Genomic DNA, 57,671 nt, shown 5'->3' with positions numbered 1-57,671 from the left:
AACCCCAACAATGTTCCTACCGATGCCCGCAGGATAGAGTTCTTGCTCTCGATATGGTTATTCACCATGCGAAATGAACGAGCCCATGGATCAGCATTGAGCCCATTTAAAACGAGTAAGTCTTCATTGGAACGATATGAGAGTTACTATTTCTCCATGCTCGCGTGTTACATATTTTCTCTCGGAGCATTGAGTCTTTCGGACCCCCATATGATCAAGGTATCGGAAATCGAATCATGCAGTGTATCCAACACGGCTTTACAGAATATTTTCTTCACACGAAGTTGAGTAAACTGCAATAGGGCGTAGATCCCGACGTGGGTGAGTGCTGCCTGACCACGAACGGAGGCTTTTGGCCGATTCCTGCCTCTCACCGAGGGCAACAATCGGCCAACAGCGGACACTGCACTAAGTCCGCTTTCGACCGATTGTGTTGAAAAAGTCGGCTTGCCCAAAACGCTCGAATACTGATGGGTGAAAAGACCTTTTTTGCACGCTGCTACGTGAAATCCGAGTCCTGAACCTACTGCCAAAAATTCAGATTTCAATCTCAGACGCGTACTTTTCTGCCGTGGAATTCAAAGTCGACTTTTTCAACAGAATCGACCCATAGCGGACGTTCATACACAGGACTGAGCGTCGGGAACGAAGCCTGAGCGCGCCAGATGCGAAATAGACTAGCCACGACTTTCCCGAAATAGTCGCCATCCTTGCTTTAGCTAACAGGTGTTTTTCTGATGTGTTCATGCCACTATTCGCTATCGGCATCGCGCCAGCGTTGAATCTGCATGGCAGCAGAAAAAGGTTAATTTACGATGAGTAGAAATGCTATCAAGAGTCTTGTTGCAATTGCTGTAATTGTATGCGTCATTCCGATTGGTATTTATGTTTACTATATGTGGCACCGCTTTGGGTTTACTGAAATATCAAAGAGTAATGCTGACTGGGGAGGATTCGGATCATACCTTAGCGGAATCCTTTCGCCGCTATTTACGCTTATGTCGGTCGCTTTCGTATATTATTCAATTCAGCAAAATAACAAAAATCATTTATCTGAAATGAATTACCTGACAGGCCAGCAATTCATTAGCAACATCGAGTCACTGTCAAATGCATTCAATGAAAAACTTAAAAGTGAATTCAATTCAAGTCATCCAATGGTCTCAGATATAGTTATAAGCATCTATGCTGATAGCGCTGAAAGCATTGGGGGAGATGGGGGGACCGAGGGTGATCGCAGTACGTCTTCCAGCACACAACAGCTCAAGTTGGACAAAGAGAGGAAAAGCTTGGCCAAGCTGCTTGATGACTATGTGTATTTCAGGGATCCTAGTAAGGCGTTTCATTGGCAGTATTTAAATTTTTTGAGTGCGATAACCTATGACTTATTCAGGACGTTTGCAACAACAGTGGAGTACGCGTCCAAGATAAAGGACGAAAAACAGAAAGAAGGAGCAGTTCGTATATTTGATGCAATTACTGATAGTAATAAGGTTACGGCGCTGATGCATTTGTTGGCAGATAGATTGGTAGAATCTTCCTACTCTCGGGCAGATACGTGCGAACTGGAGGGGGTCTTCGAGCATATTGTTAATCTCTCTGAGCATTCAGATAACCTTAAATTTTCGAGCGTTCCGTATTTCAAACAACTCCTGAAAGAGCTGATCGGGAATGGATTTAGTCAACTTGGCGATGGCTCAGCGTTCGCCTTCGATGATTCTTCCTATGTGTGCGTATTGATGGCTGATGAGCAAAAGGATGTTAGAGCCAGCCTTATTCTTGACGGCAACGAGGTTGAAATAAATGGTCATAAAATAACCATCAGCGCAATTCTTCGAACTCCTGTATTTTGGGGCGCGGACATTCATGTCGACTACCGTCAGACCGAGAACAACTATCTTGCATCGGTAGAGTTAATCGATGGAACTGGAATATCAGCAGCTCTGGGTCGAAAGCTTCCAGTGTATTTGATGACTTTCACGCTGGTGGGTAAGCTGTTCAAATTGATACGAGTCGAGATATTTGAGGGTGAAGCTTGAATCGATTCGACTGGCCACTTTTGGCCGATAACTGACTTTCTAATTGGAAAGGCCGAGCTGGAATGGCTGATAGGCAGCTAGTACGCTTGAGTCCCTCTAATGAGAGCCATGGCGTTTTCATCGTACTGATAGTGGCCGTAATTACACTCTAAGATCTGCCCTATCTTGGGTTCAAAGTTAATAGCCATCAATCGTCCTTAGAGCTGGATTGCTGCCAGAATTCATGATGCTACAGCGCCACGCATTCCGCGCGAAGGAGTGCTGGGCATATCCATGCGATGGGTTGCTGCGAAGGTTGCGTGAGCGAGTGACGCCCGATTAGCGCCCCATGAGTGGGTAGTGCTCGATGCGACACGGATGCGGGTGGCCGTCGCACTTGCAAATCCCATCCAGATACCGGTAGTCAATCTGCACCGACTGGCCTTTTCGAGGCCATTGCCGACGCGGGAGGGTGTTCTGGTAATCGGTGGTTTCCGGGGTGAAGGTGACCGTCGAGCCTTGCTGGGGACATTGCGTGGTGGGGGAGGTCGGGGCGACCTTGAGGATCCGCCCCTGCAGCTGTGGATACGGTTGTTTCAAGACGTTGACGATCTGTACGTCCAGCCGGCAAATCTGCCAGCTCGCCGCGTGGACGGGGCTGCACAGGGTGGTGAGCGCAAGGGCCAGCGCTGCGTATGTTTTCATGGGTTAAATGTCCAGATCCTTGGAACAAGCAACCTGGCAAAGCCCTGAACTTCCGTCAGCTTCTGGCTGACTTAGTCCTTGGCGCCGGGTCAGATGGGGAGTGGTAGCACTATGCCAATTACCCAGCGGCCAATACAAGTCTTATGACTTTAATGTTCCCCTGTGGCGAGGGAGCATGCTCCCGCTGGGCTTAGAGGGTCTTCAATACCCCCCAGTAAACTGGACGGCGAGAGGGGGCCTATAGGGATATAGGTGTAAGCAATAAGCCAGAATGACTTTAGATATGCAGTCGCATGCTGTGAGCCTCGACTATCGGGCTGAACCAGAACCGCGCCGGCGGTCCGCTTTTGGCCGTTTTCTGCCTGTCGCCAGCGACCGCTTATGACCAAGGCAGGCATACAAATTTGCAAACGAATGCAGCGCTCGAAACAGAGCAATATCTCCCCGTCAGCATAAAGCCCACGTCTATTCACTAAACGAAAGGGCACTGATTTGACGTAGAAGTTCGACTTCAAAAGGGCATCTGCGTTATTACATAGCCTGGGCCGACTTCTGCTGATAACTCATCGCTACGCTGAGTCTTTTACTAACGTACCGGACGCATATTCGATTCGAAAAAATCTCAATCACACATCACTGCTTTGACATCCCACCATGGAGCTTCGAACCATGTCATTGCAATGCCCTTGCTGTCATTCCCCCAAAGTCGCTTCTTTCCATCACGCAATGAAAATCGGCGCCGCCATTGGCACCCTCGGCGGCGCAGCTCGTGGCGCCAGCGCCGCACTTGCTGGCTGTCAGGCAGGGGCGCTAATCGGCGCTGCAGCCGGGCCTGTCGGCATCACCCTCGGCTCGGTATCAGGCGCAATCCTTGGTGGCCTAGCCGGCAGTGTCGGCGGCTGTGCACTCGGCGCTCAGCTGGGTGATTCGCTAGATCGTCACGTACTCGCCCACAACCTCTGCTTGCTCTGCGATCACCGCTTCAACCTACCTGCCTAAACCATTTCACCTCACTCATTAATCACGTCCGGAAAGTGCTGCGCGATGCGCAGCATTTATGCCGGCTTGCACCCTAGGGAATCGTCAACATGGCTCACCAAATCGAAAACATGGCTTACATCGGCACGACTCCTTGGCATGGCCTGGGCAGTCGTCTCACCGAAAAACAATCGCTGGAAGTCTGGCAACGTGAAGCTGGGATGGACTGGAAGATTCTGGAAAGCCCAGTTCATTTCAAAGCGGACGCTATCGGTTATCTGGGCAGCATTCACTCCTTCCCAGAGCAGAAGGTACTATTTCGCTCTGACACCAAAGCCCCACTGTCCGTCGTGTCACAGCGCTACCAAGTGGTCCAGCCCCGTGAGGTGTTGGAATTTTACCGAGATCTGACCGAGCGCTCAGGCTATGAGCTGGAAACCGCTGGCGTGCTAAAAGGTGGCCGCAAGCTCTGGGCGCTGGCGCGCACCGGGCAATCGATGGCTCTCAAAGGCAACGACGTTGTGAATGGTTACTTGCTGCTGGCCACCTCCTGCGACGGCACACTTGCCACCACCGCAACACCGACCACCATTCGCGTGGTCTGCAACAACACACTGACCATTGCCATCAATGGCGCCAGCCAGGCGATCAAGGTGCCACACAGCACGCGCTTCGATCCTCGCACCGTCAAACAACAACTGGGCATCACCGTCTCGCAATGGGACGACTTCATGTACGGCATGCGCACACTCGCCGTCCGCCCCGTAAAAGACCATGAGGCCAAGGCGTATTTGCGCAGTGTGTTATGTGAAGTGCAGACCGATAAGCCTGAGCACACCGGTCTCTCGAATGAACGCGCCTTAAACAAAATACTGAGCATGTATGAAGGACATGGCCGAGGCGCCGAGCTGGAATCCGCCAAGGGCACCGCCTGGGGTTTGCTCAACTCAGTCACCGAGTATGTCGATCACGAGCGACGGGCGCGCAGCAATGAGTACCGCATGGACGCGGCCTGGTTTGGCCAGGGTGCTGCCATCAAACAACGCGCACTCGACACTGCCCTTCGATTGGTAGCCTGACTCTGCTCTCCACCACTGCTGCTTGAGCACTCTCCGCTCAAGCAGTTTTATGCCTGAAGGAAATCACGATGAATGTAATTCGCTTTATTGGCTTACTTTTTCTGTTTTTCGGAATACTGGCCAGCTGCGTCTTGGCAGTTTTGCTTGTGTTCATCCTGGTGCGATTTTGGCCTTTGCTGATCGCAGTGGCGTTCTCATGCATGATATTTGAAGTCATCACCAGGAAGGCAGGGACAGGGCACCTAAAAAATTAGTCTGAGGGCTCAGCAAAAAGCAACTCATCCAGCCGACTCATCAGCTCCACGCGCCTGAGTGGATGAAGCTTATGAAACTTGGCCAGCAACTCCGCCTCATCATCCTCAACGGCATAAAAAAATGCTGCCGGTACGTTGAGCACCTTGCTCAAACGCTCGACAAAGTCAGGAGCTGGAACCCGCTTTCCCAGCTCATAGCGATTCATGCGAGTACTCGCAGACATCTCATCCAGGCCAGCATCCAGCCCCAATCGCTCCTGCGATAAGCCAGCCTGCATGCGGGCCTGCTTTATGCGCTTTCCCAAGACTGACATGCACACAATCCATTTACCAAAGCGGCATCGTGATTGCTTGTCTTTCGCTCGATACTACCGTTTTGGTAGTATCGGGATGAGCCTCGCCCCCAGCGAGTCCCTTAGACGAGGCAAACCCCTCGGATGTGCATCAAGACTTCACTCATTCTTAGCTTTGCAAGGAAGGCCCTCATGAAACGCTCAACGCTTGTCCTACTCCCTTTTTTGATGATTCTTGGCAGCGCGGTACACGCTCAAGACGATGTAGCAGCGTGCTCTCTAATTCGGATAGATCAGTACTATGGGTTGAAAGAATGGGATTGCCGCGTTCCAAACACCCCGGTCAGAATTAGCAACATCTACACGGACAAGGAGGGTCAGAAGCGTGTAGAGAGCATCAGCAGCCAGCAAAATGCTATGTGTGATGATCAGGGAGTTTGTTCAAATTCGGGTAATTTTGCGGGAAATGCGCCAGCAGGAAGTTATCACTACACCTTCGGCTGGTATTTGGGAACGGATACTCAAGGTAATCCAGTATCGTATAAAAGTGGAACAGGGCCGGGATTTGGCGGAAAACACTTCAGAAGCGTTAAAAAATCTATAGATGCTGGATTAGATAAAACTCTACCTGATGTAGTTTGCATGCCGACTGCCAGCTTTAATTGCTCAATTGACAACAAAGAAATAGAAGATGAAAAGTTGCCTAAATACCTTCCAGTGGTAAATGAGCAAGACGTAAAAAACTCTGGGGGCAGCTGTCAAAGCACTCCACTGTGCTTCGATAAACACATGAAGCTTTTGGGATTAAACAATAAATACTTTAAATAACTCATTCTCAAAAAATACATCCCGAACCAAGCTAATACGCACCCAATCAAACATCAGCTTGCCTTCGGGATTTTCGTGCTGGCACAAAGAACAATAACACTAATGAAATTTCACTAAGCGTAAAGCCTGAGCGCTTCAACCTAGAGTTAATGACGTAATCCGACACAAAGTTGATATTCCTCGAATATAGTGTGTATGTTGCCGACCGGGTATGAGGTTCGATACGGCATGCACAACTTGGGCGGAGCTGAAAACCTCGTCGGATCGCCGCTTAACGGAGCAACCTGCTGACTCAGCTCGACACCATGAAATATTAGCCCCGAGCGAGGATAGCGAAAACCATGCCCTCCGCACCACCTGCCCGGGTAGTGTCATGCACAGCGCGTCCTACGTGTATGCGGCACTCATAACTGTATTCACAAATAGCAAGGCCGAAATCCGCGTGAACGGGCATCTTGTAGGAGTGAAAAGCTCTTGCCATATAGGAACAATGTTCCCAATATGGCGCTAGACCGAACGAAGCAGACCCAATAGTGAGGGGGAAGGACGACATGACCATCAAAAAGCAAGCCAAACCTACTGAAGCATTTCTGAGTTTCGAGGTTTTCTATAACGGCGAGCTGTTTCAAACCGTCGAGTTTTCCAGCCTTCGCAAGTGCAACAACTGGCGCGAAAAGAGTCTAGAGACACCATTTCTTTATGTTATCAAAACTCCTAACTGCAACCGTGAGAGCTGTATCGAGCTATCCAAGCGCTACTTCGCAACAAAACACCGCGTCTATCCAGATCTATTTGAGCGCCCTGAGTGGGATGCCGTGACCGAGGCAGAACTGCAACAGCTTGCAGATACTCGCATTGTGCGGGAAACCCGCGAGCGCACTGGCGTACCGCTTTCTGTCCAAGTCGGCAATGGTAAATACGATGTCACCATCGTTCACTTTGAAAAGCCAATGCGTGACCGGGTTGAGATCATCAAGGGAGGCTTGAGCCGCGAAGAAGCTTACGAATTTATTCGCAACTACGATACCGATGGTGCCACCAAAGAAGTAACACCAGCGGAAGAGGAAATGATGAATCAAGACAATCGCCAGCAGCTGATTCTGACCACCTTGCTGAACACTATCAAACCCGAAAAAACTGGCTGGAGAGAAATCATTAAGGCCATTGAAGCACTGCACGTGATCAAGCCAGACGGCTGGATAGAAGTGCGTGACGTGCTTCAATACGCCTTGGATCAGGGCCGCATCGCTCGCCCTAAGTTTGATCCGCATGCCGATGACGAGTATTACTTTGCAGTTACCCCGGCTACCCCAGCCTCAAAAGGAATACGGTAAGCGGAACACCACTCACGAAATCGGCACCGCTGTTTCGCAGGAAGAAATCCGCGGCTAAACGCTCAGCTTTTGCAGCAAGAGTAACACTGCGGCCGAGTTGCATAGCGGGCATTTGACGTGAGATCAGCCACATTGGGCTTAAACGTGACGCCCTAGGCTCATAACAACCAGCGGCACCAATGCGATCCTTCATTAGGGGCCGATAATTACCACCCATCCGGGATACGGGACTAGAGACGTGTACCCTCGAATGCCAGACGCCTCGAGCCATGATCCCACCCCGACCTATCTGCGAGGCCTTCTCGAAACGGCAGGCATCACCCAAGAAGCAGCTGCGACCGCACTCGGCATCACTGACCGAGTCCTGCGCTACTACTTGAGTAGCCAAGAATCGGCCACCTACAGACCAGCGCCCTATGCAATCCAATACGCACTTGAGCAGCTGGCGGCATACGCTGTTAAGAAACGAATCGTTAAACGAGCTTGAGCTTCTACGCGCCCCACCAATCATCCCACCCCGCTAGATATGGGCCAAGAAACTTGGGCCTCAGAACAGAAAGTCAGATCCGCGGCCCTCAAAACATCTCTTACTCAGTCTCATTCAGGCAATGCTCGATCTCGGCATTCAGCTTTTTTCTGCCACAGCAAGTGTTTTGTGGTAGCGGTAAACGCTATCGCCTTCCTAAACAAGGACACAGTGCTGCTGGAGCCACTCCTGAAGTCATCAAACCATGCGTAGAGGTGGTCATTTTCATGCACGAGATTCCACCTCGCAGGCAGTTAGCAATTGCGGCAGTGCACCACCCACGACTATATCGGTCACAATGACACAGCGGCGAGCCCCCCATCGCACTACGTTTTGAGCAGCAATAAACTCTACGCCCCCTCCTGTCGATAAGACTCCCTTCATGAACACGGAGATGCTACCCTCCGGCACTGTATGAAAACACAGTACAAAGAGAGGCATTTATGGGCAGCACTTGCTCCTAATCTCGTGCGGGGGTACTGATGGAAAATTTCTAGCCCCTAGCAAACCACCCCGCCAACTATGGCCATTAGCTCCTGCGCTCGGACACCCAAGCCAGAACGTCTTTAATGCTTAATGATGTAAGAATATGCATAATGGTGCACAATCACACCAACCAATCAAATGATGAAAACCGCATATGGCACGTAGCCCCGCTACCGCAGGCCGTAAGACCGTTAGGACCTCCGTCATACTGCCTGAAGATGCACACCTTCAGGTCCAGGCGCTGGCAGATGCTAATAACGTCTCATCAGCATGGGTCATTCGCATGGCCATCCAACGCTTTCTAAATGAATACCAAGGTCAGCTGGAGTTGCCTCTGCGGCTGTCCACACGAGGGTCTGAATCAAATGACTGAAGACGTCATTCTCCGCAAGCTAGCGCGCCTAAAAACCGGAGCAAAGCCGCGTGTTTTGGACCTTTTTTCCGGTTGTGGAGGAATTTCCCTCGGATTCGAGGCCGCTGGCTTCGATATGCGTGCCGCTGTCGAATTTGAACCAAATGCAGCCAAATCTCATGGACTAAACTTTCATGATGGTGCCGATGTTCATAGTCAGCCTATCGACATAACCCAGACTTCCCCTGCAGAACTGTGCTTTCGCCTTGGCGTTGGCGAGGTAGCAGATGCTTTTGACGTTGTGGTTGGCGGGCCTCCCTGCCAAGCATTTGCGCGGGTAGGCCGCTCTAAACTACGAGAAATAGAAGCTCATCCTGAAGCATTCATCCATGACCCCAGGGCACAGCTTTACAAGAAGTACTTGGAGTTTGTTGATGCGTTTCAACCCCTTGCCGTTCTAATGGAAAACGTACCTGATATCCTGAACCATGGCGGGCAGAACATCGCAGAAGAAACGTGTGAAGTGCTGGAAGCCAAAGGCTATGTCTGCGGCTATACGCTTCTGAATGCGGCTTTTTATGGCGTTCCACAGATGCGTGAACGTATGTTCCTGATTGGTTATCGCCAGGAGCTAAAACAGCAGGTATCGTTTCCCTCACCAAGCCACTGGCTGGTGCTGCCGCCAGGATATGAGGGGTCACGTTCAGTGGCGCTGAAGTCGCTTCGTGGCCTCCTAGACGAAGCTCACTCCTATATCGAACCTCCGGCCGCTACCCCTGATCTGCCCCCGGCGATAACTGCCGAGGATGCATTGAGTGATCTACCAGCGATTTATGCTAGGGAGCTCCTGGCCGAAGGGAAAATTGCCCGAGGAGCGCGGCGCTTCGATACGCCGGCGGGCTACAACCGCAAGACCCCTTCTACTTTCGCAACGCTTATGCGTACTTGGCCCGGGCACGAAGCTAATAAAGAAGGCCCTAAGGATCACGTTATACGTTACCTGCCACGAGACTATGAACTGTTTGCTCGCATGAACCCGGGCGACCAGTATCCCGAGGCGTACGCGCACGCAGTAGCAATGTTCGAGGAGCGTCTCGTTGCTGCGCAAGCGAAAGGTGAAAATCTCACGAAAGGCTCTGCTAAATACAAAGCACTCTGGGATTCGATTGTACCGCCGTACGACGCTAGTAAGTTTCCAAATAAGTGGCGCAAAATGTGGAGCAACCAGCCCGCCCGTACGTTGATGGCGCACCTTGGCAAGGACGGCTACAGCCATATCCACTATGACAGCAAGCAGTCGCGGACGATATCTGTACGCGAAGCTGCCCGATTGCAGTCGTTCCCAGATGGATTTTTATTCAGCGGTACAATGAATCCTGCGTTCAAGCAAATTGGCAATGCAGTGCCACCGCTGCTGGCGAAAGCTATCGCTACACAGATGATGACTGCGCTCACACAAAAAGAAAGGGAGATCGAGGATGAACCTAGAAGAGCGGCAGCAACAGTTTCTTGAGGCAGCGCACAAGTATTTTGGGGGCACCAAAACTACTCGCACGAGCAAACTTTTCGGTGTCTCTAACAGCGCTAAAATCGTAGAGGGCGGAGTGCAGATCGGGGTACTGAACCTCAAAGCCGTGCGTGAAGATACTGATGCAGACGCTTTCATCTTCGCTTGCGTGATGAAATTCCCACCAGAGGACGAAGTCTATTTCTCGGTGCTGGTCAGAAATGATAAAGCGAGTTTTCTAAAGCGCCTCGCTGAAATGGTACGTCTGGGCGCAGCTGCGAAAAAGACCTCCAGCGAAAAAATCGATGAGGAGGTTGAGGACGACATTGATGATCCGGGAAAACCAGAGAAGCCATTCAAATACAGTGAATACAACAATGTTGTATCAATCTACCTTGCAGAGGGTGGCCGGCTGTGGATGCGTAACTCTGGCTTCTGGAACAGCATGAAATTTGATCTGGCTCCGTTCGGGCCCGGAGTTGAGCCAGATGAGATCGTTGTAGCGCTGTACCCACCAACAGCATCGGCACGCAGGAGTCTCCTGGCCCGCGAATTCATCGGTTGGCTCGGAACTCTTGCAGGACAGGAGAAGATTCACGAGCTTTCGGTCTGGGCCGATACAGCGACTCTCAAGCCCTCCATGTACCGGATGCCGTCGAGCATCCCAGTAGCGGACATTGAAGCAGCAGTAAAATCGCAGGGCGGTCACTATCCGAACGGAGAGGTGCGTCGCTTCCATGCTGCACTGAACTTTCTGACCCACAAACACTTCGTCATCCTATCTGGCCTGTCAGGTACAGGTAAAACTCAGCTAGCGTTGAAGTACGCCCGTGCGGTCCATGGACTAACAGTGGAGACAGAGTCCGATCCGCTGATTTTTGAATGCCCAGTACGCCCCGAGTGGACCGATCCAACCGGCCTGACGGGCTATTATGACGTGCTGACTAACCGGTACGTCGTTCCGCCTTTTCTTGAGGCTGTATTGGTTGCCACCGCACACCGTCAATCACCTGTGTTTGTTGTGCTCGATGAAATGAACTTAGCACGGGTCGAATACTACCTTTCCGACGTTCTATCGTGCATGGAGACCAGGGGAGCGCTACAACTTCACTCTAACGGCATACCTTTGGAAGGAACAACGGGAGCTAGTATTCGCGCTGAGCTGCCATTACCCTCAAACTTGTTCATCATCGGCACTATTAATGTCGATGAAACGACCAATCCAGTCAGCGATAAGGTACTCGACCGGGCATCGGTAATCGATATGTCGATGGTAGATGTACCTGGGTTCCTTACATCGCTTGAGGTTCAGCACCCATACCTCAAAGATGCGCGCGTTGTAATCGAAGCGAAGCTGACGGAAATCCACCAGCTAATGCAGCCACATGGATTAGGGTTCGGTTACCGGCTCATTGAAGAGTGCGTGCGTTATCACGCCTTCGATGCGGAACACCTCAAGACCCCTTCGAAAGACGTAACGGACCAGCTGTTGGTGCAAAAAGTCTTAGTCAAGTTGCGCGGCGCTGAACGGCAGCGATCACTACTCACCAGCCTTGAAAAGGCCTGTCAAGGCCTGCCCAAAGCGGAGTCTTATATTAGAAAACTATTGACAGACCTAGACGATTTCGGCTCTTTCCAGGCGATGCGCTAACTGTGACGGAGCTCTATATCCAGGCCCAAGGTGCCGGGCCAGCTTGGCAGGTTTGGCCGGTCCCGGATTTAATTCCTCCGGGAGCGGTGCGGGAAGGTACCTCTTATCTTTTTGAACTGAGGGACAGCGACGACGCTCTGAACGCTGATCTACTTATAGACGACGTACCGGCTGAAGCGTTGCGGTCTCGTCAGCCGAACGTCGCGCGCTGGCGCTGGGAGCCAGGCTTTCATGCCGGTGTTGTCGAAGCGGTGCTCCGTCTCCCTGGTATAGGCACGCGCCGCTTTGAAATAACAACTGATCCTGACCTGCGTAAACTCACAAGGGACGACTTTGATACAATGGTGCGCGAAGTGCTGGAAGACACCTTCGCTCTGTTCTCACTCAGCGCATTCCGCAAAAGCATAGCTCGCCAGCCAGGAAACAAACCTCCACCACTCGCACGACTCGAATTCCTGCGATCGCGAGTGGAAGAGATCGCTGAAGCGATTGCCGCAATTGCTCGCTCACCCCGCCACTTCCTACGCTCCGAGGAAGTCACCGTGCCAACGCACCGAGCAACTCGCGCGACGGGGCCTGAAATCATTAAATCGTTCCGGTCCGGTGCAGTCCGCACCGAAACGGTTCGACCTTCACGTCTACCTGCAGCCCTAAAAGGTCGCTTACCCGCTCAAATCACGCTACGGCAGAGCCGAAACAGCTTGGACATACAGGAGCATAGGCAGATCAAAGCATGCCTCAAGTCATGGTCAGCATGGCTTGAAAGTGTTGCCGAAGTCCTCGCAAAATCCGATACATCTTACGATCCGGATGTCAGAACGACCGCGAGTAACTGGGCACTTCGCACGCGAAAAATCGCCCGCCGTCTCAACGCCCTTTCTGGCTCGGGCTTCATGGCTAACGTTGGTGAGGGACCAGCGCAACTGCGCATGACTTCACTATTTCGTAACGATCCAGTCTACCAACGCTTTTACAGGCTTTGGCAGGATATGAATCTTGGGCTTGCTGCGCTCTTCGGCGACTTTCTGCAGATGCCATTAGCGAGGACATATGAGCTCTACGAGCTATGGTGCTTCCTACGACTTCTGCGTGCAGCCGTTGAGGTGTATGGGCCTTCCGGCGTGGATCTGAGCAGTCTATTTATTACCACCGCCGAGGGGAGCGTGACAATAGCCGCCGGTGCTGTAGTCGTTCCGATCGGGGCAGGCAAGGAACTGTGTTTTCAGCGGAAGTATTCAGAATACTGGATAGAGTCCGATGGGGAAGGAAGCTTCAGCCGTTCAATGATTCCAGATATTGTTCTCGCCGGCACTGGTCTCGACAGCAGTCCGGAGCGGCACGTCATTGTCCTGGATGCTAAGTACCGCATAAACAGCGGATTAAACGAGGCGCTAAACTCGATCCATACCTATCGCGATGCGCTGGTCCAAGAAAACTCAAACGGGCAGATCAAAGGTGTCGTGACGGCGGCGTACCTGCTCACGCCGCATGTGCCAACATTGAACAAAGACTTCCGGACCACACCTGTACCAGGTCGTCTTTTTCATCCGCAATATCGCAAAAAATTTCGCTTCGGCGCGGTTAAGTTAAGACCCGGCATGAGCCAGAGTGAGCTGAACGACTGCCTAAAATCCATAGTCGAGGATGCTACCTCGTAGAGGAGGAATGAATGGCTGACGTACTTACTGCCAAACAGCGCCAACTCAACATGAGTCGCATCCGAAGCCGTGATACTAAGCCAGAAATGCTGATTCGGCGTGGACTGCACGCGAGAGGGCTTAGATATCGACTATATGACAGTACCCTGCCTGGATGCCCCGACCTTGTTTTTCCGCGATATCGCACCGTAGCATTCATCCATGGCTGCTTCTGGCATTTCCACAAGTGCGCACTCTCAAAACTGCCAGAAACACGAAAGGATTTCTGGCGCCAAAAGCTTGAAACTAATGAAGCCAGAGACCAAAAAGCAGTAAGCGAACTTTTGGCCGCAGGCTGGCGCGTCCTTGTGATCTGGGAATGCGCACTGCGAGGGCAGCAGCGCATGTCTCAGATCGATCTACTTGATCGTGCATCTAAATTCATTCGTGAAACTGAGCCTGCAATACTGATCGTCTCATCACTAAACGAACCATCTACTTGAAACAAATATTACAACCATTCTCAAATTTATAGTCATACAGTAGCCGTTTTCTTCACCGTTCGACCGCGCAGGTTTAGGGAAGGATATTGGATTAGAAATAAGAATCTTTCCTTTCCAGCTAAATAAAAAAGGGGCACTTCGACCGCTAGGTCTTGAGTAAAAAGATCAACAATCGTCGGCCCAAGTTCAAAAATCGTATCCCCTAAATCGATCAGAAATCATGACTACCATGTTTGCCCCTCAGACAATCACTAGTCGTATGGAGCTCCCTGAATCAAATCGGACAAGAACCCATAGTTCGGAACCTGCGGAGTCCCGATGACCATGGCACGATCCAATCCACTATTGACCGTTTCGCAGGCAGTCTCTGGCAGCAGCACGCAAGCATGACAGGCTGCTTTGTTCACCCGCCGTGAACCCGTACCACCCAGATCCTCCGAGCACACGGGATCGGCGGAACACCAAGATGCACGCGAGAGCGCCCTGCGCACCACCGGCCCAAACAGCTCAGGCCGGCCAATGCGAACCAGTCCGCCCAGACTCCCCTCCGAATCCCCGGCAGCCGTATAGATGAGAAAGGCGGCCATCGGTGCCTTCGGATCGCCCGACACGAAGATTCGCTCTTTCAGCGCGGCTGACGAGTAACCGCACTCGAAAACCATTTGATTAATCATGATGTGCGCTAGGGTATGAACCAGTAGGTAGCGGGCTGCCCATTGCGGCGTCCAAGCGTTGCTCTGAAGAGGCGGCAGGAGATTCAGTTCGTTGCCCATGCGGTCTACAAACGCTTGGTCAAGTCGCGCCTCTAGCCAAGTCGCGTTATCAATAAGCCATTGTTTTACGGCGAACTCATTCAGCTCAATATAAATCCCTTCGCCGTAATTCTTGACAGCGGGTAGCCACTGAATTGCAGATTCTGGCGGATGCAAGAAAAGCTGGCTCATGGCAGATGTTGGCATGTCTACGAGGGGATCTCGTGCCCGTATCAGACGCTCGAACCCGTAAAAGACCCGGGTCTCGCGTAATCGCTCAACCAAGTTAACCCGTCCAAACCACTGTTTTAGCTCATCTGGCACCAAGCTCTTGACGACTCGGAGCTCCTCGTCGACGCCAAGACCAACTTCATGGCGCAACACGCTGTATTCGGCTCGCCTGAATGCCAATGTTTGGGACTCAGGCGCGACAGGCTGGGGGGCATCGCTGGGCAGAGAAGTCCCTCGACTGAGGGATTCGATAGCCTGCATGATCGACTCGTCATCAGGAAGGCCTTGGTAATGTGGTTTCAGCATTTCTTTAAGTTTTATTAAGGCAGTCGAGCGATCTCCCATCTGAAGGAGGATTTTGCTGGAGGACAGATCCATGTCATCCCGCCGCAGAACTTTTTGTATGTCTGAGACTGTTCGCTCGCTGGTCATATCAGGCAGGTAGATAGAGGACAGGGTCTTTCCGAAATAGATATTCGACTGGTTGATCAGCACGGCCACCGGAAGTGCGCAACAAGGCTGAACTGATTGGCCTAGCCAAGGGCGTTCTCCGCCGCAGTGGATGTTTGCTGAGCGAAGTCCTGACTTTACGACTTGATCACGTTGTGGGCTAAGTTCCATTCCCATAGACCCCGCCAGTGTTTTTGACTTTCCACAACGTTTGCAGGAAACCCTCACAGACCGCAGATCCGGACCACCCGAATCGCTCAGAGCCAAATCACTGTCACCCGGGCATTCGCACCCACACCAAACCTTCCACGGAAAGTCCGCCACATGTCCATTGCTACAAACGCTGATGAAGCGAACTGGACGCCAGCGAGCCTGCTTTTCCCCCTTTTCCAATGGAGCCAACTTCTGCGTATCGAGGCTGAACCGGCGCATTTTTCCGCTCAGCGTGTCGACATACCAAGTGGGAAAACGGTGTGTCTGAACCTCCAATCTGGAGAGACCCGGATTCTGGTCGTCGAAGCAGTACTCCGGTGGCTGACGGAATTGAGGAACGTGGAGGAGAGCGGAAAGTCGAGGCTCATCGATAATATGCTTACGTACGGCGGACTCGTCTGCTTTCCAGCCGTGCCTTTCATCCCTCTGCATATGCCAGAAATCCAAGCCACAGATGATGTTGGGAGTGCCATTTTTATCGGTGTAGATACTTCCCGAGCCAAACGGAGCGATCAGTTGCCCCAGCCGAATCTCACTGGCCATGTTCTGTATGATCCTCCTCGTAATGGAAATAGTTGCTGCTGATTACCGCTCGGGCAGTTCCATCGACGTTGCGCATGCTGCTGAGAACTCGTGTCCCCTTCAGCTTCTGTTCACGGGTCGCGAACACGCCGGACCAAAGCATCAAATACTCACCCTCTTTTTTTTGCGGATACGACCACCATTCCTGTGGGCTGGCCTGCCATTTTTTGCGGAGGTCGCTGTATACCTTCGACATAGCTTTTTGCACGCGAGCCGATTCCGACGGCTGCGTTTCCATGATGGTTTCGCAGCGCTCAACTACTAGGTCAAACGCGTCATCTAGATGACCGACGTAGTCGCCAAAGGACTCGCCAGGGGATTTAGCGTCATGGCACTGCCTCGCCCAGACCAAGAGGACGCCGGCCAGGGCACGCTCCACTGCCTCTACCGAGAACGGAGTGGCTGAGGTGGGCTCGACACGCTCATAAAGGCGGCGGTGATAGCTGTGGAACTGCTCAAAATGAGAGCGGTCACGACTCTTACTCGGATTGAACATGCTCAGAATGAGGCCTGGTCGGCTGTCCCACTTCCGGCCGACTCGCCCCGTGACCTGAATATATTGCGCCGTTGACTTGGGCTGACCGACAACAGCCATTAACGCCAGTCGGTCGATGTCGACCCCCACCTCTATGATGTTAGACGCGAGGCAGGCATCAATGGATTTTTTGTCACTCCAATCCAGCGCCAGCCGGTCCATAAGCTCTACCAGTTGGGCTTGACTCTGGCGACTGGTCAGTTCTTCCACTTTATTGAGGTAGCGCTGCGTGCCGCCCTTAAGTCCATAGCGAACCGAGTAGTCTTTCATGCGCGCGGCAATGTCAGACTGAAATAAGGTCTGAGCACCACCTAGTTCGCGAAGGCTATTGTAAAATGCCAAAAGCGTCCACCAAGCGTCTTTTCGCTCCTCGAACATACCAGCCCTGAACATCGCAGCCGAAAACGTGCGGACCTGCGCAGTTAGGAAAGACCGATAACCACTGGCATGAATGCCAAGGTATAGGCGTCCCTCTGAAAGCTGGTCATTCTCATCCTTCGCGTAACGGCCGAAGAACGAATCCCCCATCGCCAGCCCCGGATTAGGAAATAACTGCAGATTCTCGCGCGCAAAGACAGTGCGTACTTGTTCTGTTGCGCCGCGAATGGTGGCGGTAGAAGCAATAATTTTGGGCCGGATCAGGTGCCGGCCTTCCTTCGCAGTGCAAAACCGTTCGATCACGCCTTCATACAGACCGTAGATCGTACCTAGTGGTCCGGAAATCAGATGAAACTCATCTTGAATAATCAGCCCAGGCGGCCGTCTGACAGGGGAAACATTTCCTTTTCCATCACGATTAAAACCAAACAGTGCGCCTGCTTCAGGCTTCCAAGAAATCATTGCAAACTTGTCTGCCGTACCGATAAACATGGACGGCGGCTCTTTATAGATCGCCTCGTCGATCACCTCGACAGGAAGCCGGTCACGCTCGCCACCATATTCGCAGCTGACGTCGGAACACTTCAAGTACGGACGTTTTTCGGAAAAAGCCAGTCCTGCCAAGTTGTTGCCGTTGCCTCTGTTTTTGACGGGGCGGCCGACGGCGTCCTGTTCTAACCGGCCGATTGTACTTCGGCACCAAGGGCATTCGGTAAGTACCAACGGGTTGCCTGCAACGTCGTTGCGGTTGTATTTCTGGATGGCAGTGCTTGCGTCTGCCCAAGTGTTCGGCGAACCATTAGCCCCAACCCACAATCCAAGAGTAAATCTGGCTTCCCCTAGCTGAGGGCGGACGAGCTCTGCTTTACGGCGAATGCGGATCTGCTCCATCGCGCAGATTAGACTGGCGGCTCGCTGAAACTGCTGGGTGGTCAACATGCGCAGGGTATAGCGCATGAATACGTTGGTGCCGTCGCGACGAAGTTCGTCGTCGGGGCGCGCAATCAGCCGCTGGTGAAACATGTAAAAGGCTGCGACCGCGAGATAGGCTTCGGTCTTACCGCCCCCTGTAGGAAACCAGATCAGGTCAACAATTTCTCGGTCGTCACTGCGCCCATCTACAAGACCGGCAATACTCATCAGCAGGAAGGCTGCTTGGAAGGCGCGCCAATTGCCGATGTGAGATTTCTCTGAACTGTCGACCCATACTTTCCACGGAGTGCGGGGCTGACCTTCCAATACCTCAGCTGCTGTCACGTGGCCGTCGAAACGGGATAGGGGGCGGCGCAAGATCTGTTTGGAGGCTATCTGTTGCAGCATCATTGCCTGATTCGCCAAGCGGAACGCCTCAAGTGCAGTTTCATCTTCCTGCAAAATGGCGATACCTTTGCCTATGCGCACGAGGCACTGCCTACAGCCCTCAAGATGGCGCGCGGCTACCTCACGCAAATGTGGTTCCAATCCTACGCAGTCCGCCTCACGCGCTTCGATCCAGGCCGCATACTCTCCGGAGAGACGGTCGAGCATCTCCCAGCCTGCGTCGCCCCCGATGAAGGACGATAGGCCTGCCAGCTCACGCATTGACAGAGTAACCAGCTTGCCGTCCCGGTCCCTGATGTCGGGCGTCATACTCGGCAGTTCCACAGCCGGCATCACATCAGCGAATACCGCTTCCGGTGTCGCGCCCTCAACACCTTCCCATCCTGCAGCACAGCCATGTCCGATTGCCCAAGTAGCCTCATCACGGTAGAGCAGGGAGAGAGTCTGCTCGTCCTCGTCGAGCTGCCGAAACGGTCTAACGCCCTCAGGATAACGGCTGAAGGCCGCACCGCCTTGCACACGCACCTCAAAGCAAGCTTGGAAGAGTATGCCCCTCCCCCGCTCCACTCGGCTCTTCATGATGCTAGCATCCAGCTGGTTGCGCAGGACGCAGGTTATGATCCATTTGCCATGCATGCGCCGCGGAAATACTTGAATCTGCAAGGTTAGCCCACCCGACAAAGCAAGGTTCCTCGATGCTGGTTTACCGGGCTCCAAGCTGGCCAGCGAGAACCGTTCGCACGTGTCTAAGGTGGTTGCCGGAACCCGCCGCCAAGCCTCACTCCGGTGCTCACCAGCCTCCTTTGGGGTGATCTTGATACATGGCTCATACCGCCCGTTGACTTGGAACGGCGCCGCCTCCGGCAGCTGCCAGAAGAACTTTTTCTCTGGGGGCAGCGACACAACAAATTCGCCATCCCCCTCCTCAAGACAGAAACTGATCCCCATTACGGATGGCTGGAACATGTCGGAGCTGCCGACTTCGAAATCATCGTCATCCGCCTCCCCACCATCGTATAAGGCACCGCCGTCCGGATTTTCGAACATCGTAGACGACGGAGGCTCATTTGTATCGGAGACCACTGTCTGCACAGTTTCAGGCGAAACGTCGTTGTCCGGTTCGCGCTCGGGTGGTTCAACACCCGCCAGTTCGTCAATCATTGCCCCGCGCACATCGTTGCGTGGGTGCAAAAGACCAGCTCCGTACCGCTGGATAGGTGTTTCGCCATGATAGTGGACAAGTTCCTGAGGCGCGTTGCCTCCATCGCATAGGTAGTACAGGGTCCCGTCGGTGTCATCGGATAGCCGAAAGCATCCCTGCGCATCCACGCTTACTGTGGTGCCAGGGCGAACAGCCTCCAATGGACGCGCAGGGCCTACTAGCTCACCGCGCAGGAATTCAATTTCGGCAGACCGTTCTTTATTCATATTCCTTCCCTGCGTTTTTGACCCATTCGGCCAGCTGTGAGGAGCCCGACGCGTGACAAAAAAGATGAAGTCTCTCCTGTGCCCTGGTAATGCCTGTGTAGAAACGGCTACGGTCGAACCCGCTGTCGGAAGGAATCACATCGGTAATGATGATGACTTTGTTCTCAAGGCCCTTGTAAGCGGGAACAGTGGAGCAACGTATTCCTCTGACACCCTTTGCCCCAGCGGAAACAAAGGGATGCCGGCTCGTTTCGTAAAGCAGAGGCAGCACCGATTGGTGTTCAGCCCCAAAGGAGAGCACTGTAACGTCCTCCGTGCTAAATCCACTGGCCAAGGCCGAATCAATGCACGTGATGATTTGACGGACCTGATCTGCCGCATCTTGGTAAAGCCCTAGATTCCATGCATGCAGGCCTCCTCCCTGACGCAGATATCCGGAGTACGTACTGCGGTCAGCCTTCGAGAGCTTCATCGCTATCTGACCAATGGCCTTGTAGTTCCGACAATTTTCCGTGAGAACCCAACGAGTGGCATAGCATCGCATCGCTGCAAGTGTTGTCTCGAGTGCTCCGGCGCCAGTCAGTACTTGGTTACGGAAGTCACCCAGCATCAAATAGCGGCCTCCGTCCAGGCCTCCATCTAGCAACAGACGGATGCAATCCAGCAGGTCCGGACGCCCGACTATGTCCTGCGCCTCGTCGATAACTAAGTAGTCAAATCGTGCATCATGGGCACACGACGGATCCGTGAGGCGGTCCTGGATAGCCAACGGCAGGTCGGACCAGAAATCATCGTCGGGATTTTCTGGCACACTAATCCCAGTCAGGGCCATCAGCACGCTGAGGACGGAGCCGCCGACCAAGAGCGGTTGGTGATCACACTCAAGCTGACTGGCAGCCCACTGGCCGATCAGCCTGTTGAAGCACAGATAGCCCACACGGAGTCCTTGGGCGGCCTTACGGCGGGCAACCTCGATACCAATCAGCGATTTGCCGGTGCCTGCCCCCCCCTCTACAAGCACCCGAAGGTTGTATTCCGTCAGATGAAGCAGAGGACGCTGCTGCTCTCGCAGGAGTTGCTCGAGTTCCTCCTCGCGAAAGCAGATTTCGGCATTCTTTTCGGGCCGACGGGTGCGGATGGGAAAACAGAAATTGACGAAGTCCGCCACTTGCTTCCCTGACAGCGGCGCCTTTAACGGGGTGATCGTCGGATCTGCATCGATGATCCGATAAACCATTGTTTTAAGCCCATCACACAGTGACTCGCCCGTGGCACAGGCCTCGAACCGGCTGCGGTCCATCACCTCGTATGGCTGAATCGACAGGTTGGGCGGCACGGCAAAGTATGCACGGGGGAATACGCAACAGTGCACCACAGGGACTTGTGAGAAGGACGCTAACCGGTCTATCAGCCGGCGACGTAGGGCAAAGCGAGCATCCTGCGCTTGGCGGAACGGTGATTTGGTGATGCTCTCCGGATACCATCGATCACCATCGAAGCCGATCTCGCGGTGCGATTTGACCTCTATGCAGAGAATGCCGACGTCAGGCATCAAGATCACAAAATCCAGTTCGGTACGTCTGTTGTGGTTGCTCGGAGCCAAGTCCAGCGAGTGGATAACGGTCCAGTCACACTGCGCACTTTCAAGTTTGTGGTAAAGATCCACCTCGCCGGGCGGGGCAGACTCGTCGATAAATCCGGGAATCATGCGCACGGATAATCTCCTCCATAGCTCACTCGATACTGTTCAGAAACCAGTAGCTTCAACGGTTTTTCCAATAAATCTGCCGGCGCAGCGAAGTGCGGCGAGATACTTAGCACTGGTTTAAATGTCACGCTGCCAGTTAGTCCACTTTCTGGCTGGAGCAGGTAGGGATAGACCTCATCTAATGAGATCAGGTGACGGATGGCTGGCAACTCCTTGCGAAGCTCTGCGACAAGTTGTTCGTTGACGATGGCATTCTCAACAGCTCCGTGCTGTATCGCGTTTACTCGCGTGGACTCGACCTCCGCCCAAGCCCGACGCCAGCCTGGAACTGTCCTGCCATCCGCCACGATTGGGGGAATAAGCTCTGGATCAAGTACCTTTGTCAGCAGTGCCTCGAAATGTTTCTTACGCAGAGGGGCGCGAATCACCGAACCATTCACTGCCGTCCATTTCTGGACCGCACGAGACAGGTCCTGTAGTCCAATGCCGGCTTGCTGCATCTTCTGAGCACACGCACCGGGGTGCCGCCTCCAGGCGTCAGCCAGCCCCTCTTTCCACAAGACAGCCAGCGGCGCCTTAGTGACATCGACACTTACCTCGCCGAGATCAGCATCAGCGTCATGAATAAGCAGGTAATCGCCGGCATCGACATCGCCGATATGTCGATAGCCAATGGCATCCGCATCAGTGCAATGGGGGCTGAATACTAGCAAGCGGGAGCCAGGACGCAGGAGCACACTGTACTCAGCGGGAAATTCCACCAGAACACAATCATGCAGTGATTTGCCGGTGGTGGCCTTCTGGTCAAGGAACACAAGATCATCCCCTGACTCCATCTCTGCCGACAAAGTCACAGTACCCAGATTTCCGGTCACCGTGGTTCGAAGCGAGCGAAGTGTAGCGAGATAATTGTGGCTAGAAAGCACCGGATCGTCGGCAAATCCCTCTTCATCCGCCAGCCCCGTCCAGATAAGTCGGACCAGCCGACGATATGTCGGTGACGTGATCAGCGCCTCCGGAGCATAGCCGAAACCGCGCATGCGTAACGGTCCAAACCTGATCAGTACTTCGGTTGGAGGACTCTTGCGATACTCTGCAAGAGTGCTCACGAATATTCCATCATCAAGCTCTATCAAACCGTCCAGCAGGTCGCGAAAAAGATCGCGCTCTTTGTGATGGCACCAGATTCTAATGCGGTCTTCCTCATACTCGCCGACAAGCTCGACGAAAAGCCGTACGAACTCTGAGTTGAGTACGGAGCCCTCCTCCGCGTAGCGGGTGATCAGGTCTTTCAGCAGCTCGACGGTCTGAGCAACCTCCCCTCCCCACTGGCGGCGAGTCCGCTCGTAATCAGTAAGACCGCAGAGCTTGAATACGCCGCTATCGGGCATCAAGGGTGTCGTCAACCACTTCTGCATCTCGAACCGAAGCATCAGAGCTGATTCGTTATGAAAAGCATCCCCTTCCGGCTGGTAGAGCGCAGAATACAGCACACGCATATGGTGGCGGATCACAGAAAAAAGCGGAGACTCACCAATGTAGAGCTCTTGTACCGGCGGGTTGCTCTCTAAGAACTGAAAACGTGCGGTCGTCGGGACAGGCATGTTCATACCCTTCGTTGCAGCACACGCAGCAGCATGCCGGCTGGCATCTCGCCTGACACATACTGGCTGTTGTCGGTGTCGGTGTAATAGCGAATGAGATCACTCAGCCGGTCCTTTAGCTGCGTGATGGCCTCGACAGACGCGTCTCGGTTGCAGACACCAATGATGTCACTGGAGGGAAAAAGCTTCTCCGCACAAAGCAGCGCGGATATACCATCTGCCACCACTAGCGAGGCCGAGTGGACCGCTTCGTTTTGAAGTGCACGCTCGTTGAGGAAGCGCAGGCGCCGTATGTATTTCCGCTCACTATGATGCAAGGTCAAAAGATCGCCCAGCGAAAACCGGTGCTCAGAGGACGCGAAGCCCGCCAAATAAAACTTCTGCATGTAGGTGGAGTCGCGCGCAGCGCCCTGACCGACGAGCACCAAGCCGTCATAGGACCGGCGAAGGTTTGCCTCCAAGATAGGGCTGGTACAGCCTGGCAGTCCGCTGTACGCGGAGGAATTCAACGCCTTACCATCCGGAGGTAACTGCGGCAGGGGACAATTCCGTAACTGCCAGCCGATGGCATTGTCCCGCATGATATAGCGATTGCAGGCCCCGTTCGGGTTTGGGATTTTTTTGCCCTTGCGTTTGATGACCGTCCGGTGTGTGGCGATCTCAAGAACAATGGCATCCAAGTCCCCATCGTAGGCAACAAAACGCCAACGGGTGTCGTCAGCGTCATTACGCACATCCCACAACAGCTCCTCTGAAGAGCTCTCGCGGTGCATACGGGCCGCCACACGCTCGTGACACACCCGCGATAGAAGGTCGAAGTGCGTATCCACGTGGTTTGATGTCGTGCGTTCAAGGTCGCGCCGCAGCGCGCCTAGCGCGATGATCCCAGCAGCCTCCGAGTCGTACGGCATTGACAACAGGCCGACCCGACGAGCACTACTGACATTCAGGCGCCATCGGTAACCCAGTCCAAGCGCAGCTGCTGCCCATGTCGGGAAAGCGTCATGAACCGTATGCGCTTCAAAATACTGCATCCAAGCATCCTGAGGTTCTCTAGCATCCTAAGCAACTGTGATAGCTCCATCCAGTCACATCAATGGGAATCACCGCTACGCGCTCTATAAGCTGTGCCATCATCAGCTTTTTCCCACGTAAACACGAGATCCCTGGAAACTATTATTACCGGCGTGCCGCTTGAATCCAATCTAAACGGCATACAGGAACAGCAAGACGACACTGGGTCCGCCTTGCAGCGCAAGTTAGGCTCCTATCTTGAACCTCACCCGTCAAACGCATTGCCCATCAGCATTGGCGACGACATCTCTGCTGACCAACTCGCAGGCACCGAGCTCCTACTGGCCTCAAGCGCAGCTGCTGATCATCCTTGATCAAGTAGTGCATCGCGTAGTGGACATGTGCACGAATCTCTCGGTCATTGCGATGAATAACACCGATTCCCAGTCTTGCCCCATACCTGCCCTTATCCTGGTTGCAACTATCGAAATACCCTCGCCCCTGCGTCACACGTCCCCACAGCTCACCAATCTGCCTCGCCTTGTAGATATCCCCGCATACCTCTGCACCATTAAAGAAGAACGCAGCGTGGATGTGATAGCCCCGACTTTCCCCCTGCTCCACTGCGCAGATAAAGCCAGTCTCATGCTTGAAAATCGGATTGCGCTCACGCTCGGCGACGAACCTGTCCAGATCATCAAACACCTGTTCAACACGCTGCCTGGCTTGAGAGGCCTTGAGGTAATACAGATTGACCCTGATCACGACAGTGCGAGCGTAACGATCCAGCACAGAGTCCATGTATTCAGTGACCCTACTTTCCTGATCCCTTTCCTGGTAACGACGGTCACTCTTTTTGCGCCGATACCATTGCTCCCGAGTCAACTGACGAATCCTCACCACCAGTAAATTCATGCTTCGGCGATGGTCCAGATAGGTCGTTCTCTCTTCATTCAGGCAGACGGGGCCGACAGGGCTACGCTCGATCCCGATATGCTGACAAGCCTCCCAGAACGCTTGCAGGTGCTCGCTGTAGCGGTATCGGGAGCGCCCATCAAACAAGTCGATCATTTGCTGGATCTCATCGAAGTACCGGCAGAGCCTAGTCGGCGATATCTTCTCGTAAGCTGAGCGTGGGGCGCTGAATCGGAACGCTGGAATATCGTGTTGCTCGATGACTTTTACGAGTTGCTCAATCCGGATGGCGATATCGGATTGGGATAGGCTGGTTTGGACTCTGCTACTGGTCATGTCTGTGTACCTGGTAGTTGTTTTCATACCAGATACCGTTTGTGCTTTTTTTAACCGGCGGCCTACTCCCCAAATGAGCCGTGATCACTGGAGATTGATTACTCTCTGTTCGGTTGCTTACTGATGTCTGTTTATTGATTAATTGGAAGCTATATAACTAGATACAGCTCTGTCGCTAGTGACCGATCCCGCTCCAGACGGCCCAATCAGAAAGCTATTACCAAGCCAGGCAGGAGATCGAACAAGCGGTTCCATGGGGGGAGTTAGCTGAGAATCGCCTGTTCATCATTCGGCATAAAGGCCAGGACCGTCTCTTTGCCGGTCCTGGCCTTTATGCTTGATAGTCCAACCCCTTCTCAAATCTCACTCGCCCAGATCACGTGCCTCAATCCTGGCCAAGATCCAGTCGTGCACTTCTCCTTCGACCCAGCCAACGCAGCGATCTCCCAGCGAGACTGATTTTGGGAAGGTACCTTCGTCGATGTACTTGTAAATGGTAGACCGGGCCAGACCGGTCGAATTTATGACGTCTTTCAGGCGGATGATTCTCATGAACGGGGCTCCTCTGTTCGTTCAGAGAATTGGCAGGGGTTGTAAAAAACTACCGTTCACCGCCGTGCTATTTCGCCAATAGCACCTGCCCCTTCAAATCAACAGACAATTCACCTCCTGGCGGAGTCAGCAAGCCATACAAACATTGTTCTTCCTTAGATACCGTCGCCAAATCAGTAAATCCTCGAACCTCCACCCGATTACAAGGCCCACGCTCTACTACATGCAGATTGTCCGAAAACGCTACGCCATCCCGAGGTAATATCAGGACCGCACGCGATGGGTAAAATCCGCCCTTAAAAGCCTTATGAACCGCCTTCCGTACGGGAAGAAGCACATAGTCCATGGACTTGAAATCAATGCCGGCTATCAAAGTCGATTTGCCCTCAAACCAACGAGTTCTGACCTGATTCGCCATGTAATCCGCTTGGTCGCACAAATAGCCGGCAAGCAACTCAGAGCCTTTCGCATCGACAGCACCAGCAAGCAAATCGAGTTTAATCAACTGAGCGAGCCCTGGTTTGCCCTCGCTGCGCCTATCCCAGTGGTGAGAAAGCAGGTAGCCAGCATACCAATCAAGCCTCCCCCTCAAAAAACTGGCCAGGCCCCTTTCGTGCTGATCATCAAAAAACTTACGAACTCCGACATGACGCTGATTAAACGACTCCTGCACTGACTTGAAGATGTCATCCACGTCATCAATGGCGTCCTCCGGAGTCGGAAACCGAGTAACCGATACCAGCAACATCGGCAAGCTCTGCCCACACCTCAATTCAGGATGGTGAAGGTTCAGGTAGTAGACGCTTTTGGTCTTCTTGAAAATGACTGATCCGGTTGCCCCCGGTGTGTATGCTCGAATCAAGCCATCGTCGAGCAAAGTCCTAACTCGGTTTTTCAAGCGCACCTGACTCAGTCCGGTTATCCGCGCCAGCTCTGCGCTTCCCAGTTCCCTTACAACGCCAAATCGGTCTGCGCGAATCAACAGTGCAGCAAGCAGTACGCGATTCACAAAGCTCACTCGCCCCTGCCCTCTGCTTGCCCGTACCTGAGCAAGAGGAGCAGTTGCTCTCTGTTCATCTTGCTGTGTGGCGATAGCTGATCGTTGATCAACCACCTTGACCTCATGCTGTAGAAGGTGGCGAATCACTTTTTCGTGAAGAACCTCTGTCACGTCGTGTCGAGCAACCTGCGCTGCGTAGCTTGCGTCTAACTCATAGTGCCTTTTGGGACGTCCTTGCCCGCTCACCACATCTCGGCGAACCAATACCCTGGCAGCAACCAGCGAATTCAAAGCCGTGCCAGCTTGGGTATCGGAGATTCCAAAACGCGCCGCCAGCTCCTTAACACCCGCACTGATACCTCTAGCAACCAAACCGAGCTCAGTCAGACGGACCAGCAAATATTTCGCCTCAGGGGTGATTCCATTCACCTCACTCCGCAGCACGGCAAGCAGCATATCGTTCACAAAATCATCCAACATCCATGAATATTTCTATATTTTATCTTAACAATTACAGACTGTTTAATTAAAAATATAATACTTAGTAATTTACAAAGTAAGCTACTGTAGTAAATTACTAAGTAACTGACTGAAAAATCTTAAGCGGACGCATATGAGTACTGATATGACGAGCACCTCCTGGTTCGACCTCGAAAACGCTGATCAGCGCAGGTGGGCTTTGAATTACCTTCGGACATACCGAGGCGCGCTCGTCACAGAGGGGGGGCTAGACAAATGGCTCAAGCAGGAGCGACATCAAGACTCTGCGGTGCTGGCGAGAATGAAACTGGCTTGGGGCCAGGTTCAGCGAAGGAAAGAGAGCAAGCGAGCAGGAGAGAAAGCATGCAGCTTCGTACTGTCATCCAAGGCAAAGCGTCACTTGGATACGTTGGCAAAGCAGAACGAATCCAGCATTAAAGATTTTCTTGAGACCTTGCTATCTGACGAGTACGAGGAGGCGAGCAAACAGAAAATCGCGGCCAGAGACGCCGCCAAGAAGGCCGCCGAAAAGGAAAAGCTACTAAGGAAGAAACTTGAGGCCATCAACTCAGCTCTCAATCAGTGCATTACGGAACTGACGCAGCGCACCATAATGATGGAAACCGAAAACCTCTCAATCGACGACCTCTCTGAAGAGCAAGGAAGACGAAGCGCAGCGCTTCACTCGGAAACACTAAAAAAAATTACCGCCCAACGGCCGATGCTTCCTCGGGATGGAGAGTTTCCTCGCGGCATGGAAAGGCCAAGGTAGCCGAGAACCACTATGCATACAGCACAAGCCCTGCTAACGATGCTGGGCGCCCATCATGACGTCCCAAAGCACCAAGCAAATCACATTGGCATTCCAAATGGCATTCCAGAAAAAAAACAAAACCAGACTTTTCTTTTTAAATCATTATTTTGTAAGCTCTGTTCAGATTACCCCGGCCCACCATTTGATCAACTAAAGACGTCCACGGACGTCTTTTTTTGTGCCTGGAATTCAGCAAAAATCACCTAGCTCAGCTCCTGAGCGACCATAGTCTTTTGCGTCGCAGCACCCACCGACAAAATAGTTGCTCTGAGTGTGGCACCACGTCAAACTCAAAAATCGACGACATTCGGGGAAAAGTGCTGCTCAAAAGCCCAACAATAGAGCAGCTGTGCCTACCTTTTGCCCCGTCGAGTTTTGCAGCATCAAAAATTTCTGCCTTTATCACCCCCCCTGCGGACACGGAATATGGATAATCTGAGCGGGTTGATTGCTTTTGTGCGGGCAGCAGAAAATCAAAGTTTTACCCTTGCGGGCAGAGCGCTGGGCATCTCGTCTTCTGCCGTAGGGAAAAGTGTCAGCCGCCTTGAAGAGCGGATTGGCGTGCGCCTTTTCCATCGTAGTACCCGGCAAATCAGCCTGACCAGCGAAGGCTTGGACTTTTTTGGTCGTTGCCGCACTTTACTGCAGCAATTGCAGGATGCCGAGGCCGCGCTTTCCCACTCCAAGACCCGCCCTCGTGGGCGTCTGCGAATCAGTTTGCCGGCGGTGGGCTATCGGCTGATCTCGGGCATGTTGCGTGAGTTTTATCAGCGCTATCCGGAAATAGAACTGGACCTGGATTTCAGCGACCGGCTGGTCGATGTGGTCGATGAAGCCTTTGATGCGGTGATCCGAAGCGGCGAGCTGCCCGATTCCAGCCTTGCAGCAAAAAGAATCTGCACGTTCCGGTTCGTCTTGTGTGCAGCTCCCGATTATTTGCAGCGTTACGGCATGGCAATGAGCATCGAGGACCTGCAGCATTACAAAGGCATCGCCTATAAATTCCCTTCGAATGGAAAACTCCAGCCCTGGTGGCTGAAGGTCCATGGCGATACCGTCAAGATCAGCCTGGAAACCACCATGGTCATGAACAGCGTGGAAGCCGTCCTCGCTGCATGTCGCAATGGCCTGGGCCTCGCCTACCTGCCTGACTTCGTCATTCAGGAATACCTGGCCAGCCAGGAATTGATCAGGGTGCTGCCGGAATTGAGCCTGGAGGGAGATTTCTGGATTGTCTGGTCACCAAGCCGCTTGCTGTCACCCAAGACCCGCGCATTCATTGATTTTTTAGGTGAAGCGCAACTGATGAGCAGCCCTGAAGGCAATTGATGGCGCCTTCAGGGCACGCCACTTCTCAGTCGATCAACAGCTTTTTGAACCGCGTCGAATACTGGATCGCCTCTACCGATTTCAAGCGTACCGGCACCTTATAGGCATCCATCAGTCGCCGGGCAAATTGCCGGATATCGCGCAGCACGGTCGCCGTTGCGTCTCCATAATCGCTATCGAGGACGATGTGCGCGGCAACAAATTGCCCGGTCAAGCCATTGGCCTCGCCGTACGCCTTGCAGTCACGCACCTGCGGATGGCGTAGCAGCACGGACTCCACTTCTGCGGGGTAAACCTTCTCGCCACCGACGTTAATGATCTCTTTGCTGCGGCCAAGGATCTTCAGGTAGCCATCGGCATTGACCTCCACCAGGTCGCCGGTCTTGAACCAGCCATCCTCGGTGAAGCTGTCCATCGAGTGGTTCAGGTAGCCCATGACTTGCGTCGCACTGCGTAACCAGAGCTCGCCATCGACGACTTTGTGTTCACTGGAGCCTTCCTGAAAGCGCATATACAGGCTATCGGACGACAACGAACTGGTGTTGATGATGCCCGTCTCGCTGGTGCCGAAGGTCTGCAAAAACTTCACCCTTGGCAAGTGCTCGCGAAGTTTGAGCAACAAGCTCTCCGGCATCGGCTCCGTGCCGTAAGTGATCATGCGCAGGCTGCTCAGGTTACAGGTGTCGAACACCTGGTTGATCAACATCAGGTTCAGGAATGTCGGCGAGGTCGGAAGCACGGTAATGCGATGTTTTTCAATCAGCCGGGCAACGGTGTCTGGGGTTTTGCTGGCGGCAATCGTTGCCGTTCCGCCAATAGACAGTATGTTCAACAGCGTATTGATGCCGCCGATATGGTCAAACAACAAAAACAGAAAGATATCGAGGCGTCGAGAGCGTTTTTCAGCAAACTCGCCCACCAGTCGATCAAAGTCGTGCAGCATCGCCTTGGGTGTGCCGGTGGTGCCACTGCTGAATAGAATCAGGCCGGCGTGCCCCTGCTTTTTAAGCTCGCCGATCATCGGATTTTCCGGCGTTTGAGTCAGCACGCATGGGCGAATCTGGCGAGTCTGGATATCGATCACAAACTCAGGGTTTGCGGCTGCCTGCTTGTTTTGAATTTCCGCCGGGTTTTCAGCAGTGTTGAGCGCGATGATGTGGCCGTTCTGGTACAGCGCCAGAAAGAGCGCGATACCCGCGAACGAAAAATCGCCGCTCATGAACACGACCGCTTGCCTGGACACACCATTGGCGGCCAGCCAATCCAGTTGGGCACTGATCTCTTCGCTCAGTTGGGCGTAGGTGTAGGACTGTTCAGGGTCATTCAGAAAGATCTGGTTCGAAAACTGCGCAAATCCGTTTATCAGCGGTTTAAAGATCATGGCTTATTCCCTTATTGAAAAAGCATCAAAAACGCACGGGCAGTTCGTCAGGACGGCGCAATACCGTGCCGTTGATCCAGCGAATCGACGCCGGGTCACAGGCCAGTTCCAGGTTGGGTAATGCCTGTACCAGGGTGGACAGCACAGTGGCGATTTCCAGGCGTGCCAGCGCCGGCCCCATGCAGCTGTGAATGCCATGGCCGAATTGCATGTGCGCGACCTTGCTCTGGCGCTCGGGGTTGATCAACAACGGCGCGTTGAACACGCTTGGGTCGCGATTGGCGAGGAATACGTTGGCGTACACCGTAGTGTTCGCCGCGATCACACCGCGGCTGGTGTGCAGCGCTTGGGTGGTCATGCGGGGGAACGCTGATAACTTGCCGATGGGAATCAACCGAATGAGTTCTTCGATCAACTGCGGCACTTGATCGGGCTTCTCTCGCACGTACTGCCACAGCGATGGCGCGCACAGCAACGTATAGAGACTCTTGGTCATGACGCTTAGAGCGTTATGGTCGCCCCCCAGCAGAATTCCCAACAGAACCCCTACAAACTCCCGGTCGCTCAGCGGGTCTTCCAGGGTGTGGCGCTGGTCGACATATTGGCGAATGAAGCCGTCCGGATCCGCCTGCCTGCGGCCCTGCACGAAGTCCATCATGTAATCGAAGCTGGCGTTGACCGCGGTTTCGATACCGACGATGTCATCCGGCGGCGCTGATTGGATCATTTGGCTCCAGGGCCGGAACAACTGTCGGTCTTCTTCGGGGATGCCGAGAATGTGGCACACCGTCGAGGAAGTCAGGCGCTCCAGCACCGAGGCAAACAAGTCCGGCGGCGTTACACCGTTGCGCATCTGCTCAATGCTGTCGACGGTCACCGTAGTTACGTGTTGGCGCACGCTTTCCAGGCCACGCTTGCTGAACGCACGCGCGACGGTTGCGCGCGAACGCTTGTGCGCCGGGTTGTCCAGGTTGAGCAACAGCTCCGGCTGCGTCGGGCCGGGAAGAAAGGTCGGGCCGTTTTCGACGTTACACAGGGTGCGACTGATGCTCGGGTCGGCCAGAAACGCCTTGCAATCGGCGTATCCGGTCAGATGGATGGCGACATGGCCGCTGGGCAACCTGATCTGCGGCAATTGATCTTGCCAGCCCACGGATTGGTAATAGGGCGCAGCGTCGAGGTTGGGAATATCCAACACGCTGGGATGGACACGCATGTTCATCGGGCACCTGCCAGTGCACGGGGTTGCTCCGTACCGATGAGTGCGCGCACAGCCTGCTGCGTCTCGAGGCTGTCGACAAATAAAATGGCGTGCCAACCGGCGGCTCGCGCGGCAACGCAGTTTTCTTCGACGTCGTCGATCAGCACGCAGGCCTCAGCGGGTACGCCGATCTGCTCGGCCGCCAGCGCGAAGATCTTCGGGTCAGGCTTGCGCAGCTTTACCTTGCAGGAGTCGACGATGCTGTCAGCCACATCATCCAGGCCCACCATGCGCCGCCACGGCGTTTCCCACTCCACGACGTTATTGGTGAGGATGCACGCCTTCAGGCCGGCCGCTTTGACCTCATGAAAGAGCTCGAACATGTGCTGGTTGACGTTGTGCGGGGAAAACCACTGCTCACCGTGGTTATCAAAATCGCAACGACTCAGGTCAATGCCCGGATACAACTCGGACAATGCCTTGCTCATGCCCTGCCCCCATTCGACCTGGGTCATCATTGCCAACTCGATGGGCGCCTGGAATTGCACATTCAGGGGCTTGGCCACGGCATGCATGGCGGCCTCCATCTGGCTGCGGCTGATGCCAGTATTTTGCTGGTAGACGCGGTACAGCTCATCGATGGAGGGCGACAGCACGCCGCCGAAGTCGAACCAGATTGCTTGGATTGTCATGGTCATCTTTCCTTGAATGTAAGGTCAGTTAGGGAGGGCAGGTACTTCTACGGGCGCAATGATGTGGGCATCGCGCAGCGATAAATGGGCAATACCGATGGACAGCCCGACGCCAAAACCACAGGCAATCAGGTTGTCCTGGCGCACGTCTTCACTGGCGTGACGCTTGCAGATCATCAGCGGTATCGACGAAGGGCCGGTGTTGCCTACGTCTGCCACTTCAATAGGGACTTTGGCCTGTGCAACACCCAGCTTTTTGGCCAGGTAATCGAGCATGAATTTGTTGGCCTGATGCAGCAGATAAAACGGCACACGCTCAGGGTCGATGCCCTGGTCGCGAATGAAGGCGTTGATCGCCGCCGGTACTTTTTCCAGGGCGAAGTTCATCACTTGACCGCCGTCCATATGCAGCCCGCTGGCCTGTACCCGGCTGGTCACGCTGGGCGTGTAATCCAGCGCAGTGTTGAGGTACTGCGCACCGGCGCCATCGGTATTGAAAGCAAACCCGAGTGCCTGATCACCGCTTTCCAGCAGCGTGCAGGTCGCGGCATCACCAAAGACCAACCGCACATGCCGGTCTTCAGGGTTAAGCAATTTGCTGATCACATCACCGGTACACACCAGGACTCGGCGGCAGCCGCCGGCCTTGATCAGCATGGCCGCTTGAAACAGGCCATAGACATAGCCGGAACAGCCAAAATTGAGGTCGAAGGCTGCAAGCGCTTTCTTCAACCCCAAGCGATCAGCCAGGAGTGCACTGCTGGCGGGCATCAGGCTGTCGGGCGTTTGAGTGACAAGCACCAGGCCATCGATGCTGGCGGGGTCGATATCCGCCGCGTCGAACAACGCCTGGGCAGCAGCAACGCACAGATCCACGGTCGACAACCGATTGGCCACCCGCACCTGATGGATGCCGGTGCTTTTGGCGATCCGCTGAACCTCTTTTTCGCCGAACAACGCGGCGAAATCGGCCAGGGTCATCACGTCCTGAGGGATGGCCGCCGACAGTGCGCGGATCGACAACCCATCGATAGACAGGCTCATGAGGGTTCACTGATGCGAGCGCCAATCGCATCGGCCTGGATGGCGTCGAACAGCTCACCCATGGTTTCAACCTCATCGAGCACGGCAGGGCTCAAAGCGAAACCGAACTGGTCATTCAATACACCCAGCAGCGTGACCTTGGTCAATGAATCCCAATTGCTCAGCGGCTGCAGCAATACATCGGCCTGCAGTTCCGATTCGCGCAGTTCCAGAAGTTCTGCCAGTTCTTTCTTGATCGCGTCCAGGTTCATGGTGAGGTCCTTTTGCAAGAGCACGTGAGTTAGAGGCCGCCGAGGTACACGACTTGGCCAGTAATGAAATTGCTACGCGGCGACAGGAAAAAGTCCGCCACGTTGGTCACATCGTCGAAAGTGCCAAAGCGCTTGAGCGACTGTTGCGCCAGCAGGTCTTTCATTTTTTGTGCTGGGATAACCCGTGTGAGATCCGTATCGATTGGTGTCGGGCCTACGGCATTGACGGTGATACCAAAGCTGGCGAGCTCCTTGGCCATCACGCAGGTCAGGGTTTCCACGGCGGCTTTGGACGCTGCGTACAGCGCTTCGCCTTCCAGCTTTAATGGCTTGGCCACCGTGGAAAAATTCACAATGCGTCCCTGCCGTCCGGCTCGCATGAGCTTTGCCGCCTCCCGGCTGAGCAGGAAAGTGCCCAGAACGTTGGTTTGCATGATGTTTTGCGCGGTTTTGTAAGGCGTCAGCAACGAGTGATTCATGCTGGCGATCCCGGCGTTGTTGATCAGGTGATCAAGCCGGCCGCAGGTGCCGCGCACATGCCTCATCAGTTCGCTGATGGCCTGTTCATCGGCCACATCGGCGATAAAGTGGTGATAGGCCGGATGGCTCAGATCGCTGGATGAACGGCTACAGCCGATCACCCGATGCCCTTGCGCGAGGTAATGTTCGGCAAGGTGCCTGCCGATCCCCTTGCGCGTTCCCGTAATCAGCGTGACAGGCGTGTTATCGGACATGAGACACCTGTGCAGTGAGCTCGACAATGTAGTTGGCGAAGGTTTTTACCGACTGGAACGGGCTGCGCTTGGGGGACATGGCACTGTCGTTGACCAGCGTCAGCTTGACCCCCAGTTGCTCCTCGAGCATCTGCTCCACGTCAATCACGATGGACACCAGACTCATCGAATCAAGGACACCGCCAACCCCATAGAGGGCCGTGTTTTCGCCTTCTTCCAGGCTGATGGGTTGGGCGAGACTGTGGTTTTCATTTTCAATCGCGCTATAAATAATGCCGAGAACTTGCTCTTTCATATGGGTTCCTTCCGCTCAAAGTGGATCAGGCGAGACGCTTGACGAATTGGTGAAGAAGTTGCGCTTCCTTGAGTTGAAAGTAGCGCGAGTCAATCACCGACAATTCAAAACCAAGTTCAACCTGACACTGGCCTTGTTGCTTGAACTCAAGGCGGCAGGCAAACCGAAAATTCGAAGCACCGGAGCGACGTAATTCAAGCGGAATGCAGAGAATTTCCGTGTGTACCGGTAACAGGAAGTCCCTATAGTTGACGTCCATCTTGTGGGTAACAAAGTTGACTTTGCCTCTGGCTTGAGGCGTGACGTAATAAGCTTCCGCAACCGCGATGGTCATCTGGCGGGCCGCCTCAATAACCATCATGCCCGACACATGCTGGCCAGTCAGATGATCGCTTAGCTCGGCATTGGCATCATCTATCATCAGCGAGGCCGAGTAAGTACCGTTGCCATTTTCGCCAGGCGCAGAGATGGCAATATTATGATTTTTCAACTTATGCGTGACGGTTGAAGAAGCGCGCGTTCGGCGGTCTTCCGGCAGGATATTCAAGGCTGGCGACAGCACCTTTTTAAATCCATATAACGTATTAAGTTGCTCATCGGTAACGCCTTGTCCGACATGCAAGGTTAATGATTCATCCCTATCAAGCCGGGTGACCATTTCTTCTGCTGCCGTCACCGAAATAAACATATTATCGCTGCACTGACTTTTGATTCGGTCCCCCACTACAATGTAATGCCTGGGCGGTTCCTGCGGCTGTGCGCTGAGCGAGGAAAGTCCGGCAAACGGGCACGAAGAAACGCTATTTGAAACACTGAGCTCTTCCATTTCTTTCACCTTATATGCGTGCTGAGATATCCAGGTATCGGGATGAAACAGGCAGGCGTGCTATTGAGCCGACAGGCTCCATAATTATTTTTGTAATGGCAGTGACATGCTGAGTGAGGAAAAAATGATTTCCCTCAAAAAACGCCACATTGGCAAAATTTTGGCTATGCTCCTCCCAGGCCATTACGTCCTCAAGCGGTGCGAAGGGGTCGTCAATGCCGCCCAGCAACGTCATGGGAACCTCCACCGGGTCACCGGCAACGTGACGATATAAAGCGGCGGCCTGGAAGTCCTTGATAAGGGAAGGCAGCATGCGGTGCTTGGCCGCCGAGTGCTGGAGTACGAAATCCGGAACGGCACCAAACTTGGAAAGTGTTTGAATAAACTCCTCTTCAGAACCATCAAGCGTCACTTGCGCGCAACTGAAAATGCGCGGAGCACGACAGGCTGCGACCACCAGTTTGCTGAGCCGCGGGCCAAATTCATGTTGGCGACGAGCAACTTCGTAGGCAACGATCGCACCCAGGCTATAACCAAAAAGAATGACCTCACGCGCCGCCAGGCCGTCTATAAGTGCAATGACTTCGTTCACCATGGCCTCGACAGTACCAGGGGCCTGCGTCAGATCCTTTTGATAACGACTTTTATAAGTAACACCCACCACTGGCATGTAAGCGCCTATCGCACGCCGCAGGGTTTCAAAAGACAAACCACTGCCCCCGGCAAAGGGGACAAACACACACACTTTTTCAGAGTCGATGACAGTCATCGAAGACTCCTTGTTTGAGAGATCAAAAGAAGCCCAGAAACTAACGTACGCCCGGACCTTTCTGCCAAGTTGGAGCCTGCCTGATTTTTCCGAAAAATCTGTTTGCTGTGGGCAATTGTATTTCAGAGTATTTCAAAGCATTTGAGCGTTTTCGGCTCAACTGTCTGAACTATAAGTTCAAGGTCCAAGCGTGCTAAATACATCATTACGCGCACACCTCAACGGGCGGACAGAAATACACATGACTTATTGAGTAAAAGGGAAGGAGCAGACAGGACGAAGCGGGTTGTACTGTGAACAACCAATACAACTAGTCAGTGCAGGAAGGGGATACAAGTTACGGATGTGGCCGCTCAGTCATTCAATGATTAAACGGTGGACAATTGTTTGGGGCGAGGTCTAAGTATCGCCAACAAGGCGACCATTGCCAATAAGGCGCACAGCAATCCCAGTAAGGCGCATCCGGTCCACCCGAAACGCTGCCAGAGATACCCTCCCATGGCACTGCCGAAGGCACCGCCACAAAAATTGCAGACCATATACACCGTGTTCAAACGGCTTCGACTGTCCGGGCTGAGGGAAAAAATACGCGTCTGGTTGGCCACCTGCCCCAACTGCAAGGCGAAGCTGAGCAGGTTGGCGCACGCCAGCAACACCACAAAGGTGTTGGCCCACGCCATCGACAAGGCGAAGCTCAGGCCACAGAGTACAATCGAGGTGAGGCTGATAGCGACTGTGCCGAAACGTTCACATAACTTACCGGCTGCGGGCGTCAGCAGTGTGGCAAGGGCGCCCCATAAGCTGAACAGCCCGACATCGGCAGCATTCATGCTGTACGGCGGCGCCATCAGCTTAAATGCGATGACCGACCAGAATGCACTGAATGCCGCAAAAACTGCTGCGCCCAGGGCGCAGGACAAACGCAGCAGCGGCTCATGCCAAAACAGATGCAGCATCGAGCTCAATAATCTGCCGTAGGCAACCGGCACTCCAGGCGTTTGGCGTCGGGGCAGAATGCTCGGCAGCGCCAGCGCACACATAAGCATGGCAGCCGCCGCCACCCAATAGACCGACTGCCAGCCGAGGTGGTCGGCCAACCATCCGGCAATAGCGCGCGACAGCAGGATGCCGGTGACCAGCCCCGTTTGCACCCAGGCGATGACACGACTGCGTTCTCCGGCTGTGGCCAGCCCGGCCAGATAAGGCAGTAACACCTGCGGAATGCAGGTGCCCATGCACAGCAGGAAGCTGGCACCTGCCAGCATTGAAAGCTGGGTGGCCTGGCTGGCCAGCAGTAACAGGGCGGCGGTCCACACCAGCAATAAGCGACAGAGCCGCAAGGGCGCCACCCTGTCGCCCAACGGCACGATCAGCAACATCCCCAGGGCATAACCCATCTGTGATGCCGTGGCGATCCAGCTGGTTTGCCCTGCATCTGCGTGCAAGGCACCCGCGAAGACCGGCAGCAGCGCCTGGTTAAAGTAAACATTGGCCACCGACAAGCCGCACAGTAAAGCAATGCCCGCCAGAATCAGCGGCGTAAAGTGTGTATTGGGCGACATCAGGCATGGCTCCAGAGCGGCTCTCAGGTATCGGATGAAAAACGCACGGCATCGGGCGTTGATTCAACACCGACCTCGCTTTGGCGCCCCAGGAACAGGAAGACCACGGCAGCAGTGAACAGCGTGAACATCGCCAATAGCTGCAACAAGGTGTTGAACCCTGAGGTAAAAGCCGAGCGCAGTACTGCTAATGGAATTTGGCCGGCGTCGGCGCTCGCATGTTGGATATCCCCCATTACCAGGCGTTGCGCGATACCCGAATAGTCAACAGCAGACAGTTTGACCCCATCACTGAGGCTCAGATGGTGCGCTACCAGCGCGGTCAGCACCGCAACCGTAATTGCCAGGGCGACACCTTCGCTGGCCACCCGCGTCGTGTTGAAAATACCCGCGGCCATCCCCGCTCGTTCCTTGGGAATAACACTGATCGACAAACCATCCATCAAGCCCCACGGCAAGCCGGTGCCGATACCGGTCAGCAGCATGGCCGCGATGATCTGCGCGTGGGCGCCGACCGGGATCGTGCTCAGCCAGTAGAGCCCGGCCGCCGCGATCACAAAGCCGATCGCGCACAGTACGCCCGCCGATAACCAGCGCGTCAGCGACGCGGCAACCATCGGCACAATCAACATCGGAGCAGACAGGGCCAACATCATCAGGCCCGCTTCAAAGGCGCTGGCCCCTTCCACACCGATAAACCGAAATGGCAGCAAAACGATCAGGACGATGTAGCAATAGCAGGTACCGATCGGCAGTATCTGTACACCGACAAAGCGCGGAAACAGGAACAGCCCCAGTTCCAGCATCGGATGTTCCGCCCGATTTTCAACCATGATAAACAGCAGCAAAAACACCACCGCCCCACCCAGCAGCGCATAAATGACCGGCGAGTCCCAGCCTTGCTCGGGTGCCAGGATCACCGCCGTGGTAAACAGGATTAGCAGGCCGGAAAACGTCAGCACGCCCGGTGTGTCCAGGCGACGGGCCTGCGGGTCGCGGCTTTCGCGCATTTTCGGCAGCGCAAAGATCAAGGAAAGGATGGCGATCAGGGCAGTGCAAAGGAAAATGGAGCGCCAGCCCATCAACTCGATCAACAACCCCGATAGCAACGGACCGAAGGCCAGGCCAACCCCGAACGTGGTGCCCAAAAGGCTAAAAGCACGCGTGCGCTCATGCCCATCAAACTCCTGCGCCAGCGCGGCCGAGCCGCTGGCCAGGGCCGCCGCCGCCGCAATGCCCTGCACACCACGCAACAGGTCCAGCCAGATAATATCGGGGACCACCGCCAACAGGGTCGACACCAGTGCAAACAACGCCATGCCGCACATGAACAGACGCTTGCGTCCGTAGAGGTCAGCAAGCGTTCCCGCCGCCATCAAAAGGCTGCCGAAACTGAGCATGAAGGCGTTAGTGATCCAGGCCAGTTCCGTGGGGTGGGCAGCGAAGGTTTGGCCAATGAACGGCGTGGCCACTGCCCCGCCGGTAAAACTCATAGGCAACACCAAGGCCGCCAGGCAAATGGCAGCCAGGATGGAGTACCGGCCATGAGCCGGCAGCGGTTGGGTCGTTGCGTTCATTAGGTCATTCCCTGCATGTCTATGAAGTATCCGTGCCAGCCCGACCGAGGCGCGCGAACGTTCACACACTCTAATTAGGATACAATCGAAGATAAACGGGGTTTTATTCCACTTATAGTGAACCAAAAGGATCTAATCGATTTGTGGACAGTCTCAGTGGTGTGATCTCATTCGTAAAAACCGCCGAGGCGCTCAGTTTCATCAGCGCCTCCAGGACGTTGGGGATTTCTGCCTCGGCGGTGGGCAAAAACGTCGCCAAGCTCGAAGCTTCGCTGAATGTGCGGTTATTGCACCGCAGCACCCGCAAAGTCAGCCTGACCGCAGAGGGCCAGCTGTTTTATGAGCGCTGCCGAAAGGTCCTCGACGATCTTGAAGATGCCCGTGCAATGCTTTCCCATGCCACACAGCAACCCCGTGGAAAGTTGCGCGTCAGCTTGCCCACCATCGGATATCGCTTTCTGTTGCCGCATATGGCGCGGTTCCGCAAAGCCTACCCGGAGATCGAACTGGAACTGGATTTCAACGACCAGTTGGTGGATGTGATCGATGAAGGCTTTGACGTGGTAATTCGCAGCGGCGGCCAGGTCGACTCCAAGCTGATGGCCCGAAAGTTGGGGCCCTTCAAGTTTGTCCTGTGCGCATCGCCCGACTATCTGCAGCGTAAGGGGCGCCCCGTCACGCTCATTGATCTTGAGCATCACGAGTGCCTGCGTTACCGATTTGTCACCACGGGTAAAATCATGGACTGGAGTATGTCTTCGGCGCCCCAGTTCACGCAGCTGCGCCTGCCCACCGCACTGACCTTGAACAACATGGAGGCCATGCTGATGGCTGTGGTGGATGGGCACGGCATCGCATTTGTCCCCGACTTCCTCGCGCGCGAAGCCATCGCCCAGGGGCGCCTGGAAACCGTGCTCGAGGGTTACAGTGAAGATCAGGGGCAGTTCTGGGCGCTGTGGCCGTCCAGTCGCCATCTTTCACCGAAAATTCGCGTATTCGTGGACTTTGCCGCCGAGCATCTATTTACCAACCCGGGCGTCGACGGCACCGGTGCAACGCAGTCATGAAGCACTGTCGCGACCGCCTCGCCTGGACCTCGGCCTTGTCAGCCCACGGCTATATTGCTAGTGTCGATTCATGACTAATTATTGCCTCACCTCGACAACCACCACCACGACCGCCGAAAGCGGAGCGTGCGAGGTGTCGTGAGCCAATAACAAACGAACACTTCAAAGGCCCGCCAGCGATGGACGGGCCTTTTTTATGCCCTTGTGTCGCTGGTTCACACGCAAGGAGATGCACCTATGTACGCCCTGTTGATACTCGATATCCAAGTCGGACTCATCCACGGCCCGGAAAAACCCTGGCGCTGCGACGAGCTGTTGGAAACCCTGAATACCCTGATGGACAAGGCCCGCAGCGCAGGCGCGCCGATTTTTCTCGTGCGACATATCGGGCCTGCTGGCTCGCCAATCGAACAAGGCAGCCCGCTTACGCTGGTTGCAGAGGAACTGAAGTTACTGGGTGGGGAAGTGGTGTTCGAAAAACGCCGGCCCAGTGCTTTTGCGATGACCGACCTGGCTGACAATCTGCGCGCTTGCGGCGCCACAGGCGCGGTAGTCACCGGGATGAAAACGCAATACTGCGTCGACAGCACCTGCCGTGCCGCGCGTGATCTTGGCTTCGATGCGGTGCTTATTGCCGACGGTCATACCTGTTCTGATACACCCTTGATGAAAGCAGAGGCCATCGTGGCTCATCACAATGCCACGCTCAATGGGCCGTTCTGTCAGGTGGTTCGGGCGCAGGAGTGGAGCTTTTAGCAGAGTTTTCCGGCGGGAGAAAAAGCTGGCGCTGGCGACCTGAATTCCGGAGGGAGGAAAGTCGCCAGGGCAGTGCTTCGGAGTTTTCCCACAACATGACGCGCTGCTGGTGAGCTGGTCAAACTCACCAGTCGCGGATAGCCTGCAACTGTCGCAGCAATGGCAGCTCCACCGCTCAGTACAGCGCGCGGTCAATTGTTAGTACCTGCCCAGCAGTCCTGAGCTTTTTTTGCCCGGAGAGAAATTCGGAGGCGATATGGCGGCTGTGCGCGGGGCACTTTCGGGTGCGCCGGGTTCCTTGATTCCTGGTCTGCTAACCCGCGCATGGTCGCCACCCTATAACAGGGGCGAGAGGCCTCAACGCCCACCTCGCCCGCTGGCATCCCCTCACACTTCCCATTACCCTGACGGCCTTTATCAGACAACCGGAAGTCAGATACCCGTGTTCAAGCCCTTCGCCGTCATCGCCCTCGCCTTCATCCCTTCATTCGCAACCGCTGCCGAACTGGACGGGGTCTGGCAAGGTACTTTGGGCAAGTCCGCTATCACCGTCTGTTTCAATGGCGCCGACGGGGAGCACGGCAGTTATTACTACCAGCGCATCCGTACCCCCATCCAGCTGACCCAGGCCAACGACAACGCCCCTTGGGTGGAGGAAGGCAACACCGGTTTCTGGGCCCTGCAAAAACCCCAGGGCGATACGCTCTCTGGTGCCTGGAGCAAAACCGCCGAGGGCAAGCCGCTACCACTGGCTTTACGCCGCATTGGCACGGACGGCTGCGGCAGCGATGCCTATAACGCGCCCATGGAAGCCGCGCCACTGCCGATCAAGACCGAGAAGAAGACTTTCCACAACCATCCCTACCTGCTCAAGACCCAAGGCCCCCGCGTCACGCTCAAGCTGGAAGGTGACGGCCCGGCGGTGCAGAAGATCAATCAGCAACTCGCCGCGTTGGCCGTCAATGACGAAGATCTAACCGACTATTTTTATGAACGGCGTGAATACCTGGGCCGAAACGGCTCGGCCTATACCAGTGAGATCGAGGTTGAGCCCGCCTATTGGTCATCGCAATTTCTCACCGTGCGGTTCTACCGCTGGGCCGCAGGCCAAGGCGCCATGGGCATCAGTTGGGGGCTGCACTCCTGGAACCTGCAAACCGGTGAGAATGTGGACCCATGGACCTGGCTCGGCGGCCATCAGCAATGGCATGACGCCTATTCCGGCCATTTGAAGCTGCCGGCCGCCTTCAGCACTTGGCTGGCCAAGCAAACCACTACCGACGAAGGCTGCCCGGCGATCACCGATTACTCCAACTTTCACCTCAGCTTCAACACCCAGGGCCTGCAACTCTCGACACCGGCCAATGGTGACGGTTGCGACAACGACTTGGCCTTCACCTGGGAGCAGTTGGAGCCGGTGCTGACCGCACAGGGCAAAGCGGCAGTGCCCAGCTTGAAACTGCCCTGACTCGCCCGAGAAAAACCCCACAGCCGTTCACCAAAGGTTAAGAATCGCGCTCGTATACTCCCTGACTACCCATGACCGGTCGCCCGATCGGTCTCATGCCCCGGTAGCCAGATTCCATGACGCGTCCCGCTCCCCTGCTGCTCCTGCTTGCTGGTCTATTGTTCTTCTTCGCCCTCGGCAACCACGAGCTGCAAGGCTCCACCGAAGCCCGGGTTTCCGGGATCGCCATGGCGATGCACCTGGACGATGACTGGGTGGTGCCGCGTCTGTTTCGCGAGCCGTTCCTGGAAAAACCGCCCCTGAGCCTGTGGCTGGATGCCGGGGCGATTCGCCTGTTTGGCGCCAGCACCGGGGCGGTGCGTTTGGCCTCGGCGTTCGCCGGTTTGTTTAGCGTGATGCTGCTGTACGGCATGCTGCGCCGCTTTGGACGACCGCAGACACTGGCATTCAGTGCCGCGTTGATCCTGGCGACCATGGCCAGTTACTGGGGCAATGTGCGGGGTGTGGGTGAGGATTCGTTGCTCAGCCTCGGTGTCACCGCTGCCCTGCTGGGGTTTTACCAGGCGGTACGGCCCGATCGTGAAGGTTCGAGTACCTGGGCCTGGGCGCTGTTTACCGTCGGTATGGTCATCTCCACGTTGAGCAAGGGCGTGTTGGGCCTGGCAATGCCGGGCATCGTGATCTTTGTCTACCTGCTCAGCACCAGCCTGATGGATAGGCGCCTGCGCATCGGTGACTGGCTCAAACCGGCACTATTCACGCTGCTGGCCTTGGTGCCCTTGCTGATATGGCTGGGATTGCTGTTTCAACGCGGCGGGATGCAGGCCGTGGGGGAAGTGTTGTGGACCAACAGCGTCGGACGCTTCAGCGGCTCGTTTGTCGAAGCCGGGCACTACGAGCCGTTCTACTATTACATCGCCAAGCTGCCAGAGGCGTTCCTGCCCTGGAATATCCTGGTGTACCTGGGCCTGTGGCACTTCCGTAAGAGCCTGGTGCGCAACCGCTATCGCCTGTTTTTCAGCGTGTGGCTGGTGGCGCAGTTCACCTTGCTGACCCTGGCTTCGAGCAAACGCACGGTTTACTTGATGGCACTCACCCCGGCGGCTGCCGTGCTGGCCGCCGAATATGCACGGGTGTTGCTGGAGTGGGCCAAGGCACACAAGCCGGCGCTGTACCGTTACCACCGGCGCATCATCGCCGGGGTTTTCAGCCTGGCCATCGCCTGTTACCTGTGCGCGGCATTCTGGTTCGCACCTAAAGCCGATGTGCGCCACTCATTCGTACCGGTGATGAGCCAGATCCAGACACTGCAGGACGAAGGGAAAACGGTGGCGATGTTCCAGCCCAACGAGCGGATCGCCGGCGCCAGCGTGTTCTACCTGCAAGCCTATCTGCCGATCCTCAAGACCGAACCCGAGCTACGCGCCTTCCTTGCCGACAAGCCCGGCAACATCGCGCTGACGGACCATACTGACCGGCTGAAAGAGCCGGTCACGGTCATCAAGCAAATGGCGATCAACCGCCAGCCTTACTACTTCGTCGAGCAGTAAGGCCGGCGCGGGGCATCAGTGCTTGGTGAGTTTGTCCAGGTAGCCCATGGCAAACGCCGAGACCACGAAGGTCATGTGGATGATCACATACCACATCAGGTGTTGCGGATCGACGTTCTTGGCGTCCATGAAGATGCGCAGCAAGTGGATGGAGGAAATCGCCACGATGGAGGCCGCCACTTTCATCTTCAGCGACGAAGAGTCCATGGTGCCCAGCCAGTTGAGCTTTTCCTTGTTTTCATCGATGTCCAGCTGCGAGACGAAGTTCTCGTAGCCGGAAATCATCACCATCACCAGCAAGCCGCCCACCAGGGCCATGTCGATCAGCGACAGCAGCAACAGGATCACTTCCGCTTCCAACATGGTGAAGATGTTGGGAATCACGTGAATGATTTCCTGGAAGAATTTCAGCGCCAGGATCAGCAAGCCCAGGGACAGCCCCAGGTAGATCGGCGCCAGCAGCCAACGCGAGGCGTACATCGTATTTTCGATAAAGCGTTCCATTGAATCTCACACAGCTTGGCTAAAAATGGCGCCGAGTATACCAGCCGCCACCCGGCCCCTGTCACCGCTAGAAAACTGACCCAAGTGGCATCTGTAAGAGCGTTTTTCTGCTAGTGTCGAGACCATCAACTCGGCTCGATGATGTCGGACAGGAAAACTCAGATGATGGATGTGCGATCCCCTTTGGCCACGCTCGGCCTGTGCGCGGCGTTGCTGATGGCCAGCGGCTGCTCGCCCAAAGAAGAGCAGAAGCAAGCCACCCTCGAAGAGAAAACCACCCAATTCGAACAGTCCCTGGACGACATCCAGGATCCCAAGCTGCGCGACGCCATCGCCGACCTCGGCGGCTCGCTGCTGTTGCTGGAGCGTGCGCGCCTCAAGCTTGCCAGCAAGCCCATCGAAGCCGAGTACGGCGAAGACAGCCTGGCCCTACTCAAGCACTACCCTACCCCGCAAGCCCTGGTGGACACCTATATCAACGGCCTGTTCGTGCTGCGCAAGAGCTCCCATTCGGACTATCTGACGGATTTGCAGCCGGTGTTCCCGTTCAACTTCAACGCCCCCGACCAGTTCCCCTTCCCCCATGGCCTGGAATGGCAATCGGTCACCCTAAGCAACAATAAAGTCATTCCTTTCCAGCCGGAGTGGTCTGAAACCGATCCTGGCATCCAACTGAGCCCGAGCAGCTCCAACCTGAACAATCCCGACGACCTGACGGTCACGTATCCGTTTATCGAGGGCATCGAGACGGAAAACAAAAGCCAGCCACAGCCGGTCAGCCTCAAGGGCGCAGTCGAAGTGGTCACCCCGGGCAAGGTGCTGACGTTCGATCTGACGAAAAAAGACGTCGGCCATAAACGCACCGAGGGCGGTATCACCCTCAACCTGCTGGCGCTGGAAAAGAACTACGCCGAGATCGAACTGACCAACAGCGCCCCCCTCGCCGCCGAACTGGGCGACGAGTCGCCGAACCCGCTGCTGGTGCAGGCACGGGACAGCACCGGGCAATTTCTCACGCGCTCAGGCTCGATCAACGAGAGTGCCTCGCAAGTGGCGTTCTACGAGAAACAACTGGCTGAAATGCAGAAACAGAAGACCTGGTCCGAGGCCTTCGAGAAACAGCTTACCGACGAGCAAAAAGCCTTCGAACACAAGCAGAGCGGCCATTACGCCAAGGTGTATTTCAATGGGCTGATCGACAATCTGCAGGTCAATGTGCTGGATTTTTCTACAGCTACGGTCACCCACAAAGACCTGGACCTGCCGGTGCTGCGCTTCGACAGAAACAGCCTGCAGCAGACCGTGCAGCCCCTGCCGATGCCGGTGACGGTGTATGACGACAGCGCCGCCAGTTGGCTAAAAGATGCCTCAATGAGCGAGGACCAGCTCAAAGGCAGCGTCACCATCAGCCAATCGACCGAAGATGCCAGCGCGGCGAAAATCGTGTTTGATCACCCCTACACCTTCAATGATGACTTGGTCGGCGCTGAACGTAACAACAGTGATGCGCCTATCACCTTCTTCACCGCCGACGACAAGGGCGAACGCGGCGAGCCTATCGAGTTGCCGACCGAAGCGTTCGAGCTGAACGCCGCCAGCGGCACGCTCACATACGACCTCAACCTGTTCCCTGAGACTCCGGCATTTGTAGTGGGCTCCGTACCGCTTTTCCTGGCCAGCATTGAAAAAACCACGATTGACGTGGCCAAGCTGCCCAAGGGCCTGTCGCTCAAGGACAACGCACTGATCGTCGACCAGAAGGATTTCCCATCCGATAGCTGGCGCTTCTATGCCAAGGACGCCAGCGGCAACTACCTCAAGGAGATCCTCAGCGTCAGCCACCGCGCCGAGGAGTACGGTACGGCGTTGTTTGACGTGCATTACTTCTACGGCCAGCCGACGACGCTGGAAAGTTACCAGCGCACCGACCTCAGCACCGTGCAATACGGCTTTGAGGTCAAGCTGGACAAGCCTGAGAGCAAATAGCCGGCGCTAAAGGGCCAGCCGCTCTTGACTGCCATTGAGTTGGCGCAGATGAGCTTGCAGGTGCAGGCACCAGATCTGCGGTTCGTCCATTTGCTCGTAGCCATGCAAGGTCAGGTTATCGACGATGGAGCCCAGCATTGTTTCAGCCACCCAGGGCCCTTTAAACGGGCCCTCGGACTTGACGGTGGAAGGCTGTTCGCCCAACATTCCAGCGGCAAACAATAACGTCCACAGTCCGTTGTCCCCGGCGAGTGGGCGAATGGAGCATTCAATACGGGTGACCAGGCCCAGGCACTGGCGGGTAAGGCAAAGGTTGCGCGACATGGCGGCGACCCTCGGTAGATCGGTGTTCAGCCCCAGCGCAAGGCGAGGCTGTCTCTATCCTGCGACTCCTGTGGATATCCCTGAATTGAGAATAGAAGAAAAACGCGCCAAACCAAGGTTGTAGGGACCAACGGGCGTCGGCCCGGGATAGCTGTCAATTTAGTGACATACGCAGGAGCAAATGTGGGAGGGGGCTTGCTCCCGATTGCGGTATATCAGTCAATGCAACTGTGACTTCACCACCGCTATCGGGGGCAAGCCCCCTCCCACACTTTTGTTCCCCATTGAGCTTAAGGAATCAGGTCGGTTTGGCTTCTGCCAACGCCTGCTGCGCCAGCTCCTTCTCCGCCTCCTTAAGATCTTCCTCGCTGATCATCTCGGCAATCGCTCGCAAACGCTCCACCACCCGCGCATTCACGGTGCCTTCCGGGAATTGGCCCTCTGCGTCCGGCTCACCGGCATCCTCGCCCACCAACAGGCTCAACGCCTCATCCGCCTGGCGTACCGCATAGATATGGAACTGCCCGTTACGCACGGCCTGCAACACCTTCTCATCGAGCATCAGCGTGGCAACGTTGGCCTGGGGGATGATCGCGCCTTGCTCACCGGTCAAGCCGCGTGCTTCGCAAAGGCGGAAGAAACCTTCGATTTTCTCGTTGACCCCACCCACCGCCTGCACTTCACCAAACTGGTTGATCGAGCCGGTGATGGCAAAACACTGCTTGAGCGGCGTCTTCGACAAGGCCGAAATCAAGGTGCAGGCCTCGCCCAGGGAGGCACTGTCGCCATCCACATAACCGTAGGACTGCTCCAGGGCGATGCTCGCAGAAATCGCCAACGGGAATTCCTGGGCATAGCGGCTGCCCAGGTAACCGGTGAGGATCATCACGCCCTTGGAATGGATCGGCTGGCCCAGGTTAACTTCGCGCTCGATGTCGACAATGCCGCTGCCGCCCGGGTACACCGTGGCGGAAATCCGCGCCGGAACACCGAATGCCGAGTCGCCGACCTCCAGCACCGTCAGGCCGTTGCACTTGCCCACGGCAGCGCCAGCGGTGTCGATGAGGATGACGCCGGCGAGCATGTCGTCGAGAATCCGCGCCGACACGCGACCGGTACGCGTGGCCTTGGCCTTGAGAGCGCGCTCGATATGCCCGGCGTCGGTCATCTCGTCGCCCGCCAGGTGGCGAATGAAGTCCGCCTCGCTGACCAACTGGAACAAATCGCCGATCCGCGCCGACAACCGGCCCTGATGTTCCGCCAGACGTGCGCTATAGGTCGCCAGGCGCGCCACCGCGTCCGAGGTCAGTGGCGCCATGCCTTCTTCCGAAGTGCGGGTCTTGAGCAACTGGGCGAACTGCTCCAGACTTTCGTCGACCATCGGGATGTCTTCGTCGAAGTCCACCAGTACGCGAAACATCTCCTGGAAGTCCGGGTCGGCATCTTGCAACGCGTAGTACAACTGGCGCGAGCCGATGATGATCACCTTGACCTGCAACGGGATCATTTGCGGGTTGAGGGTCACGGTGGCCAGGCGGCCCAGCTCACCCAGGGGCGATTCCATCTTGAGCTTGCGCGATTGCAGGGAGCGCTTGAGCGCATCCCACACGAACGGCTCGCTGAGCATCTTCTCGGCTTCAAGAATCAGGAAACCGCCATTGGCGCGGTGCAAGGCGCCCGGGCGCAACTGGCGATAAGTGGTGTAGAGCGCGCCCTGATCGGTGCTGTATTCGATGCGGCCGAACAGGTTGTCGTAGGTGGGGTGCGGTTCAAACACCACGGGCGCGCCACCGTTGACCGGATGGCCCACCACCAGGCTCGGGCAGTACTGCTCTTCGAGCAGCTTGCGCGCCTGGGCATCGGTCTTGGCGTCATCCACCAATTGCTCGACCACGGTTTTAAGCAGGTACACCTGCATGGCTTGCAGGTAGCCGCAGACGCCGGCGTTTTCTGCGTACTTTTCCGACAACGGCGCTAGCAACGGTTGCAGGGCCAGAGTGATGGTTTCTTCGTTGAACTGGCGCAGTTGGTTGTTGGACTCACGCTTCCACTGCGGCAGGCTGGCCAGTTCTTCGTTGAGACGTTCTTCCAACTCGGAGATATCGGTGTGGAAGCGCTCGCGATCGGCTTCAGGCAGTTGCGAGAACTCGGCTTCGTCCAGCGCCTTGCCATCGAGCATCGGCGTGAAGGCGATGTTGGAGCTGTCGCGGTACAGCGCCACGTCCTTTTCCAGGGCCAGGCGTTCGATCACGTCCAGCGCCTTGTCGTAGCGCTGGTTGAAGGCCCGGTCGATGGCGCTTTTGCGCTGTTGATAAGTCGGGTGTTCAAACACCGCCGGGAAGGTCGCGACCAGGTTGTCGACCAAGCCGTTGATATCGGCGATAAACGCCGCAGCGCCGCCCCCCGGCAATTCCAGGGCGCGGGGTTCGCGCGGCTCATCGAAATTATTCACATAGACCCAGTCCGCCGGGGTCTGCAGGCGCTTGCCTTCGGCTTTCAGGTAGCGTTTGACGAACGAAAAGCGGCCGGTGCCCGGCTCGCCCATGACAAACACGTTGTAACCGGGGCGTGGCATGGCCACGCCGAACTGCAAGGCTTCAACCGCACGTTCCTGGCCAAGCACACCGCGAAAGGGCTCCAAATCATTGGTGGTCGAGAAGCTGAACTGTTCAGCGGAGAAAGGGCGAGTCAGCGCTTCGGGCGCTAGACGCAAGCTGGCAGCAACAGGATCAGGCATCGGGCTTCCTTACATCAGGCGGGGCAGATGGGCGCATTCTGGCTCCCGGTTGAGCGCTCTGGCAAGGCGCGCTTTTGGGAAAGCATAGTCATCGCACGCGTCCTACAAAAAAATCGCCGGAGATTGAATGTTTATAAAAAAACACGGAACCCCGGGAACGTGCCTAAACTCCAAACTGCGCGGGTTGGACTAATAACTGGCCCCTAGGGTGCTGCGAAGCGCCTGAACCCTTGTCCATTGGTTTGCACACAAAGAGAACAAAGCTATGAAACGGATCCTTCTTGGTACTCTCTTCACCGTCGTCTCCCTCAATGCAATGGCAGAAGCACCAGGTGGCCCGAACTGCGGTTGGGGCAACATGTTGTTCGAAGGCCAGCGCGGCACTCCGGCCCACTTCCTGGCCTCCACCACCAACGGCACCTCGGGTAACGCCACATTCGGCATGACCTCGGGCACCAACGGTTGCAGCACCAACAGCGCCCTGACCTACGGCGGCAAGTCCTGGATTGCCATGAATGGCATGATGAACGAGCTGTCCGAAGATATGGCCAAAGGCAACGGCGAAGCACTGACCACCTACGCGGTGGTACTGGGTGTTGCCCCGGAAGATCGCGATCACTTCGCGGCCGTGACCCACGAGCACTTCCAGCAGATCTTCAGCAAGGCTGACGTGACCGCTGACGACGTGCACAACAACACCATCGCAGTACTGAAAAGTGATGCCCGTCTGGCGAAATACGCAACCCAGGCTTAAGCTCGACCCACCCGCGTCTTTCTAGGCGCGGGTTTTATTTTTTCGACCTGCCCCCCTTGGGTCTTTTTTTCAGTCCGACTTAAGTAGCCCCCATGCTCAAACGCCTCGCTTGCCTGGCTCTCTTCGCCTGCGCCCCGCTGCATGCGGCCCCGCACCTCGACGATCAACGTTTGCAGCAACTGGCCAATGACCCGTTCTGGCTTTCGCTGGGACATTACGAAGCCGGCAAGATCAGCGGCTGGCGCAGCTACGTCAGCGACAAAAAATTCTTCCTCGCCGCCGACGGTGCCCACCATCCGGATGCTGAACTCAAGGCCACCGTCGATGCGCTGTACGCGCCGGCCAGCCTGGGCGAAAAACATGCCCAATGCGTCTACCCTGCACGTACCCGCTGGCTAAAGGATCAGTTGCATCTGACCGACCTGCCCGCCCTGGACTGCAAAGAATTCACCCAGTGGTTCAAGGACGTTGCGCCCCATAGCGCGGTGATGATCTTCCCGGCGGCCTATCTCAACAGCCCGTCGTCAATGTTCGGCCACACTCTGCTGCGCATCGACCAGGCCGATGTGCAAAGCAACAACACCGCGTTGCTCAGCTATGCGATCAACTTCGGCGCCTACATCGAAGGCTCCGACAACAGCATCCTCTACGCCTGGAAGGGCCTGATGGGCGGCTACCCCGGCCTGTTCGCCCTGGTGCCTTACCAGGAAAAACTCTCCGAATACCGTAGCCTGGAAAACCGCGACCTGTGGGAATACCGCCTGAACCTCACCGAAGTCGAGACCAAGCGCATGGTCGAGCACGTGTGGGAACTCAAGCAGATCCAGTTCGACTACTTCTTCTTCGATGAAAACTGCTCCTACCGCCTGCTGGAACTGCTGCAAGTGGCACGCCCCGGCCTGCGTTTGACCGAGCAATTCCCGCTCACTGCGATCCCTACCGACACGGTCAAGGCCGTCAAGGAAGCGGGCTTGGTGGAGAAGATCGACTATCGGCCCTCCCGTGAGCGCGAACTGCTGGAACGCGCCAAGCCGTTGGATGGCGATGAGCAACAGTGGGTATTGAAAGTCAGCGATGACCAGAAGCAATTGCAGGAACCGGCCTTCAAGGCCCTGCCCCGTGATCGCCAGGCGCTGATCATCGACGCCGCCTACCGCCTGGGCCGCTACCGCGCCAACGGTCTGGAGCGCGACAGCGCACGCTCCCAGCGCAGCTTCGAGCTGCTGCGAGCGATCAACCAGAACCCTGCGCCCGACCTCAAGATCACGCCCCCAGGCTTGCCCGAGAACGGCCATGAGTCGCGCACCTGGCAAGCCGGCATCGGCACCCGAGGCGACAAAGCCTTCGGCGAATACGGCCTGCGCATGGCCTATCACGACCTCAACGACAACGCCGAAGGCTTCCCCTTGGGCGCCCAGATCGAAATCCTGCAAATGAAACTGCGCCAGTACGAAGGTAACCACTGGCAGCTGCAGCAACTGGACCTGGCCACCATCCGCTCCCTGACCCCGCGCAATGCGCTGCTGCAACCCTGGTCATGGCAAGTCACCGGCGGCCTGGAGCGGGTGCCGGGCAAGCACGACGACGAAACCCTGGTCGCCCATGTCAACGGCGGCGCCGGCGGCACCTGGCAGCTCTCCGACGACATGCTCGGCTTCGCCCTCGGCACCGTGCGCGTAGAGCACAACAACGACTTCAGCGAAGCCATCTCCCCCGCCGCTGGCTTCAACACCGGCGTGTTGTGGAAAAACCCGCTTGGCAACCTGAGCCTGGAGGCCAAGGGCGATTTCTTCACCAACGGCGAAGTGCGACGCAGCATCAGCCTCAACCAGCAATGGGAACTGTCGCGAAACCTGGGCCTGCGCCTGAGTGCGCAGCGCGAATACAGCCACTTGTCCACGCCGGTAAATGAAGTGATGCTCGAAGTGAAGTGGTACCACTACTAATTAAAGCCTGGTGAAAATCAAAATGTGGGAGGGGGCTTGCTCCCGATGGCGGTGTTTCAGTCTCAGTATCTTTGACTGACCCACCGCCATCGGGAGCAAGCCCCCTCCCACATTTTGTTAGCATTGCTCACATAATCAGGAGCCCACTCAATATGGCCGTTCACTGCACTACCCTCGAAGAAGTCCGCAATAACATCGACCTCCTTGACCAGCAAATCGTCGCTCTGATCGCCGAACGCGGCCACTACGTATCCCAAGCCGCACGCTTCAAAAAAAGCACCGATGACGTCAGGGCGCCACAACGGGTTGAACAGGTGATCGCCAAGGTACGTGGGTTATCTCAGGTGGCCGGCGCCAACCCCGAGGTCACAGAGCAGGTGTATCGCGCGATGATTACGGCGTTTATCCGACAAGAATTGGCTGAATATACTGTGCTGGACAAGGCTGACAAACCACGAGCCTGATCCCTCCATCTTACCTACTCAGGATTTATCAGCCTTTTGCCTGCAAGCACAAATTCATAGCACTCTTGCAACCTATTGAAAAATAGACAGGAAATTTCAGACGACTTTTTAGCTTTTTTCATACGAAATAAACCGTCTCTCACTTCATTCTCTTTGTGAGGTTTTGTGTCTAGTATCGAACGGCATCAATTTGCCACCACTTCTATACACGGATCTGAATAGGGTAAGAGGCTGATATGGAATTTCTCGAAAAACTCACCAGCTTGGCAGCAAAAGTTCGACTGCAAGGCCCCGCCATTCAAACAGAAGAAGCAACAAAAAATGCTTTTGTAATGCCGTTTATTAACACCGTGTTGGGTTACGACGTGTTTGACCCGCAGGAAGTGACTCCCGAATTTGTCTGCGATGTCGGGACGAAAAAAGGTGAAAAAATCGACTACGCCATCATGAAAGACGGCGAGGTTCAGATACTCATTGAATGCAAAAAAATCGGTGAGTCATTAAGTATCAATCATGCATCCCAGCTTTTTCGGTACTTTCACGTCACAAGCGCAAGGATTTCAATTCTCACCAACGGCCAGGTTTACAGATTTTTCACTGATCTGGATGCCCCGAATAAAATGGACGAAAAGCCATTTTTAGAGTTGGATCTGCTGGACATAGATGAGTACTCCGTACCAGAACTGGTAAAACTTACCAAGTCGGCCTTCGATGTCGACTCAATCATCAGCGCGGCAGGGGAATTGAAATACGTCAGTCAACTCAAGAAGCTTATTGGCGCCCAAGTCAGCAAACCAGAAGACGATTTCGTGAAATTCTTCGCGTCCCGCGTTTATGAGGGCGTAATCACGCAGAAGGTCCGTGAGCAATTTTTCGAACTGACACGAAAAGCGTTAGCTCAATTTTTGAATGACCAAATAAATGAGCGACTGAAGTCGGCTATGAGCGGCGCAATTCAGCCGACGATAGCGTCATTGACTGTCGCGGATAGCGCGAACGCAGACATGCAGGATCGTGACGAGGCAGAAGATAAGATTCTGACGACACTCGAAGAGCTGGAGGGCTACCACATCGTCCGTGCTGTTGTGCGCTCCGTTATCGATGCCAAACGAATTGTTCAACGTGATACCCAAAGCTATTTTGGAATATTACTGGACGACAACAATCGTAAGCCCATCTGCCGACTCCACTTCAATCGTAGCCAAAAGTACCTCGGGATATTCGACGAGGAAAAGAATGAGACCCGACATGCCATTTCATCCATTGACGAGATTTATGAATACGCCGATCAGCTAAAAAAGACAGTGGGTTATTACGAATAAGGCTACACCGGAAGACCGGAGTTATGGATAAAACTGTGGCGAGAAAGCTCGCCACAGGATAATGCCAACACCTTTCTCACACCGCTTTCACACCACCCAGACAAATCCCCTTCTAGACTCTCCCTATCAGCCGTGAACCGGCCGGGGAGTACGCCATGTGGCGGTATGCGCTAATGCTGTGTGCAGTGGTATGGCTGGCGGGTTGCCAGACAACCCATCAGGATTTGTTGGCCAAGGGTTATCCACCCGCCTTTGCCGATGGCTTCGACGACGGTTGCAGCAGCGGTCGCCAGGCTGCGGGGGTGATCACGGGGGAGTTTCGCAAGAACGTGCCGCGCTATCTGAAAGAAAAGCACTATGCCGAAGGCTGGGAGGATGGTTTCCGCCAGTGCAAGGCCATGCGCGAGAGCGAAGAGCTGCGTGACTATCAGGACAACCGCAGAAACGACCGTGAGCACGAGTGGCAACACGAGAAAGACCGCGATGCGGCCAAGGCGTATCGCTCGCAATAGGTCGCTTTCAGACATTCACCGAAACTAATGCGCGGCGAACATGGCCCAAACTCCATAGAGGGAGAACGTCATGAGCCGAGCTTTTGTAAATGAAGACAACGCTGCCGCCCAGGCCGACCAGCCGGTGGAGCGCCAGGTCAGTGAGCAGCCAAACCGCCTTACTGCACAAGGGCTGGGGTTGTTGCAGGCGAAGGTTACACAGCTTCAGGACGAATACAGCGCTGAGTCCGCCAAAGGCGAACAGGCCGATAAACAGCGCCAGGCGGATCTTGAGCGGGATTTACGCTACTTCAACCAGCGGGTGCAAAGCGCTCAGGTTGTACCGCCGGCAACCTCTACCGACAAGGTGCAAATCGGCAGTTGGGTCACGTTCGCTAACGAGCAGGACCAGCAGCAGCGCATCCAGTTGGTGGGTGAAGACCAGGCCGACGCCAACGCAGGGCTGATCAACTGGGGCTCGCCCCTGGGCCGCGCCCTGCTGGGTGCCCAGGTGGGTGACGAGGTGCTGTGGAAACGCCCCGTCGGCGATCAGTTGATCGAAGTGCTGAGCATCGAACCCGAGGTCTAGACGATGCCCTGGGCCAGCATCGCGTCAGCGACTTTCACAAAGCCGGCAATGTTCGCGCCCTTGACGTAGTTGACCCGGCCGTTTTCTTCGCCGTAATGCACGCAGGCATGGTGGATCGACTGCATGATGTTGTGCAGCTTGCTGTCCACTTCCCCGGCGGTCCACAGCAGGCGCATGGCGTTCTGCGACATTTCCAGGCCACTAACGGCCACGCCGCCGGCGTTGGATGCCTTGCCCGGCGCGAACAGAACGCCCGCATCGATAAAGATATCCACAGCCTCAAGGGTGGTCGGCATGTTGGCGCCTTCGGCCACGCACATACAGCCGTTGTGCAGCAGCATGCGGGCGGCGTCGGCGTCGAGTTCGTTCTGGGTCGCGCATGGCAGGGCGATATCGCAGGCCAGCTCCCAAGGCGTCTTGCCTTTACGGAACTCCAGGCCGAAGCGTTCGGCCAATTCACTGATGCGCCCGCGTTGCACGTTTTTCAGCTCCAGCAGGGCCGACCATTGCGCCTCGGTCAAACCACTCTCGGCGTACAAAGTGCCTTCGGAGTCCGACAGGGAAATCACCTTGCCGCCCAGGTCCATCACCTTGCGCGCCGCGTATTGCGCCACGTTACCGGAACCGGACACTGCCACGCGCTTGCCTTCAACGCGCTGGCCTTGGCGCTTGAGCATTTCCTCAGCGAAATAGACGCAGCCGAAACCGGTGGCTTCCGGGCGGATCAGACTGCCGCCATAGGTCGTGCCTTTACCGGTCAGCACTGAGGTAAATTGGTTGCTCAGGCGTTTGTACTGGCCAAACAGGAAGCCGATTTCCCGTGCGCCCACGCCGATATCACCGGCCGGTACGTCTACATCTGCACCGATGTGGCGGTACAGCTCACTCATGAACGCCTGGCAGAAGCGCATCACTTCGGCATCGCTCTTGCCCTTGGGGTCGAAGTCCGAGCCGCCTTTGCCGCCGCCCATGGGCAACGAGGTCAGGGAGTTCTTGAAGGTTTGCTCGAAGGCGAGGAATTTCAACACGCCCAGGTTCACCGACGGGTGGAAGCGCAGGCCACCTTTGTAGGGGCCAATGGCGCTGTTCATCTGGATGCGGAAACCGCGATTGACCTGGACCTTGCCATGATCATCCACCCACGATACCCGGAAGGTAATCGCACGTTCTGGCTCGCAAATGCGCTCCAGGATGCCCGAGGTCAGATAGTGAGGGTTGGCTTCAAGAAATGGCCACAGGCTGCGCAGGACTTCTTCTACGGCCTGGTGGAACTCCGGCTGGTCGGGGTCGCGTTTCTTGAGGCGGGCCAGGAAGGATTCGACGGATTCGATCATGAAAAGTCTCGGCAAATTGATTGTTGTTAAACAGAGAATGAGCCGGACTTTATCAATTCGTTTCGCACCGCGACAGGGCAAAATGTCGCCTTTGTGAAATTAAATGGTGCATTGGATATAACTGTATCCAGTTTTTCAGGGTTTTATGCACTTAAAAGAGGATTTCAAAGCAAGGGAGTGCACCAGCAGGTAAACCGCTATCGGGAGCAAGCCCCCTCTCACATTCGACCGCATTGAACACACAAAAAAACGGAG

Annotated in this window: 49 protein-coding genes (1 of these 49 running past the window's edge); 24 read left to right on the top strand and 25 right to left on the bottom strand. The window is 55.3% G+C overall.

What is annotated here, in order from left to right:
- Together KVH01_RS25545 and KVH01_RS25540 are read left to right on the top strand one after the other, a co-directional pair.
- On the top strand, positions 1-288 hold the end of the coding sequence (locus KVH01_RS25545) for a hypothetical protein (protein WP_217883346.1). It extends 651 nt beyond the left edge of the window; the window shows 288 of its 939 coding nt (coding positions 652-939); the start codon falls outside the window, past its left edge; it ends in the stop codon at positions 286-288.
- Between the two features lie 527 nt (positions 289-815).
- Positions 816-2,039 (top strand): hypothetical protein, encoded by a 1,224-nt coding sequence (locus KVH01_RS25540; protein WP_217883345.1) that lies wholly within the window; start codon positions 816-818, stop codon positions 2,037-2,039.
- Positions 2,040-2,357: 318 nt separating this feature from the next.
- Here the strand turns inward: KVH01_RS25540 and KVH01_RS25535 are convergent, their stop codons facing one another.
- Positions 2,358-2,723: a hypothetical protein gene (locus tag KVH01_RS25535; protein WP_217883344.1), complete on the bottom strand. Its 366-nt coding sequence runs from the start codon at positions 2,721-2,723 to the stop codon at positions 2,358-2,360.
- A 726-nt stretch (positions 2,724-3,449) separates the two neighbouring features.
- Here KVH01_RS25535 and KVH01_RS30100 point away from each other — a divergent pair.
- Positions 3,450-3,722, top strand: coding sequence for a hypothetical protein (locus tag KVH01_RS30100; protein ID WP_225924366.1), 273 nt, complete (start codon positions 3,450-3,452; stop codon positions 3,720-3,722).
- 89 nt (positions 3,723-3,811) lie between these two features.
- Entirely contained in the window at positions 3,812-4,780 is a 969-nt protein-coding gene (locus KVH01_RS25530) for a DUF932 domain-containing protein (protein ID WP_217883343.1), read from the top strand.
- Positions 4,781-5,030: 250 nt separating this feature from the next.
- Here KVH01_RS25530 and KVH01_RS25525 read toward each other — a convergent pair whose 3' ends face one another.
- Positions 5,031-5,348 carry a helix-turn-helix domain-containing protein gene (locus KVH01_RS25525; protein ID WP_217883342.1) on the bottom strand — a complete coding sequence of 106 codons (318 nt, stop codon included), beginning with the start codon at positions 5,346-5,348 and terminating at the stop codon, positions 5,031-5,033.
- A gap of 171 nt (positions 5,349-5,519) precedes the next feature.
- Here KVH01_RS25525 and KVH01_RS25520 point away from each other — a divergent pair, with 171 nt between their 5' ends.
- From KVH01_RS25520 to KVH01_RS25490, 7 genes are all read left to right on the top strand, one after another.
- Positions 5,520-6,155: a hypothetical protein gene (locus tag KVH01_RS25520; RefSeq protein ID WP_217883341.1), complete on the top strand. Its 636-nt coding sequence runs from the start codon at positions 5,520-5,522 to the stop codon at positions 6,153-6,155.
- Positions 6,156-6,706: 551 nt separating this feature from the next.
- Positions 6,707-7,489: a hypothetical protein gene (locus KVH01_RS25515; protein ID WP_217883340.1), complete on the top strand. Its 783-nt coding sequence runs from the start codon at positions 6,707-6,709 to the stop codon at positions 7,487-7,489.
- A 1,166-nt stretch (positions 7,490-8,655) separates the two neighbouring features.
- Positions 8,656-8,874 carry a ribbon-helix-helix domain-containing protein gene (locus tag KVH01_RS25510; protein WP_225924358.1) on the top strand — a complete coding sequence of 73 codons (219 nt, stop codon included), beginning with the start codon at positions 8,656-8,658 and terminating at the stop codon, positions 8,872-8,874.
- On the top strand, positions 8,867-10,366 hold the full coding sequence (locus KVH01_RS25505; RefSeq protein ID WP_217883339.1) for a DNA cytosine methyltransferase: 1,500 nt from the start codon (positions 8,867-8,869) through the stop codon (positions 10,364-10,366). The genes KVH01_RS25510 and KVH01_RS25505 overlap by 8 nt, the downstream gene beginning before the upstream one ends.
- Positions 10,332-12,011: an McrB family protein gene (locus tag KVH01_RS25500; protein ID WP_217883338.1), complete on the top strand. Its 1,680-nt coding sequence runs from the start codon at positions 10,332-10,334 to the stop codon at positions 12,009-12,011. Before KVH01_RS25505 ends, KVH01_RS25500 begins: the two co-directional genes overlap by 35 nt.
- A gap of 2 nt (positions 12,012-12,013) precedes the next feature.
- Positions 12,014-13,669 carry a DUF2357 domain-containing protein gene (locus KVH01_RS25495; protein ID WP_217883337.1) on the top strand — a complete coding sequence of 552 codons (1,656 nt, stop codon included), beginning with the start codon at positions 12,014-12,016 and terminating at the stop codon, positions 13,667-13,669.
- 11 nt (positions 13,670-13,680) lie between these two features.
- Positions 13,681-14,151 (top strand): very short patch repair endonuclease, encoded by a 471-nt coding sequence (locus KVH01_RS25490; RefSeq protein ID WP_217883336.1) that lies wholly within the window; start codon positions 13,681-13,683, stop codon positions 14,149-14,151.
- Between the two features lie 251 nt (positions 14,152-14,402).
- Here the strand turns inward: KVH01_RS25490 and drmB are convergent, their stop codons facing one another.
- The 8 genes from drmB to KVH01_RS25450 all read right to left on the bottom strand — a co-directional run bounded on the left by drmB (position 14,403) and on the right by KVH01_RS25450 (position 27,649).
- The gene (gene drmB, locus KVH01_RS25485; RefSeq protein WP_217883335.1) at positions 14,403-16,340 is read right to left on the bottom strand and encodes a DUF1998 domain-containing protein; all 1,938 of its coding nucleotides are present in this window, start codon (positions 16,338-16,340) and stop codon (positions 14,403-14,405) included.
- The gene (locus tag KVH01_RS25480) at positions 16,330-20,040 is read right to left on the bottom strand and encodes a helicase-related protein (RefSeq protein WP_217883334.1); all 3,711 of its coding nucleotides are present in this window, start codon (positions 20,038-20,040) and stop codon (positions 16,330-16,332) included. Before KVH01_RS25480 ends, drmB begins: the two co-directional genes overlap by 11 nt.
- Positions 20,033-21,748, bottom strand: a complete 1,716-nt coding sequence (locus tag KVH01_RS25475; protein ID WP_225924364.1) for a nuclease-related domain-containing DEAD/DEAH box helicase — start codon at positions 21,746-21,748, stop codon at positions 20,033-20,035. The genes KVH01_RS25480 and KVH01_RS25475 overlap by 8 nt, the downstream gene beginning before the upstream one ends.
- On the bottom strand, positions 21,745-23,358 hold the full coding sequence (locus KVH01_RS25470; RefSeq protein WP_217883332.1) for a hypothetical protein: 1,614 nt from the start codon (positions 23,356-23,358) through the stop codon (positions 21,745-21,747). The genes KVH01_RS25475 and KVH01_RS25470 overlap by 4 nt, the downstream gene beginning before the upstream one ends.
- The gene (locus KVH01_RS25465; RefSeq protein ID WP_217883331.1) at positions 23,355-24,386 is read right to left on the bottom strand and encodes a hypothetical protein; all 1,032 of its coding nucleotides are present in this window, start codon (positions 24,384-24,386) and stop codon (positions 23,355-23,357) included. The genes KVH01_RS25470 and KVH01_RS25465 overlap by 4 nt, the downstream gene beginning before the upstream one ends.
- 268 nt (positions 24,387-24,654) lie before the next feature.
- Positions 24,655-25,617, bottom strand: coding sequence for a YagK/YfjJ domain-containing protein (locus KVH01_RS25460; protein ID WP_217883330.1), 963 nt, complete (start codon positions 25,615-25,617; stop codon positions 24,655-24,657).
- A gap of 363 nt (positions 25,618-25,980) precedes the next feature.
- Entirely contained in the window at positions 25,981-26,169 is a 189-nt protein-coding gene (locus KVH01_RS25455) for a helix-turn-helix transcriptional regulator (protein ID WP_217883329.1), read from the bottom strand.
- A 67-nt stretch (positions 26,170-26,236) separates the two neighbouring features.
- On the bottom strand, positions 26,237-27,649 hold the full coding sequence (locus KVH01_RS25450) for a hypothetical protein (protein ID WP_217883328.1): 1,413 nt from the start codon (positions 27,647-27,649) through the stop codon (positions 26,237-26,239).
- Between the two features lie 145 nt (positions 27,650-27,794).
- On the opposite strand from KVH01_RS25450, the gene KVH01_RS25445 reads away from it, so the two are divergent.
- Together KVH01_RS25445 and KVH01_RS25440 are read left to right on the top strand one after the other, a co-directional pair.
- Complete coding sequence (locus tag KVH01_RS25445) at positions 27,795-28,421, top strand: hypothetical protein (RefSeq protein ID WP_217883327.1); 627 nt, start codon at positions 27,795-27,797, stop codon at positions 28,419-28,421.
- 468 nt (positions 28,422-28,889) lie between these two features.
- Positions 28,890-29,792: a LysR family transcriptional regulator gene (locus tag KVH01_RS25440; protein WP_124401931.1), complete on the top strand. Its 903-nt coding sequence runs from the start codon at positions 28,890-28,892 to the stop codon at positions 29,790-29,792.
- A gap of 25 nt (positions 29,793-29,817) precedes the next feature.
- On the opposite strand, the gene KVH01_RS25435 is transcribed toward KVH01_RS25440, so the two are convergent.
- The 11 genes from KVH01_RS25435 to KVH01_RS25385 all read right to left on the bottom strand — a co-directional run bounded on the left by KVH01_RS25435 (position 29,818) and on the right by KVH01_RS25385 (position 40,124).
- Positions 29,818-31,173 carry an ANL family adenylate-forming protein gene (locus tag KVH01_RS25435; protein ID WP_217883326.1) on the bottom strand — a complete coding sequence of 452 codons (1,356 nt, stop codon included), beginning with the start codon at positions 31,171-31,173 and terminating at the stop codon, positions 29,818-29,820.
- A 25-nt stretch (positions 31,174-31,198) separates the two neighbouring features.
- The gene (locus KVH01_RS25430; protein ID WP_217883325.1) at positions 31,199-32,389 is read right to left on the bottom strand and encodes a cytochrome P450; all 1,191 of its coding nucleotides are present in this window, start codon (positions 32,387-32,389) and stop codon (positions 31,199-31,201) included.
- A gap of 2 nt (positions 32,390-32,391) precedes the next feature.
- Positions 32,392-33,066 (bottom strand): HAD family hydrolase, encoded by a 675-nt coding sequence (locus tag KVH01_RS25425; protein WP_217883324.1) that lies wholly within the window; start codon positions 33,064-33,066, stop codon positions 32,392-32,394.
- A gap of 24 nt (positions 33,067-33,090) precedes the next feature.
- Positions 33,091-34,110, bottom strand: a complete 1,020-nt coding sequence (locus KVH01_RS25420) for a 3-oxoacyl-ACP synthase III family protein (protein ID WP_217883323.1) — start codon at positions 34,108-34,110, stop codon at positions 33,091-33,093.
- Positions 34,107-34,361 (bottom strand): phosphopantetheine-binding protein, encoded by a 255-nt coding sequence (locus KVH01_RS25415; protein WP_124401936.1) that lies wholly within the window; start codon positions 34,359-34,361, stop codon positions 34,107-34,109. Before KVH01_RS25415 ends, KVH01_RS25420 begins: the two co-directional genes overlap by 4 nt.
- A 29-nt stretch (positions 34,362-34,390) precedes the next feature.
- A complete protein-coding gene (locus KVH01_RS25410; RefSeq protein ID WP_217883322.1) occupies positions 34,391-35,095 on the bottom strand; it encodes an SDR family NAD(P)-dependent oxidoreductase in 705 nt (234 codons plus the stop codon).
- Positions 35,085-35,390 (bottom strand): hypothetical protein, encoded by a 306-nt coding sequence (locus KVH01_RS25405; RefSeq protein ID WP_217883321.1) that lies wholly within the window; start codon positions 35,388-35,390, stop codon positions 35,085-35,087. The genes KVH01_RS25410 and KVH01_RS25405 overlap by 11 nt, the downstream gene beginning before the upstream one ends.
- Positions 35,391-35,415: 25 nt before the next feature.
- Entirely contained in the window at positions 35,416-36,216 is an 801-nt protein-coding gene (locus KVH01_RS25400) for an AfsA-related hotdog domain-containing protein (RefSeq protein WP_217883320.1), read from the bottom strand.
- A 10-nt stretch (positions 36,217-36,226) separates the two neighbouring features.
- The gene (locus KVH01_RS25395; protein ID WP_217883319.1) at positions 36,227-36,985 is read right to left on the bottom strand and encodes a thioesterase II family protein; all 759 of its coding nucleotides are present in this window, start codon (positions 36,983-36,985) and stop codon (positions 36,227-36,229) included.
- A 368-nt stretch (positions 36,986-37,353) separates the two neighbouring features.
- Positions 37,354-38,547 (bottom strand): MFS transporter, encoded by a 1,194-nt coding sequence (locus tag KVH01_RS25390; protein ID WP_217883318.1) that lies wholly within the window; start codon positions 38,545-38,547, stop codon positions 37,354-37,356.
- 23 nt (positions 38,548-38,570) lie between these two features.
- Positions 38,571-40,124, bottom strand: coding sequence for an MFS transporter (locus tag KVH01_RS25385; protein ID WP_217883317.1), 1,554 nt, complete (start codon positions 40,122-40,124; stop codon positions 38,571-38,573).
- 143 nt (positions 40,125-40,267) lie between these two features.
- Between KVH01_RS25385 and KVH01_RS25380 the strand changes: the two genes are divergently transcribed.
- The 4 genes from KVH01_RS25380 to KVH01_RS25365 all read left to right on the top strand — a co-directional run bounded on the left by KVH01_RS25380 (position 40,268) and on the right by KVH01_RS25365 (position 44,965).
- Complete coding sequence (locus KVH01_RS25380) at positions 40,268-41,191, top strand: LysR substrate-binding domain-containing protein (RefSeq protein ID WP_217883316.1); 924 nt, start codon at positions 40,268-40,270, stop codon at positions 41,189-41,191.
- Between the two features lie 237 nt (positions 41,192-41,428).
- A complete protein-coding gene (locus tag KVH01_RS25375; protein WP_217883315.1) occupies positions 41,429-41,947 on the top strand; it encodes a cysteine hydrolase family protein in 519 nt (172 codons plus the stop codon).
- Between the two features lie 442 nt (positions 41,948-42,389).
- Positions 42,390-43,415, top strand: a complete 1,026-nt coding sequence (locus KVH01_RS25370; protein ID WP_217883314.1) for a hypothetical protein — start codon at positions 42,390-42,392, stop codon at positions 43,413-43,415.
- A 116-nt stretch (positions 43,416-43,531) separates the two neighbouring features.
- Positions 43,532-44,965: an ArnT family glycosyltransferase gene (locus KVH01_RS25365; RefSeq protein WP_217883313.1), complete on the top strand. Its 1,434-nt coding sequence runs from the start codon at positions 43,532-43,534 to the stop codon at positions 44,963-44,965.
- A gap of 15 nt (positions 44,966-44,980) precedes the next feature.
- Here the strand turns inward: KVH01_RS25365 and KVH01_RS25360 are convergent, their stop codons facing one another.
- Positions 44,981-45,469: a TIGR00645 family protein gene (locus KVH01_RS25360; RefSeq protein WP_005791582.1), complete on the bottom strand. Its 489-nt coding sequence runs from the start codon at positions 45,467-45,469 to the stop codon at positions 44,981-44,983.
- Positions 45,470-45,631: 162 nt separating this feature from the next.
- Between KVH01_RS25360 and KVH01_RS25355 the strand changes: the two genes are divergently transcribed.
- On the top strand, positions 45,632-47,455 hold the full coding sequence (locus tag KVH01_RS25355) for a hypothetical protein (protein WP_217883312.1): 1,824 nt from the start codon (positions 45,632-45,634) through the stop codon (positions 47,453-47,455).
- 6 nt (positions 47,456-47,461) lie between these two features.
- Here the strand turns inward: KVH01_RS25355 and KVH01_RS25350 are convergent, their stop codons facing one another.
- Together KVH01_RS25350 and KVH01_RS25345 are read right to left on the bottom strand one after the other, a co-directional pair.
- On the bottom strand, positions 47,462-47,779 hold the full coding sequence (locus tag KVH01_RS25350; RefSeq protein ID WP_217883311.1) for a PA4575 family protein: 318 nt from the start codon (positions 47,777-47,779) through the stop codon (positions 47,462-47,464).
- Positions 47,780-48,077: 298 nt separating this feature from the next.
- Positions 48,078-50,516, bottom strand: a complete 2,439-nt coding sequence (locus KVH01_RS25345; RefSeq protein ID WP_043048439.1) for a Lon protease family protein — start codon at positions 50,514-50,516, stop codon at positions 48,078-48,080.
- A gap of 265 nt (positions 50,517-50,781) precedes the next feature.
- On the opposite strand from KVH01_RS25345, the gene KVH01_RS25340 reads away from it, so the two are divergent.
- The 6 genes from KVH01_RS25340 to KVH01_RS25315 all read left to right on the top strand — a co-directional run bounded on the left by KVH01_RS25340 (position 50,782) and on the right by KVH01_RS25315 (position 56,082).
- Positions 50,782-51,270 (top strand): DUF3015 domain-containing protein, encoded by a 489-nt coding sequence (locus KVH01_RS25340; RefSeq protein WP_003194274.1) that lies wholly within the window; start codon positions 50,782-50,784, stop codon positions 51,268-51,270.
- Between the two features lie 92 nt (positions 51,271-51,362).
- The gene (locus tag KVH01_RS25335) at positions 51,363-53,216 is read left to right on the top strand and encodes an Lnb N-terminal periplasmic domain-containing protein (protein WP_217883310.1); all 1,854 of its coding nucleotides are present in this window, start codon (positions 51,363-51,365) and stop codon (positions 53,214-53,216) included.
- A gap of 152 nt (positions 53,217-53,368) precedes the next feature.
- Complete coding sequence (locus KVH01_RS25330) at positions 53,369-53,680, top strand: chorismate mutase (RefSeq protein ID WP_217883309.1); 312 nt, start codon at positions 53,369-53,371, stop codon at positions 53,678-53,680.
- Positions 53,681-53,916: 236 nt separating this feature from the next.
- On the top strand, positions 53,917-55,002 hold the full coding sequence (locus KVH01_RS25325; RefSeq protein ID WP_217883308.1) for a type I restriction endonuclease: 1,086 nt from the start codon (positions 53,917-53,919) through the stop codon (positions 55,000-55,002).
- Between the two features lie 155 nt (positions 55,003-55,157).
- A complete protein-coding gene (locus KVH01_RS25320; protein WP_217883307.1) occupies positions 55,158-55,514 on the top strand; it encodes a hypothetical protein in 357 nt (118 codons plus the stop codon).
- 70 nt (positions 55,515-55,584) lie between these two features.
- The gene (locus tag KVH01_RS25315) at positions 55,585-56,082 is read left to right on the top strand and encodes a GreA/GreB family elongation factor (protein ID WP_217883306.1); all 498 of its coding nucleotides are present in this window, start codon (positions 55,585-55,587) and stop codon (positions 56,080-56,082) included.
- Here KVH01_RS25315 and gdhA read toward each other — a convergent pair.
- The gene (gdhA, locus tag KVH01_RS25310; protein WP_217883305.1) at positions 56,079-57,416 is read right to left on the bottom strand and encodes an NADP-specific glutamate dehydrogenase; all 1,338 of its coding nucleotides are present in this window, start codon (positions 57,414-57,416) and stop codon (positions 56,079-56,081) included. The two genes, KVH01_RS25315 and gdhA, sit on opposite strands and share 4 nt — an antisense overlap.
- Positions 57,417-57,671: the final 255 nt, after the last annotated feature.

The sequence above is a fragment of the Pseudomonas khavaziana genome (genome assembly GCF_019145205.1).
GTDB lineage: Bacteria > Pseudomonadota > Gammaproteobacteria > Pseudomonadales > Pseudomonadaceae > Aquipseudomonas > Aquipseudomonas khavaziana.
This window is presented reverse-complemented; position numbering and strand designations above follow the sequence as displayed.

Excerpts from the sequence above, each read along its gene's own strand:
- KVH01_RS25540 (WP_217883345.1), top strand. The coding sequence starts at position 816 with ATGAGTAGAAATGCTATCAAGAGTCTTGTTGCAATTGCTGTAATTGTA.
- KVH01_RS25535 (WP_217883344.1), bottom strand. The coding sequence starts at position 2,723 with ATGAAAACATACGCAGCGCTGGCCCTTGCGCTCACCACCCTGTGCAGC.
- KVH01_RS30100 (WP_225924366.1), top strand. The coding sequence starts at position 3,450 with ATGAAAATCGGCGCCGCCATTGGCACCCTCGGCGGCGCAGCTCGTGGC.
- KVH01_RS25530 (WP_217883343.1), top strand. The coding sequence starts at position 3,812 with ATGGCTCACCAAATCGAAAACATGGCTTACATCGGCACGACTCCTTGG.
- KVH01_RS25525 (WP_217883342.1), bottom strand. The coding sequence starts at position 5,348 with ATGTCAGTCTTGGGAAAGCGCATAAAGCAGGCCCGCATGCAGGCTGGC.
- KVH01_RS25520 (WP_217883341.1), top strand. The coding sequence starts at position 5,520 with ATGAAACGCTCAACGCTTGTCCTACTCCCTTTTTTGATGATTCTTGGC.
- KVH01_RS25515 (WP_217883340.1), top strand. The coding sequence starts at position 6,707 with ATGACCATCAAAAAGCAAGCCAAACCTACTGAAGCATTTCTGAGTTTC.
- KVH01_RS25510 (WP_225924358.1), top strand. The coding sequence starts at position 8,656 with ATGGCACGTAGCCCCGCTACCGCAGGCCGTAAGACCGTTAGGACCTCC.
- KVH01_RS25505 (WP_217883339.1), top strand. The coding sequence starts at position 8,867 with ATGACTGAAGACGTCATTCTCCGCAAGCTAGCGCGCCTAAAAACCGGA.
- KVH01_RS25500 (WP_217883338.1), top strand. The coding sequence starts at position 10,332 with ATGAACCTAGAAGAGCGGCAGCAACAGTTTCTTGAGGCAGCGCACAAG.
- KVH01_RS25490 (WP_217883336.1), top strand. The coding sequence starts at position 13,681 with ATGGCTGACGTACTTACTGCCAAACAGCGCCAACTCAACATGAGTCGC.
- drmB (WP_217883335.1), bottom strand. The coding sequence starts at position 16,340 with ATGGCCAGTGAGATTCGGCTGGGGCAACTGATCGCTCCGTTTGGCTCG.
- KVH01_RS25480 (WP_217883334.1), bottom strand. The coding sequence starts at position 20,040 with ATGAATAAAGAACGGTCTGCCGAAATTGAATTCCTGCGCGGTGAGCTA.
- KVH01_RS25475 (WP_225924364.1), bottom strand. The coding sequence starts at position 21,748 with ATGATTCCCGGATTTATCGACGAGTCTGCCCCGCCCGGCGAGGTGGAT.
- KVH01_RS25470 (WP_217883332.1), bottom strand. The coding sequence starts at position 23,358 with ATGAACATGCCTGTCCCGACGACCGCACGTTTTCAGTTCTTAGAGAGC.
- KVH01_RS25465 (WP_217883331.1), bottom strand. The coding sequence starts at position 24,386 with ATGCAGTATTTTGAAGCGCATACGGTTCATGACGCTTTCCCGACATGG.
- KVH01_RS25460 (WP_217883330.1), bottom strand. The coding sequence starts at position 25,617 with ATGACCAGTAGCAGAGTCCAAACCAGCCTATCCCAATCCGATATCGCC.
- KVH01_RS25455 (WP_217883329.1), bottom strand. The coding sequence starts at position 26,169 with ATGAGAATCATCCGCCTGAAAGACGTCATAAATTCGACCGGTCTGGCC.
- KVH01_RS25450 (WP_217883328.1), bottom strand. The coding sequence starts at position 27,649 with ATGTTGGATGATTTTGTGAACGATATGCTGCTTGCCGTGCTGCGGAGT.
- KVH01_RS25445 (WP_217883327.1), top strand. The coding sequence starts at position 27,795 with ATGACGAGCACCTCCTGGTTCGACCTCGAAAACGCTGATCAGCGCAGG.
- KVH01_RS25440 (WP_124401931.1), top strand. The coding sequence starts at position 28,890 with ATGGATAATCTGAGCGGGTTGATTGCTTTTGTGCGGGCAGCAGAAAAT.
- KVH01_RS25435 (WP_217883326.1), bottom strand. The coding sequence starts at position 31,173 with ATGATCTTTAAACCGCTGATAAACGGATTTGCGCAGTTTTCGAACCAG.
- KVH01_RS25430 (WP_217883325.1), bottom strand. The coding sequence starts at position 32,389 with ATGCGTGTCCATCCCAGCGTGTTGGATATTCCCAACCTCGACGCTGCG.
- KVH01_RS25425 (WP_217883324.1), bottom strand. The coding sequence starts at position 33,066 with ATGACAATCCAAGCAATCTGGTTCGACTTCGGCGGCGTGCTGTCGCCC.
- KVH01_RS25420 (WP_217883323.1), bottom strand. The coding sequence starts at position 34,110 with ATGAGCCTGTCTATCGATGGGTTGTCGATCCGCGCACTGTCGGCGGCC.
- KVH01_RS25415 (WP_124401936.1), bottom strand. The coding sequence starts at position 34,361 with ATGAACCTGGACGCGATCAAGAAAGAACTGGCAGAACTTCTGGAACTG.
- KVH01_RS25410 (WP_217883322.1), bottom strand. The coding sequence starts at position 35,095 with ATGTCCGATAACACGCCTGTCACGCTGATTACGGGAACGCGCAAGGGG.
- KVH01_RS25405 (WP_217883321.1), bottom strand. The coding sequence starts at position 35,390 with ATGAAAGAGCAAGTTCTCGGCATTATTTATAGCGCGATTGAAAATGAA.
- KVH01_RS25400 (WP_217883320.1), bottom strand. The coding sequence starts at position 36,216 with ATGGAAGAGCTCAGTGTTTCAAATAGCGTTTCTTCGTGCCCGTTTGCC.
- KVH01_RS25395 (WP_217883319.1), bottom strand. The coding sequence starts at position 36,985 with ATGACTGTCATCGACTCTGAAAAAGTGTGTGTGTTTGTCCCCTTTGCC.
- KVH01_RS25390 (WP_217883318.1), bottom strand. The coding sequence starts at position 38,547 with ATGTCGCCCAATACACACTTTACGCCGCTGATTCTGGCGGGCATTGCT.
- KVH01_RS25385 (WP_217883317.1), bottom strand. The coding sequence starts at position 40,124 with ATGAACGCAACGACCCAACCGCTGCCGGCTCATGGCCGGTACTCCATC.
- KVH01_RS25375 (WP_217883315.1), top strand. The coding sequence starts at position 41,429 with ATGTACGCCCTGTTGATACTCGATATCCAAGTCGGACTCATCCACGGC.
- KVH01_RS25365 (WP_217883313.1), top strand. The coding sequence starts at position 43,532 with ATGACGCGTCCCGCTCCCCTGCTGCTCCTGCTTGCTGGTCTATTGTTC.
- KVH01_RS25360 (WP_005791582.1), bottom strand. The coding sequence starts at position 45,469 with ATGGAACGCTTTATCGAAAATACGATGTACGCCTCGCGTTGGCTGCTG.
- KVH01_RS25355 (WP_217883312.1), top strand. The coding sequence starts at position 45,632 with ATGATGGATGTGCGATCCCCTTTGGCCACGCTCGGCCTGTGCGCGGCG.
- KVH01_RS25350 (WP_217883311.1), bottom strand. The coding sequence starts at position 47,779 with ATGTCGCGCAACCTTTGCCTTACCCGCCAGTGCCTGGGCCTGGTCACC.
- KVH01_RS25345 (WP_043048439.1), bottom strand. The coding sequence starts at position 50,516 with ATGCCTGATCCTGTTGCTGCCAGCTTGCGTCTAGCGCCCGAAGCGCTG.
- KVH01_RS25340 (WP_003194274.1), top strand. The coding sequence starts at position 50,782 with ATGAAACGGATCCTTCTTGGTACTCTCTTCACCGTCGTCTCCCTCAAT.
- KVH01_RS25335 (WP_217883310.1), top strand. The coding sequence starts at position 51,363 with ATGCTCAAACGCCTCGCTTGCCTGGCTCTCTTCGCCTGCGCCCCGCTG.
- KVH01_RS25330 (WP_217883309.1), top strand. The coding sequence starts at position 53,369 with ATGGCCGTTCACTGCACTACCCTCGAAGAAGTCCGCAATAACATCGAC.
- KVH01_RS25325 (WP_217883308.1), top strand. The coding sequence starts at position 53,917 with ATGGAATTTCTCGAAAAACTCACCAGCTTGGCAGCAAAAGTTCGACTG.
- KVH01_RS25320 (WP_217883307.1), top strand. The coding sequence starts at position 55,158 with ATGTGGCGGTATGCGCTAATGCTGTGTGCAGTGGTATGGCTGGCGGGT.
- KVH01_RS25315 (WP_217883306.1), top strand. The coding sequence starts at position 55,585 with ATGAGCCGAGCTTTTGTAAATGAAGACAACGCTGCCGCCCAGGCCGAC.
- gdhA (WP_217883305.1), bottom strand. The coding sequence starts at position 57,416 with ATGATCGAATCCGTCGAATCCTTCCTGGCCCGCCTCAAGAAACGCGAC.